The organism is Pseudooceanicola endophyticus (genome assembly GCF_018760365.1).
Classification (GTDB): Bacteria; Pseudomonadota; Alphaproteobacteria; order Rhodobacterales; family Rhodobacteraceae; genus Pseudooceanicola; species Pseudooceanicola endophyticus.
Window position 1 is genome coordinate 166,653 of sequence record NZ_JAHIAB010000004.1, and the last position, 53,872, is coordinate 220,524.

The window sequence follows — 53,872 nt, forward strand, 5'->3', positions numbered from 1 at the left end:
GCAAGATCTCTCCGGAAGCGCGGCAGCTGAAGGCCCGGCTGGGCGATCTCTACGCGGCGCGGGGGATGCGCTTCCGGGTCTCGGACGAGGGGCGCCCGCTCTATCAATTCCTGACCGGCCGGGGCCGGGTCGGTCGACGCTTCGCGCCCCGCGTCTGGGAAACCGAAAGCTCCCTCGGGCGGGAGCGCGAGCTGATGATCGTGATCTGCAAGAAATGGCACGTGGCCAAGCGCCTGGTCGAACGCATCCGGGGCCGCACCGGCCTGCCGGTGGTCGAATACCTGTTCGACGAGGCCGACTGTCCGCTGCCCGATCTGGGCGGCCTTCAGGGGCGCCTGGAAAAGCGCAGCCGCCACCGCAGGGCGCTGCTGCGGATGCTCTTCGATCATCACCGCAGCCACCGGCTGGTGCTGTGCATGGATCCCTCCGGAATCGATCTGCTGCACGATTTCTGCTCGGACCGGGCGCGCACGCCGTTGCTGGAGATCGAGTGCAGCTTTTCCGAGGCCTACCTGGCCGGCCATGCCCGTCGCGTCGGCCTCGCGACCGAGGCCACGCCCCCCGAGACGCTGGCGCAGCTGCTGCCGGCGATCCGCAATGACATCCTCCATGAAGGCGACCGCATCCGCGACGCGGGCTTTGCCGGCCTGGGGCGGCTGCGCGAGGCCGCGGGAGAGGCGGAAAACGCGGCTGCCCTTGCCGAATTCCTCTCGGTATCCCATGACGAGGCACAAGAGATCCTGTCTCTGCCCCACCTGTTCCTGGATTGAGGTGCCCGATGGCCTACGATTACGACGATCAGAACATTTTCGCGAAGATCCTGCGCGGAGAGATCCCCAACAAGACGGTCCTGGAAACCGAGCACACGCTGGCCTTCGCGGATATCCAGCCGCAGGCCCCGGCGCATGTGCTGGTGATCCCGAAAGGCGCCTACGTGACCTACGACCACTTCTGCGCCGAGGCCTCGGATGCCGAGATCCTCGATTTCACCCGGGCCGTCGCCAAGGTCTGCGAGATGACGGGCGTGTCCTCCGCGACGTCGGAAGGGGCGCGGTTCATCTCCAACGCGGGGCTCCATGGCGGCCAGGAAGTGCCGCATTTCCACCTGCATATCCTGGCCGGTCGCCCGCTTGGCCCTATGCTGCAACGGGTGGGCTGAAGCTGCCCCTGCGTCGCGCCCCGGCTTGCGGGGGGCGACGGTTTCAAGCTATGCCGAAGTGACGGCCCCCCGGGGCCATGATCAGACGAGGGACTGCGGATGCCGATCAAAGCGCCTGAAACCAAGATCGTGGAAAGCTCCAAGATTGCCTGTGACGGTGGCGAGGGGGCCTTGGGCCACCCGCGCGTCTGGCTGCATATCCCCGAGGACACCGGTTTCGTCGAATGCGGCTATTGCGATGCCAAGTACATCCTGAAGGGCAGCAAGGCGGATACCGCCGAGGCCTGATCCCTTCGGTTGCCGGGCAGGGGGCTCTGCCCCCGCCGCTCCTGCGGAGCGTCTCCCCCGGGATATTTTCGGCCAGATGACAGGGAAACCTGCTCTTCATCATCTGGCCGAAAATATCCCGGGGTGAATGCCACCCGGAACGGGTGGCAGAGGGGCAGCGCCCCTGGTCCGGTCACAGTCTGCTCATCGCTTGCCGCCCTTGGTGAAGGTTGCTGGCCGCGCGCGCCGGTTCGTGGCAGAACGCGGAACGCGTGCGCACAGGAGACGAAACATGAGCGAGACCAAGAGCGGCTTCGGTAAGGGCTGTCATCTTCACCTGATCGACGGATCAGGCTTCATCTTTCGCGCCTACCATGCGCTGCCGCCGCTGACGCGCAAGTCCGATGGGGCGCCCATCGGGGCGGTCTCGGGCTTTTGCAACATGTTGCACCGCTACGTGGAGGGCAACACCGGCCCTGATGCCCCGACCCATGTCTGCGTCGTCTTCGACAAGTCCGGGCATACGTTCCGCAATGATCTCTACGACCTCTACAAGGCCAACCGCGAGGCCATGCCCGAGGACCTGCGCCCGCAGATCCCGCTGACCCGCCGTGCCACCGAGGCCTTCAACATCGCCTGCAAGGAGCTGCAGGGCTACGAGGCTGACGACATCATCGCGACCCTCGCCTGCCAGGCGCGCGAGGCCGGCGGCCGTGTCACCATCATCTCCTCCGACAAGGACCTGATGCAGCTGGTTGGTGGCGGGGTCGAGATGCTGGATGCGATGAAGAACGTCCGGATCGACCACGAGGGCGTCGAGGCCAAGTTCGGAGTCGGTCCCGAGCGTGTCGTCGACGTGCAGGCGCTGGCCGGCGACTCGGTCGACAACGTGCCCGGCGCCCCCGGCATCGGCATCAAGACCGCGGCTCTGCTGATCAACGAGTGGGGCGACCTGGAGACGCTTCTCGACAATGCCGAGAAGATCAAGCAGCCCAAGCGCCGCCAGACCCTGATCGACAACCGTGCCCAAATCGAGCTGTCGAAGAAACTCGTGCAGCTCGACTGCAATACGCCGCTCGATTTCACCCTCGACGATTTGGAGGTGAGGGACCCCGAGCCCGAGGTCCTGCTGGGCTTCCTGGCCGAGATGGAGTTCCGCACCCTTACCAAACGCCTGGCCGAGCAGATGGGCGCCGCCGCCCCTGAGATCGATGACACTCCCAGCCAGCCCGCCGCGCAGGAGGCCCCGGAGCAGCCCGCCATCGACACCGCCAGCTACCAGATGGTCAGCGATGCCGAAACGCTGCAGGCCTGGATCGAGCGCATCCGCGAGCGCGGCTATGTCGCCGTCGATACCGAGACCACGGGCCTTGACGAAATGGTCGTCGATCTGGTGGGCATCTGCCTGGCCACCGATCCGGGGCAGGCCTGCTACATCCCGCTGGCCCACAAGGCCGAGGGGGGCGAGGGGCTCTTTGCCTCCGATGACCTGGCTCCCGGCCAGATGCCGCTGGACGCGGCGCTGAAGATGCTGAAGCCGGTGCTGGAAGATGGCAGCATCCTCAAGATCGGCCAGAACATGAAATACGACGCCAAGATCCTGAAACGCTACGGGATCGACGTCGCGCCCTTCGATGATACCATGCTGATCAGCTACGCGCTGAACGCCGGGCTTCACACCCATGGCATGGATGCCCTATCGGAACGCTACCTCGGCCATGTGCCGATCCCCACGAAAGAGCTTCTGGGCAGCGGGAAAAGCCAGATCACCTTCGATCTGGTCCCCCTCGACAAGGCCACCGCCTACGGGGCCGAGGATGCCGATGTCACCCTGCGTCTCTGGCAGGTGCTGAAACCCCGCCTGCATCGCGAAAAGGTCGCCACCGTCTACGAGACCCTCGAACGTCCGCTCGCCCCCGTGCTGGCCGAGATGGAGATGCACGGCATCAAGGTCGACCGCGACACGCTCTCGCGCATGTCGAACGCCTTCGCGCAGAAGATGGCGGGGCTCGAGGCCGAGATCCACGAACTGGCCGGGGAAACCTTCAACGTCGGCTCCCCCAAGCAGCTGGGCGAAATCCTGTTCGACAAGATGTCGCTGCCGGGCGGCAAGAAGGGCAAGACCGGCGCCTATGCCACCGGCGCCGACATCCTCGAGGATCTGGCGACCGAACATGAACTGCCGGGCCGGGTGCTGGACTGGCGCGCCCTGTCGAAGCTGAAATCGACCTATACCGACGCGCTTCAGGAACACATCAACCCCGACACGGGCCGCGTCCATACCTCCTACCTGCAGACCGGTGCCAACACGGGCCGCCTGTCCTCGACCGATCCGAACGTCCAGAACATCCCCGTGCGCTCCGAAGAGGGCCGCCGCATCCGCGAGGCCTTCATCGCGGATCAGGGCAAGACCCTCGTCTCGCTCGACTACAGCCAGATCGAACTGCGCATCCTGGCGCATGTGGCCAGGATCGATTCGCTGAAGCAGGCCTTCCACGAGGGCCAGGACATTCACGCCGCCACCGCCTCCGAGGTCTTCGGCGTCCCCCTCGATCAGATGACCCCCGAGATCCGCCGCCAGGCCAAGGCGATCAACTTCGGCGTCATCTACGGCATCTCGGGCTTCGGGCTCGCGCGCAATCTGCGCATTCCCCGGGCCGAGGCGCAGGGCTTCATCGACCGCTACTTCGAACGCTTCCCCGGCATCCGCGAATACATGGACCAGACGGTGGCCTTCGGGCAGGAACATCTCTTCGTCCAGACCCTCTTCGGCCGCAAGATCCACACGCCCGAGATCGCCGCCAAGGGCCCCCGCGCGGGCTTTGCCAAGCGTGCGGCCATCAATGCGCCGATTCAGGGCACCGCCGCCGACATCATCCGCCGCGCCATGATCCGCATGCCCGAGGCGATCGCCGGGATCCCGGCGAAGATGCTCCTCCAGGTCCATGACGAACTGGTCTTCGAGGTCGACAAGGGCGCCGAAGAGGCCCTCATCAAGGCCGCCCGCGATGTCATGGAAAACGCCGCGGAACCCGCGATCCATCTCGACGTGCCGCTGGTGGTCGACGCGGGCCAGGGCGCCAACTGGGCCGAGGCGCACTGACGCCCCTTCATTTTCTTGTTCCAAATACCTCGGGGGAGCGCCGCAAGGCGCGGGGGCAGAGCCCCCCTCCTCAGTGTTCCCCCAGGCACTGCCCATGGTCGCCAAGCGCCGCGATCAGCCCGCAGGGCTCGCCGGGGCCGTGGTCGCAGACCTCGGACAGCCGCGCCAGCTCCGTCTCCAGCCGCTGCAACCGGGCGATCCGCGCCCGGGTCTCCTCCAGGTGCCGCCGGGCGATCAGGTGGGCATCGGTACAGTCCCGGCCCCGGTCGCTCAGCTCCAGCAGGTGGCGGATCGCCTCCAGCGACAGGCCCAGCTCGCGCCCGTGGGCGATGAACTGCAGCCGTTCCAGCCCGGCGCGCCCGTAGCGGCGCTGGTTGCCCTCGGTGCGCTCTTCCGGTGCCAGCAGGCCCGCACCCTCGTAATAACGGATCGTCGGCACCTTGACGCCGGTGGCGCGCGACAGCTCTCCGATGGAAAACATGACTTTCCCTCTTGAAGCTCTAGTCGCTAGAGGTCCTATCCTGTTGTGCGACACTCCTGCAAGACACCGATCCGGAACGAACAGATGCCGCATGACCACGACCACCACCACGGCCATTCCCATGGCCACGGGCACCACCATCATCACCACCATGACGTCGACCTGGGCGGCGACCGGCGGCTGGCCTGGGCGGTGGCAATCAACATCCTGCTGACAGTGGTGCAGATCGTCGCCGGGCTTTTCGCGGGCTCGCTGGCGCTGATCGCCGATGCGGTGCACAATCTCTCTGACGCGCTTTCCATGGTCATCGCCTGGGCGGCGCGCCGGATCGCCCGGCGCCCCGCCGATGCCTCCATGACCTTCGGCTATGGCCGGGCCGAGGTCGTCGCCGCCCTGATCAACTATACCACGCTGATCACCATCGCGGTGCTGCTGGGCTTCCAGGGCATCGAAAAGCTTTTCGCCCCGGAAGAGGTGCAGGGCTGGACCGTGGTGGTGGTCGCCGCCGTGGCGCTGGTGATCGACACCGGCACCGCGCTGCTGATCCTGCGCCACGCCAAGGAGGGGGTGAACATGCGCGCGGCCTTCCTGCACAACGTCGCCGATGCGCTCGGCTCCGTCGCGGTGATCGTCGGTGGCGTGCTGATCCTGCTCTACGACTGGCGTCTGGTGGATCCGATCGTCACCCTGGGCATCTCGGCCTACATCCTGTGGCACGCGGGATCCGAGATCGGGCCGGTGATCCGCCTGCTGATGCTGGGCAGCCCCGAGAGCCCCACCGTGGAGGAGGTCGCGGGCCTGATCCGTGCGACCGACGGCGTGCGCGATGTCCACCACCTGCACCTGTGGCGGATGCAGGAGCACGAGGTGGCGCTGGAGGCCCATGTGGTGCTGGAAGAGGGCGGCGATCCGGCAGGCCCGGCGCGGACAACGCTGAAGGCCCGCCTGCAGGAGCAGTTCGGCCTGAGCCATATCACCATCGAGATCGAGACCCCCGGCCAGGCCTGTCCCGATGCCCGGCTGATCGGCCACTAGATCCGGCGCGGCTCCAGCGCGCCCTCGGGGATCCGCCCCAGCCGCCGTTCCCGGGCATAATAGGCGGCCAGCCCCTTGTCGGGATCGGGCGGAAAGACGGGGCCTTCGGTCATCTCGGCAATCCGGTCCAGCCGGAAGGTGCGGAAATCCTGGCGCAGCTCGCACCAGGCCACCAGGGTCCAGACCTTGCCCCAGAAGAACAGCCCCAGCGGGCGCACCACGCGGTCGCTGGGGCTGCCGTTTTCATCGGCATAGGCCAGGGTCAGGCGGTGGCGGGCGTGGCTGGCGGCCTCGATCCGGTCCAGCCTGTGGCGCAGCGCCTCGGGCAGGGTGGCAAAGCCCGGCGCATGGACCGAGACGGACTGCGCCCGGCTGCGCACCGCCTCGGGCAGCACCGCGTCGATGCGCGAAAGCGCCTCTTCCGCCGCCGCCGCCATGCCGATGCCGCCCCAGGCCCGGATCATCCGCGCGCCCGCGACCAGGGCCACGATCTCCTCGGCGGTGAACATCAGCGGCGGCAGGTCGTAGCCCGCGCGCATCACGTAGCCCACGCCCGCCTCGCCCTCGATCGGCACGCCCGAGCCGATCAGGTCGGCCACGTCGCGGTAGATGGTGCGCAGCGAGACCTCCATCCGCTGCGCCAGCTCGGCGCCGGTGACAAGCTGACCGCCCCGCAGATGCTGGACGATGCGAAACAGGCGGTCTGCGCGGCGCATGAGCTCTCCTTACGCGGCCTTGGGCTCGAACAGGCCGATGCGGTTGCCGTCGGGATCGCGGATCATCCGGTAGCGCCCCGGCGGGATCTCGATCACCGGGCCGTCGATCCGTGCCCCGGCGGCTTCGGCGCGGGCCAGCGCGGCCTCCAGCGCATCGGGCACCATCAGGTGGATGACATTGCCCGTCCCGTTGCCCACCGGCCCCTCCACCAGGTCGCCGCCGACACCGCCCTGCCCGAAGGGGGCCACGCGATCGGGCCCCATCATCATCGGCGAGGTGTTCCAGTGGAAGACGGCATTGTAGAAGTCGATGGCGGTTTCCAGGTGGCGGACCGGGATCTCGGTCCAGATGACGCTCTTGCTGATCATGGCAGGTCTCCTGCGTTCGGGTTGCGATGCGGATCTTGTCGCACAGCCCTGCTGACAGCCTGCCGTCAGCAGCCTTTGCCCGATTGTCACGCCGGCCGCTTCAGCCCTTCGGCGGCGCGGGCGGCCTCCAGCCAGCCCAGCCCCTCGGAGGTGCGCCTCCGGGGGCGGTAATCGGCGCCGACCCAGCCCGTGTAGCCCGAGGCCCCGAGCGCCGCGTAGAAGGCGGCAAAGTCGATCTCTGCGCCCTCGTCGGGTTCACCCTGGTCGGGAACGCCTGCCACCTGCACATGGCCGACATGGGCGCCGAAACGCGTCCAGCTGGCCAGCACGTCGCCGGTGATCCGGTGCACATGGTAGGTGTCGAATTGCAGAGAGAGGTTGGGCGCATCCACCGCCTCCAGCACCTCCATCGCCAGGCGGAAGCTGCACATGAAATAGCCCGGCAGATCCTCGGCATTCATCGGCTCGATGGTCAGGCTTTGCTCGGGCGCATGGGCGCAGGCCCATTTCAGGTTCGCCACCATGGTGTCCAGCGCCTGGTCGCCCCAGGCGGCCCCCGACATGACATGGATATGCTCGGCCTTCAGGGTCTGGGCATAGCGCAGCGCGCGGCGGAAATCGTGCTGGAAGCGCTGCTGCCCGCCCGGCACCGCCGCAAAACCCGAGGTGCCGCCGGTGTAGTTCGGCGGCGGGGCGTTGATCAGCACCAGCGGCAGACCGGTGCGCCCAAGGGCATTGCGGATCTCCATCGCCGGGCTGTCGTAGGGAAACTGCACCTCGACCGCATCGAAACCGGCCTCGGCGGCGGCGGTGACGCGATCCGGCAGGGCCAGCTCGGTGAAGAGGTTGGTCAGATTGGCGGCAAATCTCGGCATCACGACGTCTCGGGAGGAACGCTCCGACGATAGGCGCCCTCAGGAACCGGTCAACTCATTCGCGGGAATGATCGGGAAAAACTGCCCGCCCGAGCGGATGCCGAACCAGTCGGCGCCCTCATGTGCCTCGGTGGTCCCCAGTTCGACCAGCCGGTAAAAGCTCTTGCGGTCGATCAGCGCTTCCAGCCGGTCGCGCACCAGCACGTAGGGCGCGGGCTCTCCGGTGTCGGGATCGCGGGTGACGCGGAGCGGGTGATCGGACCCGGCGCCGGCGCTGTCGCCGACATTGGTCACGAAGGTCAGCACCTGGTCGGGCCCCTGGTGCGAGACCTCGAAATCCACCGCGACGAAGGGCGCATCCTCGACCGTGAGGCCGACCTTCTCGACGGGGGTGACCAGAAAGTAGGCATCGCCATCCCTGCGCAGGATGGTCGAGAACAGCCGCACCATCTCCGGACGGCCAATGGGTGTCCCCTGGTAGAACCATGTCCCGTCCCGCGCGATCCGCATGTCCAGGTCGCCGCAGAAGGGCGGATTCCAGCTGTGAACCGGCGGAAGACCGCGGCCTTTTGCTGCCCTAGCGGAACGCAGGATGCTGTCGGCACTTACTTTCGGGCTATCATTGGACGACATTGGTTTGGACGTTAACCTTCTCAGGCGTACAGTTTGATACAAAGCCTATAGTTCTGGCGGGAGGAATGCCATGGCCGAAGTGGATGACCTTGTTGGTGAAATCGAGGCGGTCGAGGAAAAGCTGGCGGCCGCCAAGGCCTCGATCACCCGGCGATTCGTCGGACAGGAGCAGGTCGTGGACCTGACGCTCTCGGCGCTCTTGTGCGGCGGACACGCCCTGCTGATCGGCCTGCCGGGCCTTGGCAAGACCCGCCTGGTCGAGACGCTTTCGACCGTCATGGGGCTGAATGGCAACCGCGTGCAGTTCACCCCCGACCTGATGCCGGCGGACATCCTGGGCTCCGAAGTGCTGGAGACCGCCGCCGATGGCACCCGCAGCTTCCGCTTCCTGCCCGGGCCGATCTTCTGCCAGCTTCTGATGGCGGACGAGATCAACCGCGCCAGCCCCCGCACCCAGTCGGCGCTGCTGCAGGCGATGCAGGAAAAGGTCGTGACGGTGGCGGGCGAGAACCGCCCCCTCGGCCAGCCGTTCCACGTTCTGGCAACTCAGAACCCGCTGGAGCAGGAGGGCACCTATCCGCTGCCCGAGGCGCAGCTGGACCGTTTCCTCGTGAAGATTGACGTGCAGTATCCCGACCGCGACACCGAACGCGCGATCCTGCTGGCGACCACCGGCGTGGCCGAGGAGGACGCCCATGCGGTCTTTACCGCAGAAGAGCTGATCGCGGCCCAGAAGCTACTGCGCCGGATGCCGGTGGGCGAATCGATTGTCGAGACGATCCTCGATCTGGTCCGCGCCTGCCGCCCCGAGGACCCGACCGCCCCCGAGCGTGTGCGCGAAACCGTCAGCTGGGGCCCCGGGCCGCGCGCCGCCCAGGCGCTGATGCTGACGGTGCGGGCGCGCGCCATGCTGCACGGACGCCTCGCGCCCTCGCCCGAGGACGTGGTGGCGATGGCCCAGCCGGTGCTGTCGCACCGCATGGGGCTGAACTTTGCCGCCCGCGCGCGCGGCGACAGCCTGAACGCCCTGATCGCCGAGATCGCCTCCGGCGCCTCGGGCATCGAGGCGGCGGCTTGAGGACCCCGGCCGCGCTGCGGCAGCGCGCCGAGGAGGAGGCGGCCAAGCTGCCGGCCCTTCTGGCCCGGGCCGAACAGCTGGCCGGATCCGTCCTGCTGGGCGAACACGGGCGCCGCCGCTCCGGCTATGGCGATGACTTCTGGCAGTACCGCCCGGTGCAGCCGGGCGATCCGCGCCGCTGGATCGACTGGCGCCGCTCGGCGCGCAGCGACGACAAGTTCGTGCGCGAACGTGAATGGCAGATCGCCCAAAGCGTCATGCTCTGGGTGGACCAGTCCGCGGCGATGCAGTTTTCCTCTTCCAAGGCCCTCTCCCACAAGGGCGACCGGGCCCGCAACATCGCTCTGGCCACGGCCATCCTGCTGATCAGGGGCGGTGAAAGGGTGGGGCTGACCGGCACGCTTCTGCCGCCGCGCCGGGGCCGCAACCAGGTGCTGCGGCTGGCGGAATTCTTTTCGGATCCCGCGCCCGAGGATTACGGGGTGCCCGAGCACCGCGCGATGATCCCGAATGCCCGGGCGCTGTTCCTGTCGGATTTCCTGGGCCCGATGGAAGAGCTGCGGGTGGCGATGACCAAGGCCGCCGATCGCGGCATCCGCGGCGTGCTGCTTCAGGTGCTGGACCCGGCGGAAGAGGCCTTTCCCTACCACGGTCGCACCATCTTCGAGAGTATCGGCGGCACGCTGGCCCATGAGACGCTGAAGGCCTCGGACCTGCGCGAGCGCTACCTGATGCGACTGGCCGAGCGCAAGGATGCGCTGCAGCAGCTGGCCCGGGCGACGGGCTGGCAATACGGGCTGCACCACACGGATGCCTCGGCGCAGTCGGCGCTGCTGTGGGTCTGGCAGGCGATGGACAGGGGGACGGTCTGATGATGCTGGGCGCGCTTGGATTTTCGGCTCCGTGGCTGTTGCTGGCGCTGGCGGCGCTGCCGGCGCTCTGGCTGATCCTGCGCGCCGTGCCGCCGGCCCCGGTGCGCCGGCGCTTTCCCGGGGTGGCTCTGCTGCTGGGCCTCAGGGATGACGAGGCGGTGTCGGACCGCACGCCCTGGTGGCTGCTGGCGCTGCGGATGCTGGCGGTGGGGGCGGCGATCCTGGGCCTGGCGGGGCCGGTGCTGAACCCCAAGGACCGCCCGGTGAGCCAGAGCGGCCCGCTGCTGATCCTGCTGGATGGCAGCTGGGCCTCGGCCCGGGACTGGCCGCAGAAATCCGAGGCCGTCGACCGCATCCTGGCCGAGGCCGACCGCGCCGGGCGCAGCGCGGCGGTGGTGCGGCTGAGCGACCCGCAGCCGCCGATCTTCCAGACGCCGGCCACCTGGCGCACCCGCCTGCCGGGGCTGGCGCCGCAACCCTGGGCGCCGGGCCCGGCGGACAGCCCCGCCATGGCGCGGTTCCTCGGCGATCTGAAGGACCTGCCCGGGGGCACCGAAACGCTCTGGGTGTCGGACGGGATCGACCGGCCCGGGCGGGCCGAGGTCCTGGCGGCGCTGCAGGCGAAGGGCCCGGTGCGGGTGCTTCAGGCGGGGCGCGACGTGCTGGCGCTGCGGCCCGTGGGCTTTGAGGACGGCGCGGTCCGGATCACGGCTCTGCGCGCAAGCCATGGGGGGGATCACCCCCTGACCATCAACATACAGGCCCATGGCCGCGATCCGGCGGGCACGCTGCGGGTGCTGGAACAGGCCCCGCTGACCTTCCAGCCCGGAGAGGACATGGCCCGGCTCGACATGACCCTGCCGTCCGAGATCCGCGGCCGGCTGACGCATTTCACGATCGCAGGCGAGCGTTCCGCCGGGGCGGTGGCGCTGACCGATGACGGGCTGCGCCGGCGCGAGGTGGCGCTGATCGCGGGCCGCGAGGACCGCGAGGGGCAGGAGCTGCTTTCGCCCACCCATTACCTTGAAAAGGCGTTGGAAACCAATGCCGACCTGCTGCATGGCGCGCTGACCGACGTGCTGCCGGCGAACCCAGATGTGGTGATCCTGGCGGATGTCGCGACGCTTTCTGAGGGCGAGGAAAAGGCCCTGCTGGCCTGGATCGACAAGGGCGGGATGCTGCTGCGCTTTGCCGGGCCGCGCCTGGCCGCCAGCCAGGTCTCGCGCGAGACGGAGGATCCGCTGATCCCGGTGCGCCTGCGCGAGGGCGGTCGCAATGTCGGCGGCGCGATGAGCTGGGGCGAACCCAAGACCCTGGCGCCCTTCCCGGAGGACAGCCCCTTCCACGGGCTGAGCGTGCCGCCCGATGTCACCGTCAGCTCTCAGGTCATGGCCCAGCCCGACCCCGACCTTGCCAGCCGCGTCATTGCCCGGCTGAGCGACGGCACGCCGCTGGTGACGCGCAAGCATGTCGGGCAGGGGCAGGTGGTGCTGTTCCATGTCACCGCCAATGCCGACTGGTCGAACCTGCCGCTTTCGGGGCTGTTCGTGCAGATGCTGGAGCGGCTCTCGGTCAGCTCGGCCACCGAACGGCCCAAGCCCGAAGAGCTGGAGGGCACCACCTGGCAGCCGATGCGGGTGCTGGATGCCAATGGCACGATCTCCAACGCCGGGACACTGCCGGGGGTGGAGGGGGCAAGCCTTGTCTCGGCCCCGCTGGGACCCGAACTGCGCCCGGGGCTCTATCATTCCGAGGATCGTTCGCTGGCGCGCAACGTGATGGACGCCGACAGTGTGATCACACCCGTCGCCTGGCCCGCCACGGTCACCGTCGAAGGGCTGAACGCCCCGCAGGAACGCGACCTGAGCGGCCTGCTGCTGAGCCTCGCGCTGCTGATGCTGCTGGGGGATATCCTGGCCTCCCTGCTGCTTTCGGGGCGGCTGCGTGGCGCCCGCGCGGCGGCGATGGGGCTGGTGCTGGTGCTGGCCACGGCGCTGGCGCCGCAGGCCCGCGCGCAGGAAGTCTCCGGTGACGACAGCTTTGCCATCGAGGCCACGCATGACACCGTGCTGGCCCATGTGATCACAGGCGACAAGCGGCTGGACGACCTGGCGCAGGCCGGGCTTCAGGGCCTTTCGGACGTGCTGTTCTTCCGCACCTCGGTCGAGCCGGGCACGCCGATGGCGGTGGATCTGGAAAAGGACGACCTGTCGCTGTTCCCGTTCCTCTACTGGCCGATCTCGGCGACCCAGCCGATCCCCTCGGACGTGGCCTATGAAAAGCTGAACCGCTATCTGCGCACCGGCGGGCTGATCCTGTTCGACACCCGCGATGCCGATATCGCGGGCTACGGCGCCTCCAGCCCCACCGGGCGGCGCCTGCAGGAGATCGCCCGGCCGCTCGATATTCCGCCGCTGGAGCCGATCCCGCAGGACCATGTGCTGACCCGCACCTTCTACCTGCTCCAGGACTTCCCCGGGCGCTACAACGGCGACATCTGGGTCGAGGCCGCGCCGCCGGATGCCCAGGCGGTCGAGGGGATGCCGTTCCGCAACCTCAACGACGGGGTGACGCCGGTGGTGATCGGCGGCAACGACTGGGCCTCGGCCTGGGCGGTGGATGGCAACGGCAATCCGATGGTGCCGCTGGGCTCGGGCTATGCCGGAGAGCGCCAGCGCGAGATCGCCTATCGTTTCGGGGTCAACCTGATCATGCATGTGCTGACCGGCAACTACAAATCCGACCAGGTCCACGTGCCGGCGCTGCTTGACCGGCTGGGACAGTGAGGGTGCGATGGATCTGATGGCAGGCAACATCCTTTTCGATCCGCTGGTGCCATGGGTGGTGCTGGCGGTGCTGGCCGTGCTGGTGGTGCTGGGCGTGGTGCTGGCGCTCTGGCGGGGGCTGGCGGGCTGGGCCTGGCGCGGGCTGGCGGGTCTGGTGATCCTCGCGGCGCTCTCGGGCCCCGCGCTGCGCCACGAGGACCGCACGCCGCTGACCGACATCGTGCTGCTGATCGAGGACCGCTCGGCCTCGCAGCGGCTGGGGGAGCGCGCCGCCCAGACCGAGGCCGCCGCCAATACCCTGGCCGAGCGCATCGCTGCCCGCCCCAACACCGAGGTCCGCCGCATCACCGTGGGCGACGGGCCGGGCGACAGCGGCACCCTGCTGATGAGCGCCCTGAACGAGGCCCTGGCCGAGGAGCCCCGGGCCCGCATCGCCGGGGCGATCCTGCTGTCGGACGGGCGGCTGCATGACCTCGACATGGCGCCCGACATGCCTGCGCCGCTGCACCTGCTGCTGAGCGGCACGCCGCAGGACTGGGACCGCCGGCTGGTGATCAAGAACGCCCCCGCTTTCGGCATCATCGACGAGAAGGTGACGCTGACCCTCAGGATCGAGGACAGCGGCGCGGTGCCGGCGGCGACGGCGGGCATGGCGCCGGTGTCGATCTCGGTCGACGGGGGCGATCCGGTGACGGTGCAGGCCGCCACGGGGCGCGATTTCGAGGTGCCGGTGACGCTGACCCACGGCGGGCGCAACGTGATCCAGTTCTCCACCCCGGGCGTTGCCGGAGAGCTGACGGAAAGGAACAACTCGGCCATCGTGCAGATGAACGGCGTGCGCGACCGCCTGCGGGTGCTTCTGGTCTCTGGAGAGCCGCATCCGGGCGGGCGCACCTGGCGCAACCTGCTGAAATCCGACAGTTCCGTCGATCTGGTGCATTTCACCATCCTGCGGCCCCCGGCCAAGCAGGACGGCGTGCCGGTGTCGGAACTGTCGCTGATCGCCTTCCCCACGCGGGAACTGTTCATGGACAAGATCGACGATTTCGACCTGATCATCTTCGATCGCTACAAGCGGCGTGGCATCCTGCCCGCGCTCTACCTCGACAATGTGCGCCAGTATGTCGAGAACGGCGGCGCGCTGCTGGTGGCGGCGGGGCCCGATTTCGCCTCGGCCGATTCGCTTTACCGTTCGCCGCTCAGCCAGATCCTGCCCGCCCGGCCCACGGCGCGGGTCTTCGAGCAGGGCTTCCGTCCGAAGGTCACCGATCTGGGCGAACGCCACCCGGTGACTGCCGGGCTGGAAAAGGCCTGGGACGGGCCATGGGGCCGCTGGATGCGCCAGGTCGAGGTGACGCCGGAACGCGGAGAGGTGGTGATGTCGGGCGTCGATGACAGCCCGCTGCTGGTGCTGGACCGAGAGGGCAAGGGGCGCGTGGCGCTGCTGGCTTCGGATCACGCCTGGCTCTGGCATCGCGGATTCGAGGGGGGCGGCCCGCAGCTTGAGCTGCTGCGCCGCCTTGCCCACTGGATGATGAAGGAGCCGGAGCTGGAGGAAGAGGCCCTGACCGCCGAGGCGGTGGGCCAGACCATGACGATCACCCGGCAGACCCTGGCAGAGACTGCCGATCCGGTGACGGTGACCAATCCCGATGGTTCTACCGCCCGGGTGGAGCTTCAGCAGGTCGCGCCCGGGCGCTTCCAGGCCAGCTACACCGGGCCGGAGATCGGGCTTTACCGGCTGACCTCGGGCGATCAGGCCACGGTGATCGGCCTCGGCCCCGCCGCGCCGAAGGAATTCGAGGAAACGATTGCCGATGGCACCGCGCTTGAGCCCGAGGTGGACGCCACCCGGGGCGGCATCATGCGGCTGTCGGACGGCGTGCCCCAGATCCGGGAGGCCCGCCCGGGCCGTCCTGCCGCCGGGCGCGGCTGGATCGGCCTGACCCCGCGCGATGCCTACGAGACGCGCAATGTCACGCAGCGCGCGCTGCTGCCGGCCTGGCTGGTGCTGCTGCTGGTGGCGGGTTGCATCCTGATGGGCTGGCTGCGCGAGGGGCGGCGCTGAGGGCTCAGACCTCGTCGCCCTCGCGTTGCAGCAGCAGTTCCCGCGACTGCGAGGCGAACTCGCGCCGCCACAGCATCAGGCAGGTGATCAGCGTCGTGGTCAGCAGGCCCCAGGGGCCCAGGAACCAGCCGGTCGCGGCCAGGGCGAAGTAGATCGCCCGCAGGCCGCGGTTGAAGCTGCGCGCGGCGAAGATGTTGATCTGCGCCGCCTTCAGCGCCCGGGGCAGGGTGCGCGGATCGGCGATGGTGTTCGGGATCGCCCCCATCAGCACGCCGCAGTAGCCGAACAGCCGGTTCGCCCAGACGAACTTCAGGAAGGCGTTGACCAGGAAGAAGGCGATCAGCATCAGCTTCACCTCCCAGGCGACCTCCGGAGAGCGCGAGACGCCCAGATCGCTGGCGACGCTGCGCAGCTGGCCGGAATTGCCCAGCAGCGCCAGCACCCCGCCGATGGCGATCATCGTCGAGGAGGCGAAGAAGGAGGAGTTGGCGCGCAGCGTGCTGAGGATCTGGGAATCGAAGATCCTCGGGTTGCGCTCGGCCATCATGCGCAGCCATTCGCGCCGGTACTCCGCCATCAGGTGGGAGACGGAGGGCCGCTTCGGGCTGGGATGCTCGATCCGCCAGCCGGTGAATCCCCAGAGCGCCAGCATCAGCAGGACCATGCCCATGTCGAGGCGCGAGAAATGCGAAATGAAATCGAGTGCCGTCATGGATCCTACTCTATGACGCGGAGCCCGGCGCTTGCCTACGGGAAAGTTTGGTTCTAAAAATTGACCAATCGAGGGGCCGCACCCGCGCAAGAGGAGGCGCGGGGGTGGCCGTCACCTCGGAAGGGAGGGGGAACTTATGGAGATGCCGGTTCCGGACCCGGCGGTGCTGGCGTGCCGTCCGCAGCTGGTGGCACGCCTGCGGGCCGTGCTGCCCGAGGCTGCGGTGATCGACGCGCCCTCCGAGACGCTGGCCTATGAATGCGACGCCTTCACGGCCTATCGCTGCGCGCCGCTCTGCGTGGTGCTACCGGGATCGAGCGAAGAGGTCTCGGCCTGCCTGAAAATCTGTCACGAGCTGGGCGTGCCGGTGGTGCCGCGCGGCGCCGGGACATCCCTTGCGGGGGGGGCGCTGCCGACGGCGGATTGCGTCGTGCTGGGGGTGGCGCGGATGACCCGGGTGCTTGAGGTCGATCTGGCCAACCGCTGCATCCGGGTCGAGACCGGGATCACCAACCTGGCGGTTTCGGCGGCGGTGGCGGACGCGGGGTTCTTCTATGCCCCCGATCCCTCCAGCCAGCTGGCCTGCGCCATTGCCGGCAATGTGGCGATGAATTCGGGCGGCGCGCATTGCCTGAAATACGGGGTGACGACGAACAACCTGCTGGGGGTGACCCTGGTGCTGATGGATGGCGAGGTGGTGCAGATCGGCGGCCCGGTGCCTGAGGCGCCGGGGCTGGACCTGCTGGGGGTGATCTGCGGATCGGAGGGGCAGCTGGGCGTGGTGACGGAGGCCTGGCTGCGCATCCTGCCGCGGCCCGAGGGCGCCCGCCCGGTGCTGATCGGCTATGCCGGTTCAGAGGTCGCGGGGGCCTGCGTGCGCGACATCATCGAGGCCGGCGTGCTGCCGGTGGCGATCGAGTTCATGGACGGTCCCTGCATCCGCGCCACCGATGCGTTTTCCGGGGCGGGCTATCCCGACTGCGAGGCGCTGCTGATCATCGAGGTGGAGGGCAGCCCCGCCGAGATCGACGAGCAGCTTGAGATCATCACCGCCATTGCCCGCCGCCACGACCCGGTGGAGCTGCGCGAGAGCCGCTCGGAGGCGGAAAGCGCGCGGATCTGGCTGGGCCGCAAGTCCGCCTTCGGGGCGATGGGGCAGATCAACGACTACATCTGCCTCGACGGGACGATCCCGGTCTCGGCCCTGCCGGAGGTGCTGGGCGGGATCGCGCGGCTGGCCGCAGAGGCGGGTCTGGAGGTGGCGAATGTCTTCCATGCCGGGGATGGCAACATGCATCCGCTGATCCTTTTCGATGCCAATGCCCCCGGAGAGCTGGCCCGGGCCGAGGCGCTGGGGGCGGAGATCCTGCTGCTGTGCGTGGCGGCGGGGGGCTGTCTGACCGGAGAGCACGGCGTCGGCGTCGAGAAGCGCGACCTGATGGACCGGCAGTTCGCGGGCGTGGATCTGGAGGCGCAGATGCAGGTGAAGGATGTCTTCGACCCGGGATGGCTGCTGAACCCGGCCAAGGTCTTTCCGCTGGGGCTGAGCGCGGGGCGGCGGGCCGGGGCAGGGGGCTCTGCCCCCATCGCGCCGGGGCGCGATTCCCCCGCCATATTTGGGGAAAGATGAAGATGCGACCCGAGAGCGAGGCGGAGCTGGCAGAGATGGTGGCGGGGGCGGGCGGTCCGTTGTGGCTGCGCGGCGGCGGCACCCAGGGGCCCTGCGGTGCGGGCGCGGTGCTGGAGACCTCCGGGCTGGCGGGGGTGCGGCTGTATGAGCCGGGGGCGCTGACGCTGGTGGTCGGGGCGGGCACGCCGCTGGCCGAGGTGGAGGCCTTGCTGGCGGCGCAGGGCCAGCGCCTGCCTTTCGAGCCGCGCGATGCCCGGGTGCTGTCCGGGGCCGCAGGGGCGGCGACCATCGGCGGCATCGTGGCGGCCAACCTGTCGGGGCCGCGGCGGGTACAGGCCGGGGCCTGCCGGGATTTCGTGCTGGGGCTGCGCCTGGTCGATGGCGCGGGCCGTATCCTGTCTGCCGGCGGGCGGGTGATGAAGAACGTCACCGGCTATGATCTGGCGAAGCTGGTGACCGGATCGCGCGGCACGCTGGGCGTGATCACCGAGGTCAGCCTGAAGGTGCTGGCCGCGCCCCGGGCCGAGGCCACGCTGATCGTCCGGGGGCAGGGGGCAGAGGCGGCCGTCGCGGATCTGTGTCGCGCCATGGGCCTGCCCTGGGAGGTCAGCGGTGCCGCCTGGCGCGAGGGGCCGGATGGCCCGGAACGGCTGCTGCGGATCGAGGGGCTGGCGGGCAGCGTCGCCTACCGGGCGGGCCGGCTGGCCGAGGCGCTGCCGGGGGATCCCCGGCTGGTCGAGGGCGCGCAGAGCGCCGCGCTCTGGCGCGGCATCCGCGACGTTGACGATCTGGCGGGCGGGCAGGATCCGGTCTGGCGGCTCTGCCTGAAGCCCACCGACGGGCCGGTGGTGCTGGCGGCGCTGCGGGCGGCGGGGCTGGAAGGGCGCGCGCTGCTGGACTGGAGCGGCGGGCTGGTCTGGCTTGCCGTGCCGGGCGATTCCCGGGCCGATCTGGTGCGAGCGGCCACCGCGCGGCTGGGCGGTCATGCCGAGCTGGTGCGCGCCCCCGAGGGCTGCACCGTGCCGCGCCTGCCGCCGCCCTCGGGGGCCGCCGGGCGGCTCTCTGCCGCGCTGCGGGCGCAGTTCGACCCGCGCGCCATCCTGAACCCCGGGCTGATGCCCGCCTGAGCGGAGACCGCCATGCAGACCCGTTTTACCCCCGAGCAGCTGGCCGATCCGGCCACCGCGCGCTCCAACCGCATCCTGCGCGCCTGCGTCCATTGCGGCTTCTGCACCGCGACCTGTCCGACCTACCAGGTGCTGGGAGACGAGCTGGACAGTCCGCGGGGGCGGATCTACCTGATCAAGGACATGCTGGAGAATGCCCGCACACCCGATGCCCGGACCGTGCGCCATGTCGATCGCTGCCTGTCCTGCCTTTCCTGCATGACCACCTGCCCCTCGGGGGTGGATTACATGCATCTGGTGGACCATGCCCGCGCCTATATCGAGCAGACCTACCGGCGCCCCTTCGCAGAGCGTGTGCTGCGCGCCCTGCTGGCGGCGGTGCTGCCCCATCCCGGGCGCTTCCGGCTGGCGCTGCGGGCCGCCCGGCTGGCCCGCCCCTTCGCCCGCACGATCCCAGAGCCGCGCCTGCGCGCCATGCTGGAGATGGCGCCGCGCCGCCTGCCGCGCCCCGCGTCGGGCCCGGTCCCGCGCGCCCCCGGAACGCCCCGGATGCGGGTCGCGCTGATGACCGGCTGCGCGCAGCAGGTCCTCTCGCCCGAGATCAACGCGGCCACGATCCGCCTGCTGACCCGGCTGGGCGCCGAGGTGGTCGTGCCCCCCGGGGCCGGTTGCTGCGGCGCGCTGACCCATCACATGGGGCGCAGCGCCGACAGCCATGCCAGCGCCGGGCGCAACATCCGTGCCTGGATGGCGGAACGGCGCGGCAAGGGGCTGGATGCGGTGGTGATCAACACGTCGGGCTGCGGCACCACGGTAAAGGATTACGGCCAGATGTTCCGCGACGATCCGCTGGCGCCGGAGGCGGCCGAGATCGCTTCCCTTGCCTGCGACGTGACCGAGCTGGTGGAACGCCTCGGCCTGCCCGAGGTCGCCGATCCGCCGGGCCGGGGCCTCCGGGTCGCCTATCATCCGGCCTGCTCGCTCCAGCATGGCCAGAGGATCCGCGACCTGCCGAAGGCCCTGCTGGCGCGGGCCGGCTACGCGGTCGTCCTGCCCGCAGAGGCCCATCTGTGCTGCGGCTCGGCGGGCACCTACAACCTGCTGCAACCAGAGATCTCGGGGCAGCTGCGCCGCCGCAAGGTCGCCGCGCTGGAGGTGCTGGACCCCCAGGTCATCGCCGCCGGAAACCTTGGCTGCATGATGCAGATCGGGGCGGGCACCGGCCTGCCGCTGGTCCATACCGTGCAGCTTCTGGACTGGGCGACGGGCGGTCCGCGCCCGCCCGCCCTCGGCCCGGCAGAGCAGGAAAAACCTGTCCCTGCGGCCCCTTGAAAGGCCCCGGGGCGATGCCCAGATGATCTGATACCGGGACGCCACTCATTCGGGTCCCGGATTTCCCGAGGCCCGTCCCCGCCGGAGGGCCGCACATCTTGCGTTATCGCTTCAAGAAGGATGACTGACATGCGTAATTTCGACTTTGCCCCGCTCTATCGCTCCAGCGTCGGTTTCGACCAGATCGCCAACATGCTGGACCGCGTCCTGACGAGCGAGGTAAGCCAGCCCAGCTACCCGCCCTACAACATCGAGAAGACCGCCGAGGATTCCTACCGGATCTCCATCGCCGTGGCCGGCTTCTGCGAGAATGAGCTTTCGGTCGAGGTGAAGGACAAGGCCCTCGTGGTCTCCGCCCGCAAGGCCGAGGACGAGACCCCCCGCACCTACCTGCATCGCGGCATCGCCACCCGCGCCTTCGAGCGCCGCTTCGCGCTCGCCGATCATGTCCGCGTGACCGGGGCCACCCATGCCGACGGCATGCTGCATATCGACCTGGTCCGAGAGGTCCCCGAGGCGCTGAAGCCCCGCCGGATCGAGATCGGCCGCCAGGCCTCCCAGCCCCGCACCATCGAGGCCACCGAGGTCTGAACCAGCCTTCCCGAAGGCAGGAATGCGGCGCGGCCCCTCCCGGGGTCGCGCCTTTTGTCTGTCAGCGCAGCACCACGGGCCCTTCCGGCCCGTCATAGGTTGCGGCCAGGGAGGGCAGGGCATCGGTGACGAAGTCCAGCCGGGCGTCCTGGATCAGCGGCGCCAGCAGGGCCTGCAACCGCGCGGCCTCGGGGTGGCGGATTTCCAGCCGGCTGAGGCGCATTGCGCTCTCGGGCATCCGCCGGGTCGGGATCTCGCCCTCGGTGTCCCAGTCGATGAAGGTCGGAAAGCAGCCGTCGAAGGGCAGGCTACCGTCCTCGGGCACGCAGATCAGCCAGCGCATCGCGCCGCGCCGGCCCTCGATCACGGGGCCGTTCTCCGGGGGCAGCAGGGCGCGCTTTTCGCGCAGGCCCCGGATTCGGGCCACCCAATGCACCAGCCGGGGGGCGGTCGGCGCCCGGTCCAGCGCGAACCAGCGCGGGCGGGGGGCGGTCTCTCCGGGCTGCGGCGCGATCGCCTCCAGGTAGCACTCCGCGCCGGTGCCCAGCACGGCATTATGCGTCGCCATCATCGGATGCACGCCGCCGGGATGCATCGTCATCCCGGGCAGCGCCTCCACATGGGCCACGGCATCGTCCAGCCGCTTTGCGGCGACCACCAGGTGATCCAGCTCTGCAATCGCGCTCATCGCTGCCTCATTTTCTTGTTCCAAATACCTCGGGGGAGTCTTCCGGCACGGAAGACGGGGGCAGAGCCCCCGCCCGATCCGCCACCCCGCGCTGTCCCGGGTCTACTGGAGATCCGCGAAGGCGCGCTGCATCCGCTCCACCGCCTCGACGACCCGCTCCCGCTGGGTGCCGATGTTGAAGCGCTGGAACGTTTCGCCGCCGGCCCCGAAGGCCGAGCCGAAGTTCACCGCGATCTTGGCCTCGTCGAGGATGCGTCGCTGCACCTCCTGCGTGCTCATGCCGGTGCCCGAGAAGTCCACCCAGGCCAGGTAGGTGCCCTCCAGACGCATCGAGCGCAGCCCCGGGATCGCGTTGATGCCGCTGTCGAACAGGTGCCGGTTGCCGTCCAGGTAGTCGCAGAGCGCATCGACCCAGGCCGCGCCCTCGGGGGCATAGGCCGCCGGCACCAGGCGCTGTGCGAAGGCATTGGGAGAGATCCCGAGCCCCGCCATCAGCTGCCCGAAGCGCTTGCGCAGCGCCGGGTCGGGGATGATCACGTTGCCGGTGTGGATGCCGGCCAGGTTGAAGGTCTTGGTGGCGGCGGTCATCATCACCAGCCGCTCGGAGATGCCCTCGTCGGCGAGGGCCATCGGCACATGGGTGTGACCGGGCATGGTGATGTCGCAATGGATCTCGTCCGAGACCAGGATCAGGTCGTGGCGCCTGGCGAAATCGGCGACCTGCTGCAGCTCGGCCTTGCTCCAGACCCGGCCGCCGGGATTGTGCGGCGAGCACAGGATGACCATCTTCTCGGAACCGTCGAGGAGGGTGTCATAGGCGTCGAAATCCATCTCGTAACGGCCATCGACCTGGATCAGCGGGCATTCCACCACCCGGCGGCCGGCGGCTTTGATGGTGCGGGCGAAGGCGTGGTAGACCGGGGTGAACAGCACCACGCCGTCGCCCGGCGCGGTGAAGGCCTCGACGCAGAGGCCGGTGCCGTTGACCAGCCCGTGGGTCGAGAAGATCCATTCCGGATCGATGGTCCAGCCGTGACGTGTTTCCGACCACCAGCAGACCGAGGCAAGGTAGTCGCGCTCATCGCCGAAATAGCCGAAGACCCCCTCGGCGGCATAGGCCTCCAGGGCCTGCTGGACGCTGTGCGGCGGACGGAAGTCCATGTCGGCCACCCACATGGGCAGGCCGTCCTCCGGCGACAGGCCGTAGAGCTTTTCCATCATGTCCCATTTCGAGGAATGGGTGCCGCGTCGGTCGATGATCTCGTCGAAATTCATGTCTGGCTCCTGGGGTCTTCGGCTGACGCTAGTGGAAGTCTCGGCGGGGGCAAGCCCGGGAGGGGGCGGACCCTGCGTCAGGGCGGGGTTGCGGCGAAAGGGCAGGGGGGGCTCTGCCCCCGTCCGCGCCGGGCGCGGACTCCCCCGGGATATTTTTGGCCAGATGAAAGAGCCGGTCCCGCGCGGGATCATTGCGCCGGCGCGGGGCATGTCCTAAATGATCGGCATGAAACGCCCGATCCTGATCCATCCCGATCCGCGCCTGAAGAAGCTGGCCGACCCTGTTGCCGATGTCTCTGACACGCTGCGGGTGCTGGCGGATGACATGCTTGAGACCATGTACGACGCGCCCGGCATCGGGCTTGCCGCGCCGCAGATCGGCATCCTGCAGCGGCTGATCGTGCTGGATTGCGTCAAGGAGGGCGATGGCCCGGCGCGGCCTCTGGTGATGTTCAACCCCGAAGTGATCGCGCGTTCGGATGAGACCTCGGCCTACGAGGAGGGGTGCCTGTCGATCCCCGAGCAATATGCCGAGGTGACCCGGCCTGCCGAGGTGAGCGTGCGCTGGATGGACCGGGACGGGAACCTGCGGGAAGAGACCTTCGACAAGCTCTGGGCGACCTGCGTGCAGCACGAGATCGACCACCTCGATGGCAAGCTGTTCATCGACTACCTGTCGCCGATGAAGCGCCAGATGATGACCCGCAAGAGCCAGAAGCTGAAGCGCGAACGGGCGCGGGCCTGAGCCGGGGTGCCGGTCCGCGACATCCTGCTGTGGCCGGACCCGAGCCTGCGTGCCGATTGCGCGCCGCTTGAGCCCGGTGCGGCGGTGGACGCGCTGGTCGAAGACCTTCTGGACACGATGTACGCGGCACGGGGGCGCGGTCTGGCGGCGCCGCAGATCGGGGTGCTGAAGCGGGCCTTCGTGATGGATGCCGGCTGGAAGGGCGGGGCGCCTGCGCCGCGGGTCTTCCTCAATCCGCAGATCCTCTGGCGCTCCGAGGTGATCGGGCTGGGCGATGAGGCCTGCCTTTCGATCCCCGGGGTGAGCGCCGCGGTGCCGCGACCCTCGGAGGTCGTGGTGCGGTGGCACGACGTCAGATGGCAGCGGCATGAAGAGCGCCTGTGCGGGTTCGAGGCGATCTGTGCCCAGCACGAGGCCGACCATCTGGAAGGCCGGGTCTACCTGGAGTATCTGCCGCCGGCGACGAAGGCCGGGCTGCTGGCCGCTTACGAGGGAATGAGATGACGAAGAAACCCTGCCTGCCCTGGCCCGACCGCCGCCTGCGCACCGCCAGCGCCCCGGTCGAGGCCATCACCGAGGAGATCCGCGCGATCTGGAGCGACATGATCGACACGATGGAGGCAATGCCCGGCGTCGGCCTGGCGGCGAACCAGATCGGCGTGATGCTGCGCCTGGCGGTGGTCGATGCCTCCGAAAGCCGTGGCCAGGCGGTGAAGATGGCGAATCCCGAGGTGCTTCATGCCAGCGTGCAGCTGCGCGAGCACGAGGAGGCCAGCCCCAACCTGCCCGGCGTCTCGGCGAAGATCGCGCGGCCGCGAGCGGTGACCGTGCGCTTCCTGAACGAGGCGGGCGAGATGGAGGAGCGCGATTTCGTCGGCCTCTGGGCCACCAGCGTGCAGCACCAGATCGACCACCTGGCGGGGCGGATGTATTTCGACCATCTCGGCAAGGTGAAGCGCGACATGCTGATCCGCAAGTCGAAGAAACGCGGCTGAGAGGGACGGACATGCGCATCATCTTCATGGGAACGCCGGAGTTTTCGGTTCCGGTCCTCGACGCGCTGGTGGCGGCCGGGCACGAGATCGCCTGCGTCTACTGCCAGCCGCCCCGCCCCGCCGGGCGTGGCAAGAAGGACCGTCCGACCCCGGTGCATGCCCGCGCCCTTGAGCTGGGCCTGGAGGTGCGCCACCCGGTGCGCCTGAAGGCGCCCGAGGAGCAGGCGGCTTTCGCGGCGCTGAACGCCGATGTGGCGGTGGTCGTGGCCTATGGGCTGATCCTGCCCCAGGCGGTGCTGGATGCGCCGGCAAAGGGGTGCCTCAACATCCACGCGAGCCTGCTGCCGCGCTGGCGCGGCGCGGCGCCGATCCACCGCGCGATCATGGCCGGCGATGCCGAGACCGGGGTCTGCATCATGCAGATGGAGGCGGGGCTTGATACCGGGCCGGTGCTGCTGCGCGAGGCCCTGGCGATCGGTGCCGAGGAGACCACGGCTGAATTGCATGACCGGCTTTCTGTCCTGGGCAGCCGGCTGATCACCGAGGCGCTGACGCGGCTGGACGATCTGGTCGCCGAGGAACAGCCCGAGGCGGGCGTGACCTACGCGGCCAAGATCGACAAGGCCGAGGCGCAGGTTGATTTTGCCCGCCCCGCGGAGGAGGTTGATCGGCTGATCCGCGGCTTGTCGCCCTTCCCCGGGGCCTGGGTGGAGCACGAGGGACAACGACTGAAGCTTCTCGCATCGCGGCTGGCGGAAGGATCCGGGGCGCCCGGCACGCTTCTGGACGACGCGCTGACCATCGCCTGCGGTGTGGGCGCGGTGCAGGTGCTGCGCCTGCAACGGGCGGGCAAGGGGCCGCAAGAGGCCGGGGTCTTCCTGCGCGGGATGCCCATTGCGGCGGGGGCCGTGCTGGGGGAAAGCTGAGGCAGGGGGCTCCGCCCCCGTCTCCTGCGGAGACTCCCCCGAGGTATTTGGAACAAGAAAATGGGCGGGGCGGACCCTGCCTTTCATCTTTCCTCAAATATGCCTGTCGGAAGGTTGGGGTTACTTGAACGGTGCCATGCCGGCGCGCGCCAGTTCGTCGGCGCGTTCGTTTTCCGGGTGGCCGGCGTGGCCCTTGACCCATTCCCAGGTGACGTCGTGCTGTTTCGCGGCCTCGTCAAGACGCTGCCACAGTTCGGCGTTCTTCACCGGCCTCTTGGCGGCGGTCTTCCAGCCGTTGCGCTTCCAGCCGTGAATCCAGCCGGTAACGCCGTTCTTCACATACTGGCTGTCGGTAATGATGGTGATCCGCGTGGGGCGGCCCAGGGTCTCCAGCGCGTGGATCGCGGCCAGAAGTTCCATGCGGTTGTTGGTGGTGTTGGCCTCGCCGCCCTTCAGCTCGCGTTCCTTCAGCAGCGTGTCGCCGTCCTTCGCCTGCAAAAGTGCGCCCCAGCCGCCCGGGCCGGGATTGCCGGAGCAGGCGCCGTCGGTGAAGGCGTAAAGGGTCGTGGGCATGGCGCTCTCCTGAAGTTGCGCCGGGTGTGGCCCGGGGGGCGCGCAAAGGTCAAGGGCAAAGCAAAGCCGGTTGGGCGGGGCCGCCGGCTCCGCAGGAGGCGGCAGGCGCAGGGGCGGCTCGATGCCGCGCCTGCGCCTCTCTCAGGCGGGAACGCGCAGGACCCGCGGGACCTTGAATTCGACGTTTTCCTGCGCGGTTTCCACCAGGTCGACCGTCACCTCGTAACGGGCGCGCAGGGCGTCGATGACCTCGTCCACCAGCACTTCGGGCGCAGAGGCCCCGGCGGTGATGCCGATCGAGCGGATGCCTTCCAGCGCGCGCCAGTCGATCTCTCCGGCGCGCTGGACCAGCTGGGCATAGCCGCAGCCCTCGCGGGCGGCGACCTCGACCAGGCGGCGCGAGTTCGAGGAGTTGGGCGCGCCGACCACCAGCATGGCGTCGATCTTGCCGGCCATCGCCTTCACCGCCTCCTGGCGGTTGGTGGTGGCATAGCAGATGTCTTCCTTGTGCGGCCCGACGATGGCGGGGAAGCGGGCCTGAAGCGCCGCGACGATCCCCTTGGTGTCATCGACCGACAGGGTGGTCTGGGTGACGAAGGCCAGTTTCTCAGGATTGCGCACCGCGAGGGTCGCCACGTCGGCCTCGGTTTCCACGAGCAGGACCTCGCCCTCGGGCAGCTGGCCCATGGTGCCGATCGTCTCGGGGTGGCCGGCATGGCCGATCATGATGATCTGAAGGCCGGCCTCGTGGTGGCGTTCGGCCTCGATATGCACCTTGGAGACCAGCGGGCAGGTGGCGTCGACAAAGACCATCTCGCGGGCCTGGGCGGCGGCGGGCACCGATTTCGGCACGCCGTGGGCCGAGAAGATCACCGGCCGGTCAAGCGGGCATTCGTCCAGCTCTTCGACGAAGACCGCGCCCTTGTCGCGAAGGCCGTCGACGACGAATTTGTTGTGCACGATCTCGTGACGCACGTAGACCGGGGCGCCCCATTTCTCCAGCGCCATCTCGACGATCTTGATGGCACGGTCGACGCCGGCGCAGAACCCGCGCGGCGCGGCAAGGTAGAGGGTGAGGGGCGGCTTGGTCATCGGCATCTCCTGTTGCCCCCAGAGGTAGGCGATGCAGCGCCAGCCCGCAAGTTCAGCCCGCAAGTTCGCAGCTGGCCCAGGCCAGCACCAGGTAGCGCAGCGTCTTGGCGATGCCGACCAGCAGCAGGAACAGCCAGGCCGGGGTCCGCATCATCCCCGCGACCACCGTGATCGCATCGCCCAGCGGCGCCCAGGACAGCAGCAGCGACCAGACGCCCCAGCGGGCATACCAGGCCTCGGCCCGGGCCAGCTGGGCGGCGGAGGCGGGGAACCAGCGTCGGTCGCGAAACCGCATCAGCCCGCGCCCGATCAGGTAGTTCAGTGCGGAGCCCGCGGTGTTGAAGGCGCTGGCAACCAGCAGCAGGATCGGCAGGGGCAGGCTGCCGGCCAGCTGGATCGGCACGAAGACCAGTTCGGACTGGAAGGGCAGCAGGGTCGCGGCCCCGAAGGCCGCGAGCGCCATGGCCATGGCCTCGGCCAGCGGGTGGCCGAGGGGCAGCAGGTCAAGAAGCCCCGACATCGGATCGCGCCTGCGAAGGCCGGGCCCGTTGGGCCCCGGCCCGCATCAGGTGGCGGAAGAGGCGCGGCTGCTGCGGCTGTCGTCGCCCTGGTCGCGCGGCGGACGGCCGATGACTTCCTTCAGCTCGTCGAGTTCGATGAAGTTGTCGGCCTGGCGGCGCAGCTCGTCGGCGATCATCGGCGGCTGCGAGCGGATGGTCGAGACGACCGAGACGCGAACCCCCTGGCGCTGCAGGCTTTCGACCAGCGGGCGGAAATCGCCGTCGCCGGAGAACAGGACGATATGGTCGACGCGGGGCGCGAGTTCCATCGCATCCACCGTCAGCTCGATATCCATGTTTCCCTTTACCTTGCGGCGGCCCTGGCTGTCGGTGAACTCCTTGGCCGGCTTGGTAACCATGGAAAAACCGTTATAGTGCAGCCAATCAACCAACGGGCGGATCGGGGAATATTCGTCGTTCTCCAGAAGGGCGGTATAGTAGAAGGCGCGCAGCAGCTTGCCGCGGCGCATGAATTCCTGCCGCAGAAGCTTGTAGTCGATGTCGAACCCAAGCGCCTTGGCCGCGGCGTAGAGGTTTGAGCCATCGATGAACAGCGCGAGCCGTTCGTCCTTGTAGAACATCAAACAATTCCTTTCATGTGCCGGAGGTCGGGTGGGAGAGTGATAATTCCCGAGGTCCGGCTAGCTTAAAATAAATGCCCGCTTAGGATGCATCAAGTGAACTACAAAGTCCAAATGTATAGGTTGGGATGCCCATGAGTCGCAGTTTCCTAGTCGCTGTGGGTGCGAACCTACCCGAAGTGGGAGGAACCTGCGTCGCGGTCGTACAATCAGCGATAGCACGCCTGTCCCACGAGAGCGGGCAGATTCTTTCTGTCAGCATGCTGTATTCTACCCCCGCTTTTCCAGCTGGTTCTGGACCAGACTTTGTCAACGCCGCTCTTGTCTTGTCCAGCGAAAGAACGCCGGAGGAGATGCTGGCGGAATTGCACCGTGTTGAGCAACTCTTTGGCAGGGAACGGAAAAAACGGTGGGGGCCGCGGGCGCTCGATCTGGATCTGATTGCCTGTGACGATCTCGTGCTGCCGAATGAGGCAGAGCAGCGCCGCTGGATGGCCCTGCCGGCAGAGGATCAGACACGGCTTGCGCCAGAAACCCTGATCCTGCCGCATCCCCGGATTCAGGACCGTGCATTCGTGCTGGTGCCGCTGTGCGATGTCGCACCAGACTGGCGGCATCCGCTTCTGAACCTGACCGCGCGGCAGATGCGCGATGACCTCGCGGCATCCGATCTGGAAGCGGTCAAGGCACTGGCAGAACCGACCTGTCCCTGACCTTCGGCAGGGCCCCGGCCCCGGGCGGGGCGGGGGGACTTGCCGGCGGGCACCCAGAATCCGCTTGTCAGAAAGGGCCAAAGCCCTTATCTACTCTGTTTCCAAACCTACCCGCATCCATGTCGATGAAGGAGTGAACGATGGCCCGCGTGACCGTAGAAGATTGCGTCGACAAGGTCCCGAACCGGTTCGAACTGGTAATGCTGGCCGCCCACCGGGCGCGCGAGATCAGCTCGGGTTCGCAGCTGACCGTGGATCGTGACAACGACAAGAACCCCGTTGTGGCCCTGCGCGAGATCGCCGAGGAGACCCAGTCTGCCGACGAACTGCGTGAACGCCTGATCGAGTCGAACCAGACCCAGATCGAGGTGGACGAGCCCGAAGAGGACAGCATGGCCCTTCTCATGGGTGCCGAGGCCGCCGACAAGCCGGTCGAGGACGACATGAGCGAAGAGAAGCTGCTGCGCGCCCTCGTCGAGGCACAGCGCCAGGGCTGATGGCCCTTCGGGCCCGGCATCGTCCGGGCCCTTTCCGCATCCGCGGAGCAACAAGAGCGGGGCCGCCAAGGCCCTGCAGCGCCTGACGGAGCGGAGAGCCCTGTTGCCCCGGCAGGCCGGCTCAGGCTCAGGGCAGAGGCGCGACAGGTGGATCTGGACCTGGCTGTGGACGAGCTGGTCACGCTCGTTCGTTCCTACAACCCCCATACCAACGAGGCGCTTCTGCGGAAGGCCTTCGACTTCGGTCGCCAGATGCACGAGGGGCAGTTCCGCCGTTCCGGCGAACCCTACTTCACCCATCCCGTCGAGGTCGCAACGATCCTGGCCGAGCAGAAGCTGGATGATGCCACCATCATCACCGCGCTGCTGCACGACACGATCGAGGACACCAAGGCCAGCTATGCCCAGGTGGCCGAGCTGTTCAGCTCTGAGATCGCCGACCTGGTCGATGGTGTCACCAAGCTGACCAACCTCCAGCTGTCCTCGACCGAGACCAAGCAGGCCGAGAACTTCCGCAAGCTGTTCATGGCGATGTCCAAGGACATGCGGGTGATTCTGGTGAAGCTGGCCGACCGGCTGCACAACATGCGCACCATCAAGGCGATGAAGCCCGAGAAGCAGATCCAGAAGGCGCGCGAGACCATGGATATCTATGCACCGCTGGCCGGGCGCATGGGGATGCAATGGATGCGCGAGGAGCTGGAGGACCTGGCCTTCCGCGTCCTCAACCCCGATGGCCGCCAGTCGATCATGCGCCGCTTCGTGACGCTTGAGAACGAGACCGGCGACGTGGTGGAACGCATCACCGGCGACATGCGCACGCTGTTCAAGGAGGCGGGCATCACCGCCAAGGTCTACGGTCGCGCCAAGAAGCCCTATTCGATCTGGCGCAAGATGCAGGCCAAGGGCCAGAGCTTCTCGCGGCTGTCGGATATCTACGGCTTCCGCGTCCTGACCGAGACCGAGGATGACTGCTACCGCGCCCTGGGCCTGATCCACCGGCGCTGGAAGTCGATCCCGGGCCGCTTCAAGGATTACATCAGCCAGCCGAAATCGAACGGCTATCGCTCCATCCACACCACGGTGTCGGGGCGTGACGGCAAGCGCGTCGAGGTGCAGATCCGCACCTTCGCCATGCACGAGGTCGCCGAGGGCGGCGTTGCCGCGCACTGGGCCTACAAGGACGGCGAGAAGGCCGAGAACCCCTTCGCCGTCGATCCGACCCGCTGGATCGCCGCGCTGACCGAACAGATGGGCGCCGACGAGGATCACGAGGACTTCCTCGAGGCCGTCAAGCTGGAGATGTATTCCGACAAGGTCTTCTGCTTCACGCCCAAGGGCGAGGTGGTCAAGCTGCCGCGCGGCGCCACCCCCATCGACTTTGCCTATGCGATCCACACCCGGATCGGCTCGGCCTGCGTGGGGGCCAAGGTGGACGGGATGCGCGTGCCGCTCTGGACCCGCATCAAGAACGGCCAGTCGGTCGAGATCATCACCGCCGAAGGCCAGGAACCGCAGGCGACCTGGCTCGACATCGCCTTCACGGGTCGCGCCAAGGCCGCCATCCGGCGTGCCCTGCGCGAGGTCGACCGCGAACGCTACGTGAAGCTGGGCCGCGAACTGGCGCGCTCGGGCTTTGAACATGTCGGCAAGAAGGCCACCGACAAGGTGCTGGAAACTGCCGCCAAGAAGCTGCGAATCGAAGGCGGGCGGGACGAGCTGCTGGCCCAGCTGGGCCGGGCAGAGCTGCGCGTGGCCCGCGTCGTCGCCGTGCTTTACCCCGAGTTGATGGAAATCGAGGGCGAGCAGGTCAAGCGCGACCGCGCCCTGATCGGGCTGGAGAAGGGGCAAAGCTTCAAGCGCGCGCCCTGCTGTCGCCCGCTGCCCGGCGAACGCATCGTCGGCATCACCTGGCGCGGCCGTCCGCTGCAGGTCCATGCCATCGACTGCGGCGCGCTGGCGCAGTTCGAGGACCAGCCCGACCGCTGGGTCGACCTGCACTGGCAGGCCGGGCGCCATGCCGCGATCTACGCCGTTCAACTGGATTTGACCCTGGCCAACGATCCTGGCGTCCTCGGGCGCGTTTGTTCGTTGATCGGAGAGCAGAAGGCCAATATCTCGGACCTGAACTTCCTGGACCGGAAACCGGATTTCTTCCGGCTGATCGTCGAGGTCGAACTGCGCGACGCCGAGCATCTGCACACTCTGATCTCGGCGCTGGAGGCCGAGGGCGATGTGGCCTCCGTCGCGCGGGTGCGCAACCCGGAGGACGCGGCACCGCCTCCGATGACATCGCCCGCGCCGCATGGAGAGGCCGTTGGTCTTTAAACGCCGGGACAGGCGCAGCTACAAAACGATCCTGAAGGAGATGGTCTGGCCGCGCGGCGGCTGGGCCCGTGCCTTCTACTACGTGCGCCACCGGCTGCACCGTCTGCCCGACACCCCCGAGAAGATTGCGCGGGGGGTCTTCGCCGGCATCGTCGTGGTGTTCAGCCCGTTCTTCGGTATGCATTTCCCGCTGGCGGCGCTGCTGGCGCTGGCGGTGCGGGGCAATGTCCTGGCCGCGATGCTGGCAACCTTCGTCGGCAACCCGGTGACCTTCGTGCCCATCGGCATGATCTCTCTGGGGTTCGGGCGCTTCCTGCTGGGGATGTTCGGCTACGACATCCACCACCAGATCGACGGCGGCCACCAGGGCGTTGCGGGCAAGTTCCTGGCGGCGGCCAATGACCTGAGGTCGAACTTCCTGGCGCTGTTCAGCGACCGCGTGACCGACTGGCACGGGCTGGCGATCTTCGTGCACGACATCTTCCTGCCCTACACGGTGGGCGGCCTGCTGCCGGGGGTGGCTGCCGGGCTGGTGGGCTACTGGCTGACCGTGCCGGTGATCCGCGCCTATCAGGCGCGCCGGCGCAGCAAGCTGAAGGCCAAGCTGGCGGCGCTGCGGGCCAAGGCGGCGCCGCGTGTCGGGGCGGCGGGCAAGGGTGTGGCCTCCAAGGTTTCCCAGGCCCAGACCCCGCCCGCGAAGCCCGATCCGGACGCCGGCTAGCTGCAACCGCGTCCCTGCGCCCGAAAATGCTGGCCCTTGGCGGGTTGATCCGGCACAGATGGCCCCGCAATCCGAAGGAGTTCCGTCATGAGCGACCTGCCCCGCCTGCGACTGGGTGTGAACATCGACCACGTGGCCACCGTCCGCAATGCGCGCGGCGGCGCCTATCCCGACCCCCTGCGCGCCGCGAAGCTGGCGGAACAGGCCGGGGCCGACGGCATCACCGCGCATCTGCGCGAAGACCGCCGCCACATCTCCGATGCCGATATCGAGGCGCTTTCGGCCAATCTCTCGGTGCCGCTGAACTTCGAGATGGCCGCCACCGACGAGATGCAGAAGATCGCCCTGCGTCACCGCCCCCACGCGGTCTGCATCGTCCCCGAGAAGCGCGAGGAACGCACCACGGAGGGCGGTCTGGAGGTGGCCCAGGACGAGAACCGCCTGGCGCATTTCATCGCGCCGCTGCGCGAGGCCGGCTGCCGGGTGTCGATCTTCATCGCCGCCGACGAGGTGCAGATCCGCGCCGCCCACCGCATCGGCGCCGCCGTGGTTGAGCTGCACACCGGCGCCTATTGCGATGCCCATGCCGAGGGCCGCTTTGGCGACCGCGACGCCGAGCTGGTCCGCCTGACCGCCATGGCGAAGCTCGCGCATGAGCTGGGGCTTGAGGTCCATGCCGGCCACGGCCTGACCTACGAGACCGTCGGCCCGATCGCCGCGCTGCCCGAGGTCAAGGAGCTGAACATCGGCCATTTCCTGATCGGCGAGGCGATCTTCCTGGGGCTTCAGCCGGCGATCACCGAGATGCGCCGCCGGATGGATCAGGCCCGCGGCTGATCGCCCAGGCCCATGCCGGAGCTGGCCAGGCTGTCCTTCAGCCAGCTCCGGAACTGCCGCTGCGGCGTTGACAGGGATCGTCCCCGCGCCGAGATCAGCCAGTAGCTGAAGCCGGTCGGGTGCCAGCGCGGGATCGGTGCCACGACGCGCCCCTGCGCGATGGCATCGTGGCAGAGCGTCTCGAAGGCCAGCAGCACGCCTTCCCCCGACATTGCCGCGTCGAGGCCCAGCGAGGCCTCGTTGAAGACCGGCCCGTCCTGCAGCATGTCGGCGTGCATCCCCTCGGGGGCCAGCCAGGCCTCCCATGTGAACATCGCGCGGTCGTCGCGGATGATCGGCACCCGCGCGAGGTCGGCGGGGGTACGGATGCGTTTCGCGACCTCGGGGCTGCAGACCGGGGTGACGAACTGGTGCAGCAGGCGTTCCGCGTGGACATTGGGATAGTGCCCCGGCCCGACGCGGATGGCGAAATCGACATCGCCCTTGTTGGGATCGACCAGCGCCAGCTCCGAATCGATGCGCACGCGGATCTCGGGATGGGCGCGGGTGAAATCGGGCAGGCGCCAGATCAGCCAGCGCGCGGCGAAGATCGGCGGCGCCGAGATGGTCAGGATCTGCGCCCGGTCGCGGCGGGTCAGCTCGACCGCGGCGGCGATGCTGGCAAAGCCCTCTTCCAGCAGGCGGAACACCTCTTCCATGCCGGACAGCGGGATCATGCCGCCGGGGCGACGCTCGAACAGCTGGTGGCCGAGGATTTCCTCGCAGCGGGTGATCTGCTGGCTGACCGCGCCGGGCGAGACGCCGAGCGCGCCGGCGGCGGCGCGCAGGGAGCGCAGGCGGGCCACGGCATCGACGGCCCGCAGGCCGTTCAGGGGGAGGCTATGCAGCTTTTGCATTTCAGAAAACCTAAACGATATTTCAGATCATGTGCAGTTTTTTCGGCCCCGGAGCAGCCCTATGTTCCAGATATCTGAAACAGAGAAAGGATTGCAGATGATGGAATGGATGAAACGGCTCCTGGAGATCCGGGGGATGGACCCGGCGCGCCGCAACGATCCCTTCGCGGATCCGGCGGTGGCGGGGATGTCCCTGCAGGAGCTTGCCGACCTGCCCCTGGTGCCGCCTCCGGCGCCTGCGCAGGTGATACGGCTCGCGGAGAGACGCGAGCGCGCGCAGCAGAGCTGTCGTGCCTGAGACCCGGCCGGTTGGCCGGGTCTTCGCTTTTCAAGGGGGGGCGGACAGGCTAAGGCCGTGGTCTGAAAGGAGCCGCCACATGATCCTGGGCATCGGCACGGACCTCGCCAACATCGAGCGCATCGCGACCACGCTGGAGCGCTTCGGAGACCGCTTCCGCAACCGCGTCTTCACCGAGACGGAGCTGGCCAAGGCCGCGCGCCGCAAGGATGAGGCGGGCACCCTGGCAAAACGCTGGGCGGCGAAGGAGGCCTGTTCGAAGGCGCTCGGGACGGGGCTGGCGATGGGGATCTCCTGGAAGGACATGGCGGTCGCGAACATGCGGAGCGGGCAGCCGGTGATGGAACTGACCGGCTGGGCGGCGGAACGGCTGGCGGCGATGACGCCCGCGGGCCACACGGCGGTGGTGCATGTGACGCTGACGGATGATCATCCCTGGGCGCAGGCCTTCGTGGTGATCGAGGCGCGCCCGCTGGCATCGGGGATGCCGGGCTGAGCGCGGGCAGGGGGCTCTGCCCCCATCGCGGCGGGGCCGCGATTCCCCCGGCATATTTGTGGAAAGATGAAAGGGGCGGTGGCCGCCGGCTCCGCAGGAGACGGCAGGCGTCGGCCCGGCTCGATGCCGGGACGACGCCTGGCCCGGGGGTCACGTGGCTGTGACGCGGCGCGGGTGCCGTAGCGGGGCAAAGGCGGGGCCGGGCGGTTGACTTGGCGAAATTCCCCCCGCAAGTATCGCGGGCCGAAGGGCCCGGACGGGCCCCGGCAGAGGCATCTGTAACGCGGGAGCGGCAACGCATGGCGAAGAAATCGAAAGAGGGCGGGAACGCGATCTGGGAAACCATCAAGACGGTGTTCTGGGCCCTGATCATCGCCGGGCTCTTCCGGACGCTCTTCTTCCAGCCGTTCTGGATCCCCTCGGGCTCGATGAAGGACACGCTGCTGATCGGCGACTTCCTGTTCGTCAACAAGATGGCCTACGGCTATTCCTACGCCTCCTGCCCGAACATCCATGTCGGCCCGATCAACCTTGATGCGCGCCAGATCTGCGGCTTCTTCGACGGCGAGAACAAGCGCTGGCTGGGCCATGAGCCGCAGCGCGGCGACGTGGTGGTGTTCCGTCACCCGGTCTCGGGCGAGGATTACATCAAGCGCCTGATCGGCCTGCCCGGCGACGAGATCCAGGTGCGCGATTCGCTGCTCTACATCAACGGCAAGCCGGTCGAGGTGAAGGATGGCGGCACCTTCGTCGAGAAATACGAACCCCAGGGGCCCCAGGGCCGTCCGCCGCGCTGTGCCAATGCGCCGGTGGGCGAGGGCGGCGAATGCAAGAAGTTCCGCCTGATCGAGACCCTGCCCAACGGGGTCACCCACGACATCCTCAACATCGGCTACATGCCCTCGGCCGACGATACCGGCGTGTTCCGGGTGCCGGAGGGGCATTACTTCATGATGGGCGACAACCGCGACAACTCCACCGACTCGCGCTTCGCGCAATCCGTGGGCGGTGTCGGCTTCGTGCCCGCCGAGGACCTGATCGGCCGCGCCGACCGCATCATCTTCTCTTCCGCCGGGCGTTCGCTGCTGTACTTCTGGACCTGGCGCGCCGACCGCTTCTTCAAGAAGATCGTCTGACCCTGCCGGCCCCCGGGATGGCCCCGGGACGGCGCAGTGCTTGCGCCGCCCGGCAATTGGGTGTTTTACGGGGCAATCCGTAAACCGGCAGCGCAGACGGGGCCGTCTCCATGAAGATTTCGCAGGACCTGAAGGATTTCCAGCTGAGGCTCGGGCATGAATTTGCCCGGCCCGAACTGCTGAGCCGGTCGGTGACCCATTCCTCCATGTCCTCCGCGACCCGGCCCGACAACCAGCGGCTGGAATTCCTCGGCGACCGGGTTCTGGGCCTGGTCATGGCCGAGGCGCTGCTGTCCGAGGACAAGGGCGCCAAGGAAGGCCAGCTTGCCCCGCGTTTCAACGCCCTCGTGCGCAAGGAGACCTGCGCCGATGTCGCCCGCGAGATCGACCTGGGCGCGGTGCTGAAGCTGGGCCGCTCCGAGCAGATGTCGGGCGGGCGGCGCAAGATGGCGCTGCTGGGGGATGCGATGGAGGCGGTGATCGCCGCCGTCTACCTCGATGCCGGGTTCGAGGCCGCCAAGGCGCTGGTGCTGCGCCTCTGGGAGGCCCGCATCGCCGAGGTCGAGGCCGATGCCCGCGATGCCAAGACCGCGCTTCAGGAATGGGCCCAGGCGCGCCGTCTGGCGCCGCCCGCCTATGTGGAAACGGAGCGTTCGGGGCCCGACCACGCGCCGCTCTTCACCATCGCGGCCCGTCTGGAAACCGGCGAGGAGGCCCGCGCCAAGGCCTCGTCCAAGCGCGCGGCCGAGCAATCGGCGGCCCGCGCCCTGCTGGACCGGCTGTCGCAGGATTCCGCGAAGTGAGCGACAACCTGCGCGGCAGCCTGTGGATGCTGGCGGCCATGATGGGCTTTGCCGTCGAGGATGCGCTGTTCAAGGTGATCACCCGCGATGTCTCGCCGGGCGAGGCGATGGCGGTGTCGGGGCTCTGCGGGATCGTGCTGTTCTCCCTGCTGTCGGCGCGCGCCGGAGAGCCGGTGCTACATGAACAGACCTTCGGGCGGCGGCTGATGCTGCGCTCGGTCCTGGAAATCGCGGGCCGGCTGTTCTTCGGGCTGGCGCTGGCCTACACGCCGCTGTCCTCGACCTCGGCGATCCTGCAGGCGGCGCCGCTGGTGGTGACCGCCGGCGCGGTGGTCTTCTTCGGCGAGAAGGTCGGGCCGCGGCGCTGGAGCGCGATCTGCATCGGGCTGCTGGGGGTGATGATGATCCTGCGCCCGACGCCCGAGGCGTTCCGCGCCGATGCGCTGCTGGCCGTGGCCGCGACGCTGGGCTTTGCCGGGCGCGATCTGGGAACCCGGGCGGCGCCGAAGGGGGTCTCGGGCTGGCAGCTGGGCACGCTGGGCTTCATCATGCTGATGCTGGCGGGCGTGATCCTGATGATCGTGCAGGGGCTGGCGCCGGTCTGGCCGCGCCCCGGAACCATGGGGCTGATGGCGCTGGAGGCGGTGGCCGCGACCAGTGCCTATGCGGCGCTGACGCGGGCCATGCAGACCGGAGAGATCGCCGTCGTCTCGCCGTTCCGCTATACGCGGCTGATCGCGGCGCTGGCCTTCGCGGTGCTGGTCTTCGGGGAACGGCCGGACCTGTGGACGCTGGGCGGCGGGCTGCTGATCGTCGTCAGCGGCATCTACACGCTGCTGCGCTCGGGCAAGAAGGCCCCGGCGCGTGCAGAGACTGGAGACAGGGCTGGCGTGTCGCGCTAATCTGCCCTAGAGAGCGGCCTTCGAGCGAGGATTTCGTCATGAGCACACGCGCGGGCTTCGTCGCCCTGATCGGAGAGCCGAACGCCGGCAAGTCGACCCTGACCAACCGCATGGTCGGGGCCAAGGTGTCGATCGTCACCCACAAGGTGCAGACCACGCGGGCGCGGATCCGCGGCGTGGCGCTGGAGGGCGACAGCCAGATCGTCTTTGTCGACACGCCCGGGCTGTTCCAGCCCAAGCGGCGTCTTGACCGGGCCATGGTGGCCGCCGCCTGGGGCGGGGCCGCGGATGCGGATGTGATCGTCCTGCTGGTCGAGGCCCATCGCGGCATCACCGAGGGCGTGGAGCGCATCCTGGAAGGTCTGGCCGAGCTGCCGAAGGGCCGCCGCATCGCGCTGGCGATCAACAAGATCGACCGGGTCGAATCGCAGAAGCTGCTGGCGCTGACCGAGGCGCTGAACGAGCGTTACAGCTTCGAGAAGACCTTCATGATCTCGGCCGAGAAGGGCCATGGGGTGAAGGACCTCAAGGCCTGGCTGGCCGGGCAGGTGCCGGAAAGCCCCTGGCTGTACCCCGAGGACCAGATCGCCGATCTGCCGATGCGCATGATCGCCGCCGAGATGACCCGCGAGAAGCTGACCCTGCGCCTGCACCAGGAGCTGCCCTACCAGCTGACGGTGGAGACCGAGCACTGGAACGAGCGCGAGGATGGCTCGGCCCGGATCGACCAGATCATCTATGTCGCGCGCGACGGCCACAAGGGCATCGTGCTGGGCAAGAAGGGCGAGACCATCAAGGGCGTCAGCAAGGCCGCCCGCGAGGAGCTGGAAGAGTTCCTGGGCCGCAAGGTGCACCTGTTCCTGCAGGTCAAGGTGCGCGAGAACTGGCTGGAAGAGGCCGAGCGCTATTCCGAGATGGGGCTGGATTTCCGTGACGGCAACGGCTGAGGCCGCTGGTCCGGTGGTCGGACGCTCGCTGCCTGCGGCAGCGACGCCCCGCCCGCCGTCCCTGAAGGCGGTGGCGCGATGAGCCTGCGTGCGCGGATCTGGGTGGATGCCTACCTGACCCGGCTGCGGCTGATGGACATCCCGGCCTTCGTCACCGCCCACGGCGATGACGGGGCGGGGGCCGTGCTGGTCAAGATGAACACGCTCGATGGCCGGGCGCAGCTGTTCCAGAAGGGCTTTGACCTGATGAGCGGCGCGCGCCGCTGGGACGTGCTGGCCGAGGGGCCGGAGGCCGAGGTCGATGCCGCCGCAAGCCGGCAGCGCAGCTTCGACCCGGATCTCTGGGTGATCGAGGTGGAGGACCGCCACGGCCGTCACCTGCTGGACGAGCCGGGCTTCGCCGACTGAGGCGCAGGCGGCGCCTCAGCGTTCGCGGGAGAAGAGCCGCCCCAGCCAGACCACCACGAAGCCGCTCAGCAGGAAGGTCAGGGCCATCAGCCCGAGCCAGACGCAGACGCCGTCCCAGCCATCCGCCGTCGGATCGAGGAAGAAATAGGGATAGTGCCCGTCCAGCGTACCGCGCCAGAAGGCGTAACCGGCGTAGAGGGCCGGCCAGATCAGCCAGGCGAAGGCGGCCCGGTAGCGCATCCGGGACTTCGGCGTCAGGACGCACCAGAAGGCCAGAACCAGCAGCGGCGTCACGGTATGCAGCCCCTGGTCGGCCAGCATCGGGATCCCGGTGGCGGGTTCGGCCAGCAGAACGTGGTAGACCACGCCGGTCAGCACGATCCAGACCGTCAGCCCGCCCATCCAGACCCGGCCAAGCGCGCGCCGGAGCATGTTCATGGCCAGGAAACTGCCCAGCACCAGCACGTTGGTCAGGATGGTGAAATAGCGCGCCATGCGCCAGAACACGTCGAGCAGCCGGTCCTCGGGATGGGCCTGCAGCGTGACGAGGAACTGCGCCACCAGAGCCGCGGCCGTCAGCACCACGATCAGCACCGAGACGGCGCGGGCGAGGGGAGAGAGAGCGTCAGAGCGAAAATCCATGGGCGCAAGCTGATCCATCTTGCCAGCGCCCGCAAGCCCACGAATGATGTGTCCTCATGGAATGGCAAGAAGAAGGCATCCTGCTGACCCTGCGTCGGCACGGCGAAAGCGGCGCCATCGTCGAGGCGTTCACCCCCTCGCACGGGCGCCATGCGGGGCTGGTGCGGGGCGGGGCCTCGCGGCGGATGGCGCCGATCCTGCAACCGGGGGCGCAGCTGCAGTTTTCCTGGCGGGCCCGGCTGGAAGACCAGCTTGGTCACTTTTCCGTGGATGTCGTCAGATCGCGCTCTGATGTGACGCTGGGGGGCGACCGGCTGGCGCTGGCGGGGCTGAACGCGGTCACAGCGCTGCTGTCCTTCTGCCTGCCCGAACGCGAGGCCCATCCGCGCCTTTACCGCGACAGCGAACGGCTGCTCGACCTGCTGGGGCAGGGAGAGCTTTGGCCGCTGGCCTATCTGCGGTGGGAAATCGCCCTGCTGGAGGACATGGGTTACGGGCTGGACCTGAGCGCCTGCGCGGTGACCGGCGCGACCGAGGGGCTGGCCTATGTCTCGCCCCGGACGGGCCGGGCGGTGACGCGGGCGGGGGCGGGCGATTATGCCGACCGGCTGCTGCCGCTGCCCCCGGTGCTGAAGGGCGAGGGGCAGGCCGGGGACGCCGAGATCGCCGAGGCGCTGACCGTCACCGGGCATTTCCTGCACAACCACCTGGCGCCGGAGCTGGGCAGCAAACCCCTGCCCGATGCCCGCGCCCGCCTGATGCAGGTGATTGCCCGGCGCCTTGCGCGCCCGACCGCGCCCTGATCAGCGCAGCGCCAGCACCAGATCGACCAGCGTGTCCAGCGCGCTTTCGTTCTTCGCCCGGGCATCCTCGCCGCTGCTGTCGCAGAGCGAGGTCATGCCGACCCGCGCCGCCAGCAGCATCCGCGCGATGTCGGGATTGGTGACGCCGACGCCGCGCAGCAGGGCTTCGAGGTGCTGGAGCCGCGCCGCATCGACCTCGGCCAGCATCCGCGCCGCCTCGGGTTCGGTGCGGGCCCAGGCGCGGATCGCGGCCTCGCTCTCGATCCCGGCAGAGAAGCCTTCCTTGACGATGGCATGAAGCTGGGCGACCGCCGCGCGGCGATCCGCAGGGGCCTCTTCGGGCAGCGCGGCCAGACCCTGCCAGAACTCCAGCAACGACTGGCGGAAATGCGGCACATCGGGGAAATGCCAGTAGAACGACCCCTTCGTCGTCTCCAGCGCACGGGCCAGAGGTTCGGCCTTCAGCGCCTCGGGGCCGGCGACCGCGAGCGCATCCAGACCGGCCTGCAACCAGTCCTCGGGAGAAAGGCGAGGTTTTCGACTCATGGGTCAACGCTAGCCCAGCTTCCGCAGTGCAGCAATCGCAATGCCGTGAAGCCGGGCTGCGGGGGGATCACTCCGGATCGGTGATCGTCAGCTCGACCGGGTCCAGCCCCTCGATCTGGCCGCTCAGGTGGTTGCCGGGGACCACGGGGCCGACGCCCTCGGGGGTGCCGGTATAGATCAGGTCGCCCGGCGCCAGCCGGTAGAAGCCCGAAAGGTGGCAGAGCACCTGCACCACGTCGTTCAGCATCAGGTCCAGGGTGGATCCCTGGCGGCGCGTGCCGTCCAGATCCAGGGTGATGGTCTGGGTCGCGGGCGTGAACTCGCTTGCCTTGGTCAGCCGGGCGATGATGGCGCCGCCGTCGAAATCCTTGCCCAGGTCCCAGGGGCGCTGCTTCTTGCGCTCAGAAATCTGCAGGTCGCGGCGGGTCATGTCGAGGCCGCAGCCATAGGCATAGATCGCGGCGGCGGCCTCTTCGGGGGTGGCACGGAACAGCGGCGCGCCAAGCGCCACCACCAGCTCCACCTCGTGGTGGCAGTCCTCGGTGCCCGGCGGATAGGGCAGGGTGGCGCCGCTCAGGTGCAGGTGGGCGGGCGACTTGGTGAAGTAGAAGGGCGCCTCGGGCACCTCGTTGCCCATCTCGGCGGCATGGGCGGCATAGTTGCGCCCGACGCAGAAGATGCGGGCCACGGCATAGCCGTCGTTCTCGCCCTTGACGGGCACATCGGGGATCGCGGGCAGGGAGAAGAGCGCCATCGGCAAGGTCCTTTCGGGCAGGTCGCCCAAGGGGTACGCCCGGGCGCGGCGCTTGTCACCCATCCTGTCACCCCGCCCATCCCCTGCCGGATCGCCTGCTGCCGCCGCGCCGTGCTGGACAAGGGCGGGGCAAAGGGTTTTCCTGTGCGCCACACCCTTTGCCCGGAGGCCGCCATGACCCAGACCCCCCTGACCGAGATGATTGCCCAGGGCCATGGCGACAGGCCCGCGGATCTGGTGCTGAAGGGCGGGCGGGTCCTTGACGTGGTGACCGGCGCCCTGCTTGAGGGCGACGTGGCGATCTGCGGCGACCGCATCGTCGGCATCATGGAGCGCTACTCCGGCAAGCGCGAGATCGACGTGACGGGCAAGATCCTGGTGCCCGGCTTCATCGACACGCATCTGCATATCGAAAGCTCCATGGTCACCCCGCACGAGTTCGACCGCTGCGTCGGCCCGCGCGGCGTCACCACGGCGATCTGCGATCCGCACGAGATCGCCAACGTGATCGGCGTGCCGGGGATCGAGTACTTCCTGTCCTGCGCCACCGAGACGCTGATCGACATCAAGGTGAACCTGTCCTCCTGCGTGCCGTCCTCCCACATGGAGACCGCCGGCGCCCGGATCGAGGCCGAGGACCTGGTGCAGCTGCGCGACCATCCGGCGGTGATCGGCCTGGCAGAATTCATGAACTACCCCGGCGTGATCTTCCAGGACCCGGGCTGCATGGCCAAGCTCGAGATGTTCCGGGGCGGCCATATCGACGGCCACTGCCCGCAGCTGCTGGGCAAGGGGCTGAACGCCTATATCTCCGCCGGCATCCGCACCGAGCACGAGGCGACGACGGCCGAAGAGGCGCGCGAGAAGCTGCAGAAGGGCATGCGGGTGCTGATCCGCGAAGGCTCCGTGTCCAAGGACATGGTGGCGCTGCAACCGCTGCTGAGCGATATCACCTCGGCCTACATGTGCCTGTGCACCGATGACCGCAATCCGCTGGATATCGGCGAGCACGGTCATCTGGATTTCATGATCCGGGAGCTGATCCGCATGGGCTGCTCGCCGCTTGCGGTCTACCGCGCGGCCTCGCTCTCGGCGGCGGAGGCCTTCGGTCTGAAGGATCGCGGCCAGATCACCCCGGGCCGGCGCGCCGACATCGTCGTGCTGCCGGACCTGGAGGGCTGCCATGCAGAGATGGTGCTCTCGGGGGGCGTGGTGCTGGAAGAGGCGGCCTTCGCGCAACGCCAGATCACGCCGCCGGTGGGCCGCGCCTCGGTCCGGGCCCCGGTGGTGACGGCAGATCATTTCCGCAGCTCCGCCAACCGCGAGGAGACCGACGTCATCGGCATCGTCGAGGGCAAGATCATCACCGAGCACCTGCACGAGGTGATCGCGATCGAGAACGGCGACAAGCGCCCCGACCCGGCCCGCGACCTGGTGAAGATCGCGGTGATCGAGCGCCACGGCATCAACGGCAACATTGCCTCGGGCTTCGTGAAGGGCTTCGGACTGAAGCGCGGCGCCATCGCCTCGACGGTTTGCCACGATCACCACAACATCGCCTGCGTCGGCGTCGATTATGCCGACATGGCCCTGGCCGCCAACCGCCTGGGCGAGATCGAGGGCGGTTTCGTGGTGGTGGAAAACGGCAAGGTCCTGGCGGAACTGCCGCTTCCCGTCGCGGGCCTGATGAGCCTCTGGCCTTTCGAACAGGTTCGCGACGCCCTGGTCGAGCTGCGCGCGGCGGCCAAGACCCTGGGCGTCACGCTGGAGGAACCCTTCCTGCAACTGGCCTTCCTGGCCCTGCCGGTGATCCCGGCCCTGAAGATCACCGACCGTGGCATGGTCGATGTCGTGAAGTTCGAGATCATTTCCTGACCACGGTCGGCCAAGGGCTCTGCCCCTCTGGCGCCCGTCCCGGGCGCCATTCACCCCGGGATATTTCCGGCCAGATGATGAAGAGCCGGGCTCCCTGTCATCTGGCCAGAAATATCCCGGGGGAGGCCGCCGCAGGCGGGCGGGGGCAGAGCCCCCTGCTTCAGTCGAGGCCGGGATGTCGACCGGTCTTGTAAGGCTGCCAGTCGGTGATTTCCGGGTAGTGGCGCTTGCGCCAGGCGCGGACCGCAGGGTTCATGCGGCGGCGCCAGAGCGGCGGGATCGCCGCCAGGAAGGCCATGGCCGGATAGCCGAGGGGGAGTTCCGGCGCGATGTCCCGACCGGGCAATTGCAGCAGCGGATAGGGGCGGTCCGGGCGGCCATGGTGGTCCGAATGGCGTTGCAGGTTGATCAGCAGCCGGTTGCTGGCGCGCTGCGGGGCGTTCCAGCTGTGATGCGCCCGGGGCGGCTCGAAGCGTCCTCCTCCAAGGTATTTGCAGGTCAGGCCGTAGTGCTCGATGTAGTTGGTCAGCTCCAGCATCCAGATCGCGACCAGCGCCTGCCACAGGAAAAGGAGAAGTCCGATGGGGCCGGCAAGGAGGAGGGCCAGGGCCAGCATCGTCCCCTGCAGCGCTGCATAGCGCCAGAACGGGTTGGCGCGCGCGAAGGCCGAGCGGCCCTGCCGGGTCAGGCGGCGGGCCTCTGCGCGCCAGGCAGAGCGCGGGCATTCGCGTAGCACGCGCCAGAAGAAATGCGGGAAGCCCTCGTTGTAGCGGGCGGTGACGGCATCGCGGGGGGTGGCGACGGCGACGTGGTGCACCAGCAGGTGCTCGCTTCGGAAATGGCTGTAGAGCACCATTGCGAGCAGCAGGTCGGCGCGCCAGCGGTCGGCCCGGGACGCGCGGTGCATCAGCTCATGCGCGTAGACGATGCCGATGGCGCCGGTCAGCGCGCCCATGCCGTAGAAGAGGAAGTAGAACTCCCAAAAGCCGAGATGGGGCGCGCGGGCGGCGTACCAGAGCGTCCAGAACAGCGTCAGGGCCTGGATCGGCGGCCAGATTCGCAGCAGCAGGATGTGGCCGTCCAACCTGTCCGGCGCCCCGGGGGCGGGATTGCTGCGGTCCGGCGGCAGGGCCCGATCCAGCAGGCCGACCAGCACGAAGGCGCAGGCCGGGACCAGCAGCACGCTCCAGCCGCCGCGAAGGGCGCCCAGCACTTCGAGAGGGGGCAGCAGCAGCACGGCCCAGAAGGGCCAGGCCGGGGCAGGGCGTGCCGGGTCTGGAATGGCCATGGGGCCCTCGCGAGATCAACTTTGGGTTGATTATGCGAAGTGGCTCCGGGCCAGGTCAAATGCCTTGCGCATCACGGTGGGCAGATCCGAGGGGCGGAACACCTCCGGGGGCAGGAAATCGCCGGTGCGGGGCACGGCGTTCAGGCCGACATCGGTCACGCGGACCTGCAGGATCAGGTGGAAATGCGTGAAGGTGTGGCGCGCCTCGGCGGAGAGCGTCTGCCAGTCGGCCTCCAGCGGGGGGACATGAGGCGCGATCTCCTCGGCCCAGTCCGAGCCCGGCCAGCCCAGCATCCCGCCCAGCAGGCCCCGGTCGGGGCGGCGCTCCAGCAGGTAGGCGCCATCCGAGCGGCGCGCCACATAGGCGATGCCAAGGCGCGTGGGTTTGGGCTTTTTCGGGGTCTTCTTCGGCAGCTCCGGGGCGGTGCCTGCCAGGCGGGCGGCGCAGGGACCGCGCCAGGGGCAGATCCCGCAGGCCGGAGAGCGCGGGGTGCAGATCGTCGCGCCCAGATCCATCACCGCCTGGGCATAGTCGCCCGGACGAGTGGCCGGTGTCAGCGCCGCCGCCAGCGCCGTCAGCGCGGGCTTGGCGGCGGGCAGGGGGGTATGGACATCGTGCAGGCGGGCCATCACGCGCTCCACGTTGCCATCCACGACAGTTTCGGGCCGGTCGAAGGCGATCGAGGCGACGGCGGCGGCGGTGTAGGGGCCGACGCCGGGCAGGGAGAGCAGCCCGGCCAGCGTGTCGGGGAACTGCCCGCCATGGTCCGAGACCACGGCGCGGGCGCATTTCAGCAGGTTGCGGGCGCGGGCGTAATAGCCAAGGCCGGCCCATTCGCCCATCACCTCGGCATCCTCGGCGGCGGCCAGGTCTGCCACCGTGGGCCAGCGGGCGGTGAAGCGCAGGAAGTAGTCGCGCACGGCGGCCACCGTGGTCTGCTGCAGCATCACCTCGGACATCCAGATGTGGTAGGGATCGGGACGGACACCTGCCGCCCGTGCCGCCGGCGGCACCCGCCAGGGCATGGTGCGGGCATGGATATCGTACCACTCCAGCAGGTCCTGTGCCGTCGCCGTCGTCATCCGGGTCTGATCCTGACTTTGCATCTTGCCTTGTCTGCGCGGTTTCACGCATTCTTTATGGTTGTCGGAGGCTTTGCTCTGGCGAAGCCCGCTTGCCCGACTAGAATAGTCCGGAACACGAGGATGCAAGTCATGCCGCCGCGCCGCCAGACCACGACCTATGGGTTTACCCGCACTTACGGCCTGCTGGAAAGCAGGATCCGCAAGGCTGGCGAATCGCGTGGCTTTGCCGTCTCCAAGCTGCTGACCCACTGGGAGGAGATCGCCGGTGCCGATACCGCTGCCATCGCCCGCCCGGTCGAGGTCAAGTATGGCCGCAATTCCATGGGCGCGACGCTGGTGCTGCTGACCACCGGGGCCCATGCGCCGCTGCTGGAAATGCAGAAGGAGCAGCTGCGCGCCAAGGTCAACGGCGTCTACGGCTACAATGCCATCGCCCGTGTCCGCATCACCCAGACCGCGCCCACCGGCTTCGCGGAGGGCCAGGTGGCCTTTCGCGGTGCGCCGAAACCCACGGCCCCCGCCCCCGACCCCAAGGTCGTGGAGCGCGCGGAGGCCCAGGCAGAGGGCGTCCAGGATCCCGGACTGCGTGCCGCGCTTGCCGCGCTCGGGCGCAACGTGCTTGGTTCCTCCAGTCACTGAGAAAGGATTACCCTCAATGGATCGCAGATTCCTCATCGGCGGCGGGCTCTCCGCGCTCGGCGTGATGGCCACCTCCGGCCTCTGGCTCGGCTCGGCCGCGACCGCCCTGGCGCAGGAGTCCGCTTCGGGCGACGCCAAGCAGGCGCCGAAGATCGACACCTCGACCGTCAAGGAAATGGTGCTGGGCCAGGCCGATGCGCCGGTCACGCTGATGGAGTACGGCTCTTTCACCTGCCCGCACTGTAGCGACTGGCACAACGAAGTCTACGGCGACATCAAGAAGAACTACATCGACACCGGCAAGGTGAAGTTCGTGTTCCGCGATGTCTATTTCGACCGCTACGGCCTGTGGGCGGCGCTGATCGCGCGCTGCGATCCGATGCGCTTCTTCGGCATTGCCGACATGCTCTACGAAAAGCAGAAGGATTGGCTGAACGGCGCCAAGTCCGAGGCCGAGATCGCCGACAACCTGCGCAAGCTGGGCAAGGTCGCGGGCCTCTCGGACGACCAGCTGGATGCCTGCCTGTCGGACGAGACCAAGGCGCGCACCCTGGTCGCCTGGTACCAGGAAAACGCCAAGAAGGACGACATCACCGGCACGCCGAGCTTCCTGATCAACGGCACCAAGTACTCCAACATGAGCTACGCCGACATGTCGAAGCTGCTGGACGAGGCGCTGAAGGCCTGAGCCTGCCCGCACCGGATCCGACGGACGGCCTTCCTTCGGGAGGGCCGTTCGCGTTTGGGGCCCGGGGCCGCCGCAGGGCCGTCAGAGGGCGACCACCTGCTTGCCCATGTTGCCGCCCCGCAGCATCGAGAAGAAGGCCTGCGGCGCGCTTTCCAGCCCCTGGGCCATGTCCTCCAGGTAGCGGATGCGACCGTCGCGCACCTTCGGGGTCACCTCTTCCAGGAACTGGTCGAACAGCGGCAGGTGATCGGTCTGCAACAGGCCCTGGATGGTCAGCCGCTTGACCAGGGCCATGCGCCAGACCTTCTGAAGTGGCATCTGGCCGGTGGCATCGGTTTCCCCGGAATACCAGGCCACCATGCCGCAGACGATGATCCGGCCATGGGTGTTCATCACCGGCAGCACACCGCCCAGGGTGACGCCGCCGACGTTTTCGAAATAGATGTCCACGCCCTTCGGGCAGACCTCGTGCATGGCCTCCATCATCTTCAGGATCGTGTCATGCTCCAGCCGGTCGAGGCAGGCGTCGAAGCGGAACGTCTCAAGCGCCAGGCGGCGCTTTTCGGGGCCGCTGGTGATGCCCACGGTGTGCAGCCCGGCCTCGCGCGCGAGCTGGCCGACCATGGAACCCACCGGGCCGGTGCAGGCGCCCACCACCAGGGTCTCGCCCGGGGCCATCCGGCCATGGGCGCGCAGGCCCGACCAGGCGGTGAAGCCCGGCATCCCCAGCACGCCGAGCGCGGTCGAGGGCGGCAGATGGGGCGCCAGCTTGCGCAGCCTGCGCCCGGGCAGGCAGCCGTGGGTGGCCCAGCCGAACATGCCGAAGACCAGATCGCCGGCGCGGAACCCGGGATCCTGGCTGGCGATCACCTGGCCCACGCCGCCCCCGCCCATGGTATGGTCCAGCTCCTGCGGGTCGGTGTAGCTTTGCACGTAATCCATCCGGCCCCGCATGTAGGGATCGAGCGAGAAGTGACTGAGCTGCACCAGCACCTCTCCGGGGCCGGGGGCGGGCAGGGGGACCTCTTCCAGCCGGAAATCGGCCTCGACCGGAAAGCCCGAGGGGCGGCGGGCGAGGACAAAGCGCCTCATCATCTCGGCCATCTTGAAATCCTTTCCATCGCACACAGGTATCGGGGCCCGGGGACAGCCTAGGGACAAGGGGTTACCGGGCGATGGACAGCACCCGCCCGGCTGGCGTAAAGAGGCCCGATCATGGCACAGAAGAAACCCGATCCGAACTACAAGGTGGTCTCCGAGAACCGCCGCGCGCGCTTCGATTACGCAATCGAGGACGATCTAGAGTGCGGCATTCTCCTCATGGGGTCCGAGGTGAAATCGCTGCGCACCGGGCAGTCCAACATCGCCGAAAGCTACGCGACGGTCGAGGACGGAGAGCTGTGGCTGGTCAACAGCTACATCGCCCCCTATGAGCGCGCGATGTTCGGCCACGAGGAACGCCGCCGCCGCAAGCTTCTGGTTTCCAAGAAGCAATTGTCGGACCTGTGGAACCAGACGCAGCGCAAGGGCATGACCCTGGTGCCGCTGGTGCTGTATTTCAACCATCGCGGCATGGCCAAGATCAAGATCGGCATCGCGAAGGGCAAGAAGAACCACGACAAGCGCGCCAGCGAGGCAACGCGGGACTGGAACCGCCAGAAGCAGCGCCTGCTGAAGGAAAACCACTAGGACGCGAGGCTTGCCTTGCCGGGCCTGCGGCGATAGGGAATCGGCGTTTTCGCGAGGTAAGGAAGGGCCCCGTCATGAGCGATGATCCGAAGGTTCTGGTCTCGACCGGCTGGCTGGCCGACCATCTGAAGGACCCGGATCTGCGGCTTCTGGATGCCAGCTGGTTCATGCCCGGCGCCGGACGCGATCCCAAGGCCGAATTCGCCGCCCGGCACATCCCCGGCGCGCGCTTCTTCGATATCGACGAGATTTCGGACCACCGCTCGGAGCTGCCGCACATGGCGCCGCCGGTGGAAAAATTCATGTCGCGGCTGCGCGCGCTTGGCGTCGGGGATGGTCACCAGGTGGTGATCTACGACAGCCAGGGGATCTTTTCCGCCGCCCGTGTCTGGTGGACCTTCCGCCTGATGGGCCAGTTCGATGTCGCCGTGCTGGACGGCGGCCTGCCGAAATGGCTGGCCGAGGGCCGTGCCGTCACCGATGACGAGCCGGTGATCCGCGACCGCCACATGACCGTGCGCCGCCAGAACCAGATGGTGAAGGACGTCACGCAGGTCTCTGCCGCCTCGAAGCTTGGCGATTACGAGATCGTCGATGCCCGCGCCGCCCCGCGGTTCCGCGGCGAGGTGCCCGAACCCCGTGCGGGCCTGCGCTCGGGCCATATCCCGACCTCGAAGAACGTGCCCTTCACCACGCTGCTGACGCCGGCCGGCATGTTGAAGACCCCCGAACAGATCCGTGCCACCTTCGAAACGGCCGGGGTGGACCTGTCGAAACCCGTCATCGCCAGCTGCGGCTCGGGCGTGACGGCCGCCGTGCTGTGCCTCGCGCTGGAGCGCATGGGCAAGACCGATCACGCAATCTATGACGGCTCCTGGGCGGAATGGGGGGCTTTCCCCACCCTTCCCGTGGCCACCGGAGAATGAGAGAGACATGTTCGAGAACCTGAAGGAACAGCCGGCCGACAAGATCCTGGCCCTGATCGAGGCCTTCAAGGCCGATCCGCGCGACGGCAAGATCGACCTGGGCGTCGGCGTCTACAAGAACGCCGAGGGCGTGACCCCGGTGATGCGCGCCGTCAAGGCCGCCGAAAAGAAGATCTGGGAAGAGCAGATCACCAAGTCCTACACCGGCCTGGCCGGGGATCCCGCCTATGCCGATGCCATGGTCGGCCTGGTGCTGGGAGACGCGGTGGAGCGCGGTCAGGTGGCCGCCGTTGCCACCCCCGGCGGCACCGGTGCCGTCCGTCAGGCCTTCGAACTGGTGAAGATGGCCAACCCCGCCGCGCGCGTCTTCTATTCCGACCCGACCTGGCCGAACCACGTCTCGATCCTGAACTACCTCGGGATGGAAACGCAGTCCTACCGCTATTTCGACAGCGAGACGGGCGGCGTCGACTTCGAGGGCATGATTGCCGATCTGAAGGCCAACCTGAAGGCCGGCGACGTGGTGCTGCTGCACGGCTGCTGCCACAACCCGACCGGCGCCAACCTGAACCTGGTGCAGTGGAAAGAGGTCGTCGCGGTCCTGAACGAGACCGGCGCGATCCCGATGATCGACATCGCCTACCAGGGCTTTGGTGACGGTCTGGACGCGGATGCCGAAGCCACCCGCTATGTCGCGGCCAACGTGCCCGAACTGCTGATCGCGGCTTCGTGCTCGAAGAACTTCGGCATCTACCGCGAACGCACCGGCCTGCTGATGGCCGTGTCCGCCGATGCCGCGAAGACCAAGGTCAATCAGGGCTCCCTGGCGTTCCTGAACCGCCAGAACTACTCCTTCCCGCCGGACCATGGCGCGCGCATCGTCACCACCATCCTGACCGACCCGGCGCTGCGCGCCGACTGGGCGGCAGAGCTGGAAGAGGTGCGCCTGGGCATGCTGGAGCTGCGCAAGCAGCTGGCCGCAGAGCTGCAGCGCCTGACCGGATCGGACCGCTTCGCCTTCCTGGGCGAGCACCGCGGCATGTTCTCGCGTCTCGGGACCACCCCGGAGCTGGTCGAGAAGATGCGTGCCGACAGCGGCATCTACATGGTTGGCGACAGCCGCATGAACATCGCCGGGCTGAACACGAAGACCGTGCCGATCCTGGCGCAGGCGATCGTCGACGCCGGCGTCTGAAACGCACAGAAGACCTGCACGCGGGCCGGTTGACGGCCCGCGGAGCCGGGGTCAGCATGGTCGCAACCAGTGAAGGGGTAGATCATGCGCAAGATCCAGGCTCAGGGGGTGCACCACATCACCCTTACCGGGGCGGACCGCCAGACCAGCATCGATTTCTGGGAGGGCGTGCTGGGCATGCCCTTCATCTTCGATCAGCCGAACCTGGATGACCCCAACCAGGGGCACCTGTACTTCGATCCCGGCGACGGGCGGCTGATCACCATCTTCACCAACGAGACCCGCAAGCCCGTCCACGAGCGCACGCCGACGGACCCGGGCTGCGTGCACCACATCGCCTTCAACGTCTCCCGCGCCAGCTTTACCCAGGCGACGGCCCGGCTGGAGGCGCGCGGCATCAAGCATTCCGGCGTCAAGGACCGGGGCTTCATGGATTCGATCTACTTCAAGGACCCGCTGGGCCTGCTGATCGAGCTGGCGACCTACAAGTTCGAGCCGCCCGTCGGCTGCTCCCATGCCCAGGTGCTGCTGCGCGCCCACAAGCTGCGGGTTGCGCGCGGCGATTACAACATCGGCGAGGAACACCTGGCCGACGCGATCGAGGAACTGGTGCTGGAAACCACCGGGTCGCTTTCCGAAGATCGCGGCCCGGCGGATCCCTACGCGAAGTAGCGTTTACTTCGGCAGCGACTGGTCCAGCCAGGCATCGAAGGCCTTCTGGTCCATGTAGCCCGCCGTGCGCAGCCCCGGCTTGCCGCCGTGGAACAGCACGAAGGTCGGCATGGCGTTGACCTTGTACTGCTCGGTCTGGGCGATCAGCGACAGGGCGTCGACGTTGACCACGGTGACGTCCTTGCGCTCGGCTGCGACCTTGTCGAGCACTTCTGCCTCCGCCTCGCAGGGCTTGCAGGAGGGTGCCATGAAGGCGGCCAGCACATAACCCTGCTGGCTGGGCTGGATCACCTGCGCGTCGAAATCTCCGGCCTCGTTGACCTGCGTGACCGCAGCAAGGGCCGGGGTGGCGAGAAGCCCCATCAGGGCAGGAAGAAGAAGGCGTTTCATCGGAACCCCCGGTCATGGAAAAGGCCCGGGATCTCTCCCGGGCCTCTTTCATGTACCGAAGCGGTGGCGCGGCAAAAGCCACATGGCCGTGAGACCGCAGGGATCCGCTCAGGCGGCGGCGGTTTCCAGCAGGCCGGCATGGGCCAGCGCGGCGCGGATCGCCGCCTTGGTGGTGTCTTCCAGCGGCATCAGCGGCAGGCGCACCTCGTCCGAGCACAGGCCCAGCACCGACATGGCGTACTTGGCGCCGCAGACGCCGGGCTCCATGAAGATCGCCTCGTGCAGGGGCATCAGCCGGTCCTGGAACTTCAGCGCGGTGGCATAGTCGCCGGCCAGGCAGGCGGCCTGCATGTCGGCACACAGCTTCGGCGCGACGTTCGCGGTGACCGAGATGCAGCCGACGCCGCCCATGGCGTCGAAGCCGACGGCGGTCGCGTCTTCACCCGAAAGCTGGCAGAAGTCGGGGCCGCAGGCCATGCGGGTCTGGGCGACGCGGGCCAGATCGCCGGTCGCGTCCTTGACGCCGATGATGCGCGGCAGCTTTGCCAGCTCCGCCATGGTGGCGGGCTTCATGTCCACGACCGAGCGGCCGGGAATGTTGTAGATGACGATCGGCAGATCGCAGCAGTCATGCATCGCGGTGTAATGCGCGATCATGCCCCTGGCGGTCGGCTTGTTGTAGTAGGGGGTCACCACCAGGGCGGCATCGGCACCGACTTCGGCGGCGTGCTTGATCAGGCGGATGCCTTCCAGCGTGTTGTTGGCACCGGCGCCCGCGATCACCGGGATGCGACCGGCGGCGGCCTTCACGACCTCTTCCACGACCTGCTCGTGTTCGCGCAGGCTGAGGGTGGGCGATTCGCCCGTCGTGCCCACCGGAACCAGCGCCGAGGAGCCCTGCGCCACATGCCAGTCGACCAGCTTCTTGAGCGTATCGAGATCCACTGCGCCGTCCTTGAACGGCGTGACCAGGGCAGGGATGGACCCTTTGAACATGACACGCTCCTTCTACGTATGGGGGGACGATCCCGTCGTCCGGGCCCGGGGTGGCTTGGCCCCGCGTTGACCTTGTGATTTCCAGTGCGGGGTACCAGTGAATATCATCGCAGCGTCTATCCGCTCACATGGGGTAAAACAAGTGATCCGACCGCCGTTCCCGGCCCTTTTCGCGCTCTCGCTGGCCTTTGGCGCGTTCGGCCCCGGCCTGTCGGTGGCCCTGCGCGCCCAGTCCTTGCCCGAAGCCGCCGCGGCCCCGGCCCCGAAGGCGCCCCGTCCCCTGGCCTGGGCCGAAACCGCCGCCGACCGGGGCGACTGGGACCGCGCCGTGCAGATCGCGCAGCGTGACGGCCCGGTGGCGGTGGCGCTGATCACCTGGCGCAAGCTGCGCACCGGAGAGGGAACCCCGGAGGAGGTTCTGGCCTTCCTTGC

At 68.3% G+C, this 53,872-nt stretch carries 59 protein-coding genes (2 of these 59 only partly in view); 38 read left to right on the top strand and 21 right to left on the bottom strand.

Annotation, left to right across the window (positions count from 1 at the left end; genetic code table 11):
• From KM176_RS09115 to polA, 4 genes are all read left to right on the top strand, one after another.
• Positions 1-770, top strand: the end of a protein-coding gene (locus KM176_RS09115) for a DUF5928 domain-containing protein (protein WP_160891101.1). It extends 808 nt beyond the left edge of the window; only the last 770 of its 1,578 coding nucleotides appear in the window; its start codon lies beyond the left edge, outside the window; its stop codon occupies positions 768-770.
• Positions 771-778: 8 nt separating this feature from the next.
• A complete protein-coding gene (locus KM176_RS09120) occupies positions 779-1,159 on the top strand; it encodes an HIT domain-containing protein (protein WP_160891100.1) in 381 nt (126 codons plus the stop codon).
• 99 nt (positions 1,160-1,258) lie between these two features.
• Positions 1,259-1,447, top strand: a complete 189-nt coding sequence (locus KM176_RS09125) for a zinc-finger domain-containing protein (protein ID WP_160891099.1) — start codon at positions 1,259-1,261, stop codon at positions 1,445-1,447.
• A 271-nt stretch (positions 1,448-1,718) separates the two neighbouring features.
• Complete coding sequence (gene polA / locus KM176_RS09130) at positions 1,719-4,529, top strand: DNA polymerase I (protein WP_160891098.1); 2,811 nt, start codon at positions 1,719-1,721, stop codon at positions 4,527-4,529.
• Between the two features lie 70 nt (positions 4,530-4,599).
• Here the strand turns inward: polA and KM176_RS09135 are convergent, their stop codons facing one another.
• On the bottom strand, positions 4,600-5,010 hold the full coding sequence (locus KM176_RS09135) for a MerR family transcriptional regulator (protein ID WP_160891097.1): 411 nt from the start codon (positions 5,008-5,010) through the stop codon (positions 4,600-4,602).
• Between the two features lie 84 nt (positions 5,011-5,094).
• Here KM176_RS09135 and KM176_RS09140 point away from each other — a divergent pair, with 84 nt between their 5' ends.
• Complete coding sequence (locus KM176_RS09140; RefSeq protein WP_160891096.1) at positions 5,095-6,045, top strand: cation diffusion facilitator family transporter; 951 nt, start codon at positions 5,095-5,097, stop codon at positions 6,043-6,045.
• Here KM176_RS09140 and KM176_RS09145 read toward each other — a convergent pair.
• The 4 genes from KM176_RS09145 to KM176_RS09160 all read right to left on the bottom strand — a co-directional run bounded on the left by KM176_RS09145 (position 6,042) and on the right by KM176_RS09160 (position 8,638).
• Positions 6,042-6,761, bottom strand: coding sequence for a helix-turn-helix transcriptional regulator (locus KM176_RS09145; protein WP_160891095.1), 720 nt, complete (start codon positions 6,759-6,761; stop codon positions 6,042-6,044). The two genes, KM176_RS09140 and KM176_RS09145, sit on opposite strands and share 4 nt — an antisense overlap.
• 9 nt (positions 6,762-6,770) lie before the next feature.
• On the bottom strand, positions 6,771-7,130 hold the full coding sequence (locus KM176_RS09150; protein ID WP_160891094.1) for a VOC family protein: 360 nt from the start codon (positions 7,128-7,130) through the stop codon (positions 6,771-6,773).
• 86 nt (positions 7,131-7,216) lie between these two features.
• On the bottom strand, positions 7,217-8,005 hold the full coding sequence (locus KM176_RS09155; protein ID WP_160891093.1) for a hydroxypyruvate isomerase family protein: 789 nt from the start codon (positions 8,003-8,005) through the stop codon (positions 7,217-7,219).
• Positions 8,006-8,044: 39 nt separating this feature from the next.
• Entirely contained in the window at positions 8,045-8,638 is a 594-nt protein-coding gene (locus tag KM176_RS09160) for a DUF1285 domain-containing protein (RefSeq protein ID WP_160891092.1), read from the bottom strand.
• Positions 8,639-8,708: 70 nt separating this feature from the next.
• Here KM176_RS09160 and KM176_RS09165 point away from each other — a divergent pair, with 70 nt between their 5' ends.
• From KM176_RS09165 to KM176_RS09180, 4 genes are read left to right on the top strand one after another with little or no spacing between them, the layout of a single operon-like run.
• On the top strand, positions 8,709-9,716 hold the full coding sequence (locus KM176_RS09165) for an AAA family ATPase (protein WP_160891091.1): 1,008 nt from the start codon (positions 8,709-8,711) through the stop codon (positions 9,714-9,716).
• Positions 9,713-10,588, top strand: coding sequence for a DUF58 domain-containing protein (locus KM176_RS09170; RefSeq protein WP_160891090.1), 876 nt, complete (start codon positions 9,713-9,715; stop codon positions 10,586-10,588). Before KM176_RS09165 ends, KM176_RS09170 begins: the two co-directional genes overlap by 4 nt.
• Positions 10,588-13,374 (top strand): DUF4159 domain-containing protein, encoded by a 2,787-nt coding sequence (locus tag KM176_RS09175; protein WP_202397670.1) that lies wholly within the window; start codon positions 10,588-10,590, stop codon positions 13,372-13,374. Before KM176_RS09170 ends, KM176_RS09175 begins: the two co-directional genes overlap by 1 nt.
• A gap of 16 nt (positions 13,375-13,390) precedes the next feature.
• The gene (locus tag KM176_RS09180; protein ID WP_160891290.1) at positions 13,391-15,442 is read left to right on the top strand and encodes a glutamine amidotransferase; all 2,052 of its coding nucleotides are present in this window, start codon (positions 13,391-13,393) and stop codon (positions 15,440-15,442) included.
• A 4-nt stretch (positions 15,443-15,446) separates the two neighbouring features.
• Here KM176_RS09180 and KM176_RS09185 read toward each other — a convergent pair whose 3' ends face one another.
• Entirely contained in the window at positions 15,447-16,154 is a 708-nt protein-coding gene (locus tag KM176_RS09185) for a DUF599 domain-containing protein (protein WP_160891089.1), read from the bottom strand.
• A 136-nt stretch (positions 16,155-16,290) separates the two neighbouring features.
• On the opposite strand from KM176_RS09185, the gene KM176_RS09190 reads away from it, so the two are divergent.
• The 4 genes from KM176_RS09190 (at position 16,291) to KM176_RS09205 (ending at position 20,834) form a co-directional block, all read left to right on the top strand.
• Positions 16,291-17,784, top strand: coding sequence for an FAD-linked oxidase C-terminal domain-containing protein (locus KM176_RS09190; RefSeq protein ID WP_160891088.1), 1,494 nt, complete (start codon positions 16,291-16,293; stop codon positions 17,782-17,784).
• A 2-nt stretch (positions 17,785-17,786) separates the two neighbouring features.
• Complete coding sequence (locus KM176_RS09195; protein ID WP_160891087.1) at positions 17,787-18,911, top strand: FAD-binding protein; 1,125 nt, start codon at positions 17,787-17,789, stop codon at positions 18,909-18,911.
• Between the two features lie 12 nt (positions 18,912-18,923).
• Positions 18,924-20,243 carry a glycolate oxidase subunit GlcF gene (gene glcF / locus KM176_RS09200; RefSeq protein WP_160891086.1) on the top strand — a complete coding sequence of 440 codons (1,320 nt, stop codon included), beginning with the start codon at positions 18,924-18,926 and terminating at the stop codon, positions 20,241-20,243.
• A gap of 129 nt (positions 20,244-20,372) precedes the next feature.
• Entirely contained in the window at positions 20,373-20,834 is a 462-nt protein-coding gene (locus tag KM176_RS09205; RefSeq protein ID WP_160891085.1) for an Hsp20 family protein, read from the top strand.
• A 61-nt stretch (positions 20,835-20,895) separates the two neighbouring features.
• Here the strand turns inward: KM176_RS09205 and KM176_RS09210 are convergent, their stop codons facing one another.
• Together KM176_RS09210 and KM176_RS09215 are read right to left on the bottom strand one after the other, a co-directional pair.
• On the bottom strand, positions 20,896-21,522 hold the full coding sequence (locus tag KM176_RS09210) for a VOC family protein (protein ID WP_202397669.1): 627 nt from the start codon (positions 21,520-21,522) through the stop codon (positions 20,896-20,898).
• A gap of 102 nt (positions 21,523-21,624) precedes the next feature.
• Positions 21,625-22,797 (bottom strand): MalY/PatB family protein, encoded by a 1,173-nt coding sequence (locus KM176_RS09215; protein WP_160891084.1) that lies wholly within the window; start codon positions 22,795-22,797, stop codon positions 21,625-21,627.
• 226 nt (positions 22,798-23,023) lie between these two features.
• On the opposite strand from KM176_RS09215, the gene def (KM176_RS09220) reads away from it, so the two are divergent.
• Genes def (KM176_RS09220) through fmt form a run of 4 tightly spaced genes read left to right on the top strand, consistent with a single transcriptional unit; the run spans position 23,024 to position 25,463 of the window.
• Entirely contained in the window at positions 23,024-23,542 is a 519-nt protein-coding gene (gene def / locus KM176_RS09220; RefSeq protein WP_160891083.1) for a peptide deformylase, read from the top strand.
• A 6-nt stretch (positions 23,543-23,548) separates the two neighbouring features.
• Positions 23,549-24,046, top strand: coding sequence for a peptide deformylase (gene def, locus KM176_RS09225; protein WP_160891082.1), 498 nt, complete (start codon positions 23,549-23,551; stop codon positions 24,044-24,046).
• Positions 24,043-24,537 (top strand): peptide deformylase, encoded by a 495-nt coding sequence (def, locus tag KM176_RS09230; protein ID WP_160891081.1) that lies wholly within the window; start codon positions 24,043-24,045, stop codon positions 24,535-24,537. The genes def (KM176_RS09225) and def (KM176_RS09230) overlap by 4 nt, the downstream gene beginning before the upstream one ends.
• 11 nt (positions 24,538-24,548) lie before the next feature.
• Positions 24,549-25,463 carry a methionyl-tRNA formyltransferase gene (fmt, locus tag KM176_RS09235; RefSeq protein ID WP_160891080.1) on the top strand — a complete coding sequence of 305 codons (915 nt, stop codon included), beginning with the start codon at positions 24,549-24,551 and terminating at the stop codon, positions 25,461-25,463.
• A 120-nt stretch (positions 25,464-25,583) separates the two neighbouring features.
• Here the strand turns inward: fmt and rnhA are convergent, their stop codons facing one another.
• The 4 genes from rnhA to KM176_RS09255 all read right to left on the bottom strand — a co-directional run bounded on the left by rnhA (position 25,584) and on the right by KM176_RS09255 (position 28,269).
• Positions 25,584-26,036, bottom strand: a complete 453-nt coding sequence (gene rnhA / locus KM176_RS09240; RefSeq protein WP_160891079.1) for a ribonuclease HI — start codon at positions 26,034-26,036, stop codon at positions 25,584-25,586.
• A gap of 141 nt (positions 26,037-26,177) precedes the next feature.
• On the bottom strand, positions 26,178-27,128 hold the full coding sequence (gene ispH / locus KM176_RS09245; protein ID WP_160891078.1) for a 4-hydroxy-3-methylbut-2-enyl diphosphate reductase: 951 nt from the start codon (positions 27,126-27,128) through the stop codon (positions 26,178-26,180).
• Positions 27,129-27,180: 52 nt separating this feature from the next.
• Positions 27,181-27,648 carry a YqaA family protein gene (locus tag KM176_RS09250; RefSeq protein ID WP_236045237.1) on the bottom strand — a complete coding sequence of 156 codons (468 nt, stop codon included), beginning with the start codon at positions 27,646-27,648 and terminating at the stop codon, positions 27,181-27,183.
• 45 nt (positions 27,649-27,693) lie between these two features.
• Positions 27,694-28,269: a LabA-like NYN domain-containing protein gene (locus KM176_RS09255; RefSeq protein WP_160891077.1), complete on the bottom strand. Its 576-nt coding sequence runs from the start codon at positions 28,267-28,269 to the stop codon at positions 27,694-27,696.
• A gap of 134 nt (positions 28,270-28,403) precedes the next feature.
• On the opposite strand from KM176_RS09255, the gene folK reads away from it, so the two are divergent.
• From folK to KM176_RS09280, 5 genes are all read left to right on the top strand, one after another.
• Positions 28,404-28,982, top strand: a complete 579-nt coding sequence (folK, locus tag KM176_RS09260) for a 2-amino-4-hydroxy-6-hydroxymethyldihydropteridine diphosphokinase (protein WP_328806011.1) — start codon at positions 28,404-28,406, stop codon at positions 28,980-28,982.
• 140 nt (positions 28,983-29,122) lie between these two features.
• A complete protein-coding gene (gene rpoZ, locus KM176_RS09265; protein ID WP_160891075.1) occupies positions 29,123-29,479 on the top strand; it encodes a DNA-directed RNA polymerase subunit omega in 357 nt (118 codons plus the stop codon).
• A 153-nt stretch (positions 29,480-29,632) separates the two neighbouring features.
• Entirely contained in the window at positions 29,633-31,807 is a 2,175-nt protein-coding gene (locus KM176_RS09270; RefSeq protein ID WP_160891284.1) for a RelA/SpoT family protein, read from the top strand.
• Positions 31,797-32,528 (top strand): DUF2062 domain-containing protein, encoded by a 732-nt coding sequence (locus KM176_RS09275; protein ID WP_160891074.1) that lies wholly within the window; start codon positions 31,797-31,799, stop codon positions 32,526-32,528. Before KM176_RS09270 ends, KM176_RS09275 begins: the two co-directional genes overlap by 11 nt.
• An 87-nt stretch (positions 32,529-32,615) precedes the next feature.
• A complete protein-coding gene (locus tag KM176_RS09280) occupies positions 32,616-33,365 on the top strand; it encodes a pyridoxine 5'-phosphate synthase (protein ID WP_160891073.1) in 750 nt (249 codons plus the stop codon).
• On the opposite strand, the gene KM176_RS09285 is transcribed toward KM176_RS09280, so the two are convergent.
• On the bottom strand, positions 33,350-34,261 hold the full coding sequence (locus KM176_RS09285; RefSeq protein WP_160891072.1) for a LysR substrate-binding domain-containing protein: 912 nt from the start codon (positions 34,259-34,261) through the stop codon (positions 33,350-33,352). The genes KM176_RS09280 and KM176_RS09285 overlap by 16 nt on opposite strands.
• 97 nt (positions 34,262-34,358) lie before the next feature.
• Here KM176_RS09285 and KM176_RS09290 point away from each other — a divergent pair, with 97 nt between their 5' ends.
• The 7 genes from KM176_RS09290 to KM176_RS09320 all read left to right on the top strand — a co-directional run bounded on the left by KM176_RS09290 (position 34,359) and on the right by KM176_RS09320 (position 39,251).
• On the top strand, positions 34,359-34,559 hold the full coding sequence (locus KM176_RS09290) for a hypothetical protein (protein WP_160891071.1): 201 nt from the start codon (positions 34,359-34,361) through the stop codon (positions 34,557-34,559).
• 79 nt (positions 34,560-34,638) lie between these two features.
• Positions 34,639-35,055 (top strand): holo-ACP synthase, encoded by a 417-nt coding sequence (acpS, locus tag KM176_RS09295; RefSeq protein ID WP_160891070.1) that lies wholly within the window; start codon positions 34,639-34,641, stop codon positions 35,053-35,055.
• Positions 35,056-35,354: 299 nt separating this feature from the next.
• The gene (gene lepB / locus KM176_RS09300; protein WP_160895968.1) at positions 35,355-36,191 is read left to right on the top strand and encodes a signal peptidase I; all 837 of its coding nucleotides are present in this window, start codon (positions 35,355-35,357) and stop codon (positions 36,189-36,191) included.
• 110 nt (positions 36,192-36,301) lie between these two features.
• Complete coding sequence (rnc, locus tag KM176_RS09305) at positions 36,302-36,994, top strand: ribonuclease III (protein WP_160895967.1); 693 nt, start codon at positions 36,302-36,304, stop codon at positions 36,992-36,994.
• The gene (locus tag KM176_RS09310; protein WP_311136181.1) at positions 36,991-37,896 is read left to right on the top strand and encodes a DMT family transporter; all 906 of its coding nucleotides are present in this window, start codon (positions 36,991-36,993) and stop codon (positions 37,894-37,896) included. Before rnc ends, KM176_RS09310 begins: the two co-directional genes overlap by 4 nt.
• A gap of 38 nt (positions 37,897-37,934) precedes the next feature.
• Complete coding sequence (gene era, locus KM176_RS09315) at positions 37,935-38,843, top strand: GTPase Era (RefSeq protein ID WP_160895966.1); 909 nt, start codon at positions 37,935-37,937, stop codon at positions 38,841-38,843.
• Positions 38,844-38,921: 78 nt separating this feature from the next.
• A complete protein-coding gene (locus KM176_RS09320; protein ID WP_160895965.1) occupies positions 38,922-39,251 on the top strand; it encodes a DUF1491 family protein in 330 nt (109 codons plus the stop codon).
• A gap of 15 nt (positions 39,252-39,266) precedes the next feature.
• Here the strand turns inward: KM176_RS09320 and KM176_RS09325 are convergent, their stop codons facing one another.
• On the bottom strand, positions 39,267-39,893 hold the full coding sequence (locus KM176_RS09325; protein ID WP_160895964.1) for a Pr6Pr family membrane protein: 627 nt from the start codon (positions 39,891-39,893) through the stop codon (positions 39,267-39,269).
• A 56-nt stretch (positions 39,894-39,949) separates the two neighbouring features.
• Between KM176_RS09325 and recO the strand changes: the two genes are divergently transcribed.
• On the top strand, positions 39,950-40,696 hold the full coding sequence (gene recO / locus KM176_RS09330; protein ID WP_160895963.1) for a DNA repair protein RecO: 747 nt from the start codon (positions 39,950-39,952) through the stop codon (positions 40,694-40,696).
• Here recO and KM176_RS09335 read toward each other — a convergent pair whose 3' ends face one another.
• Together KM176_RS09335 and KM176_RS09340 are read right to left on the bottom strand one after the other, a co-directional pair.
• On the bottom strand, positions 40,697-41,242 hold the full coding sequence (locus tag KM176_RS09335) for a TetR/AcrR family transcriptional regulator (RefSeq protein WP_160895962.1): 546 nt from the start codon (positions 41,240-41,242) through the stop codon (positions 40,697-40,699). It lies immediately after the preceding gene.
• Positions 41,243-41,309: 67 nt separating this feature from the next.
• Positions 41,310-42,002 (bottom strand): fumarylacetoacetate hydrolase family protein, encoded by a 693-nt coding sequence (locus tag KM176_RS09340; protein WP_160895975.1) that lies wholly within the window; start codon positions 42,000-42,002, stop codon positions 41,310-41,312.
• Positions 42,003-42,170: 168 nt separating this feature from the next.
• Between KM176_RS09340 and ade the strand changes: the two genes are divergently transcribed.
• Positions 42,171-43,871: an adenine deaminase gene (ade, locus tag KM176_RS09345; RefSeq protein WP_160895961.1), complete on the top strand. Its 1,701-nt coding sequence runs from the start codon at positions 42,171-42,173 to the stop codon at positions 43,869-43,871.
• Positions 43,872-44,031: 160 nt separating this feature from the next.
• On the opposite strand, the gene KM176_RS09350 is transcribed toward ade, so the two are convergent.
• Entirely contained in the window at positions 44,032-45,159 is a 1,128-nt protein-coding gene (locus KM176_RS09350; protein WP_160895960.1) for an alkane 1-monooxygenase, read from the bottom strand.
• A 30-nt stretch (positions 45,160-45,189) separates the two neighbouring features.
• The gene (gene mutY / locus KM176_RS09355; RefSeq protein ID WP_236045238.1) at positions 45,190-46,266 is read right to left on the bottom strand and encodes an A/G-specific adenine glycosylase; all 1,077 of its coding nucleotides are present in this window, start codon (positions 46,264-46,266) and stop codon (positions 45,190-45,192) included.
• Between the two features lie 108 nt (positions 46,267-46,374).
• Here mutY and KM176_RS09360 point away from each other — a divergent pair, with 108 nt between their 5' ends.
• Both KM176_RS09360 and KM176_RS09365 read left to right on the top strand, forming a co-directional pair.
• Positions 46,375-46,884: a DUF721 domain-containing protein gene (locus tag KM176_RS09360; protein ID WP_160895959.1), complete on the top strand. Its 510-nt coding sequence runs from the start codon at positions 46,375-46,377 to the stop codon at positions 46,882-46,884.
• A 16-nt stretch (positions 46,885-46,900) separates the two neighbouring features.
• Positions 46,901-47,572, top strand: a complete 672-nt coding sequence (locus KM176_RS09365) for a DsbA family protein (protein WP_160895958.1) — start codon at positions 46,901-46,903, stop codon at positions 47,570-47,572.
• Between the two features lie 81 nt (positions 47,573-47,653).
• Here KM176_RS09365 and KM176_RS09370 read toward each other — a convergent pair whose 3' ends face one another.
• Entirely contained in the window at positions 47,654-48,676 is a 1,023-nt protein-coding gene (locus tag KM176_RS09370; RefSeq protein WP_160895957.1) for an NADP-dependent oxidoreductase, read from the bottom strand.
• A 111-nt stretch (positions 48,677-48,787) separates the two neighbouring features.
• Here KM176_RS09370 and smpB point away from each other — a divergent pair, with 111 nt between their 5' ends.
• The 4 genes from smpB to KM176_RS09390 all read left to right on the top strand — a co-directional run bounded on the left by smpB (position 48,788) and on the right by KM176_RS09390 (position 52,054).
• A complete protein-coding gene (gene smpB, locus KM176_RS09375) occupies positions 48,788-49,261 on the top strand; it encodes an SsrA-binding protein SmpB (protein WP_160895956.1) in 474 nt (157 codons plus the stop codon).
• A 74-nt stretch (positions 49,262-49,335) separates the two neighbouring features.
• Complete coding sequence (gene sseA, locus KM176_RS09380) at positions 49,336-50,187, top strand: 3-mercaptopyruvate sulfurtransferase (RefSeq protein ID WP_160895955.1); 852 nt, start codon at positions 49,336-49,338, stop codon at positions 50,185-50,187.
• Between the two features lie 7 nt (positions 50,188-50,194).
• On the top strand, positions 50,195-51,382 hold the full coding sequence (locus KM176_RS09385; RefSeq protein WP_160895954.1) for an amino acid aminotransferase: 1,188 nt from the start codon (positions 50,195-50,197) through the stop codon (positions 51,380-51,382).
• Positions 51,383-51,466: 84 nt separating this feature from the next.
• A complete protein-coding gene (locus tag KM176_RS09390; RefSeq protein ID WP_160895953.1) occupies positions 51,467-52,054 on the top strand; it encodes a VOC family protein in 588 nt (195 codons plus the stop codon).
• 3 nt (positions 52,055-52,057) lie between these two features.
• On the opposite strand, the gene KM176_RS09395 is transcribed toward KM176_RS09390, so the two are convergent.
• The gene (locus KM176_RS09395) at positions 52,058-52,444 is read right to left on the bottom strand and encodes a thioredoxin family protein (RefSeq protein ID WP_160895952.1); all 387 of its coding nucleotides are present in this window, start codon (positions 52,442-52,444) and stop codon (positions 52,058-52,060) included.
• A 108-nt stretch (positions 52,445-52,552) separates the two neighbouring features.
• Positions 52,553-53,440, bottom strand: coding sequence for a 4-hydroxy-tetrahydrodipicolinate synthase (gene dapA / locus KM176_RS09400; protein ID WP_160895951.1), 888 nt, complete (start codon positions 53,438-53,440; stop codon positions 52,553-52,555).
• A gap of 142 nt (positions 53,441-53,582) precedes the next feature.
• Between dapA and KM176_RS25285 the strand changes: the two genes are divergently transcribed.
• Positions 53,583-53,872 carry the start of a lytic transglycosylase domain-containing protein gene (locus KM176_RS25285; RefSeq protein WP_160895950.1) on the top strand. Its footprint extends 1,732 nt past the window's final position, so only the first 290 of its 2,022 coding nucleotides appear in the window; its start codon is at positions 53,583-53,585; its stop codon lies beyond the right edge, outside the window.

What these genes read in the sequence shown, in the direction of transcription:
- KM176_RS09120 (WP_160891100.1), top strand. Translation starts at nt 779, where the DNA reads ATGGCCTACGATTACGACGATCAGAACATTTTCGCGAAGATCCTGCGC.
- KM176_RS09125 (WP_160891099.1), top strand. Translation starts at nt 1,259, where the DNA reads ATGCCGATCAAAGCGCCTGAAACCAAGATCGTGGAAAGCTCCAAGATT.
- polA (WP_160891098.1), top strand. Translation starts at nt 1,719, where the DNA reads ATGAGCGAGACCAAGAGCGGCTTCGGTAAGGGCTGTCATCTTCACCTG.
- KM176_RS09135 (WP_160891097.1), bottom strand. Translation starts at nt 5,010, where the DNA reads ATGTTTTCCATCGGAGAGCTGTCGCGCGCCACCGGCGTCAAGGTGCCG.
- KM176_RS09140 (WP_160891096.1), top strand. Translation starts at nt 5,095, where the DNA reads ATGCCGCATGACCACGACCACCACCACGGCCATTCCCATGGCCACGGG.
- KM176_RS09145 (WP_160891095.1), bottom strand. Translation starts at nt 6,761, where the DNA reads ATGCGCCGCGCAGACCGCCTGTTTCGCATCGTCCAGCATCTGCGGGGC.
- KM176_RS09150 (WP_160891094.1), bottom strand. Translation starts at nt 7,130, where the DNA reads ATGATCAGCAAGAGCGTCATCTGGACCGAGATCCCGGTCCGCCACCTG.
- KM176_RS09155 (WP_160891093.1), bottom strand. Translation starts at nt 8,005, where the DNA reads ATGCCGAGATTTGCCGCCAATCTGACCAACCTCTTCACCGAGCTGGCC.
- KM176_RS09160 (WP_160891092.1), bottom strand. Translation starts at nt 8,638, where the DNA reads ATGTCGTCCAATGATAGCCCGAAAGTAAGTGCCGACAGCATCCTGCGT.
- KM176_RS09165 (WP_160891091.1), top strand. Translation starts at nt 8,709, where the DNA reads ATGGCCGAAGTGGATGACCTTGTTGGTGAAATCGAGGCGGTCGAGGAA.
- KM176_RS09175 (WP_202397670.1), top strand. Translation starts at nt 10,588, where the DNA reads ATGATGCTGGGCGCGCTTGGATTTTCGGCTCCGTGGCTGTTGCTGGCG.
- KM176_RS09180 (WP_160891290.1), top strand. Translation starts at nt 13,391, where the DNA reads ATGGCAGGCAACATCCTTTTCGATCCGCTGGTGCCATGGGTGGTGCTG.
- KM176_RS09185 (WP_160891089.1), bottom strand. Translation starts at nt 16,154, where the DNA reads ATGACGGCACTCGATTTCATTTCGCATTTCTCGCGCCTCGACATGGGC.
- KM176_RS09190 (WP_160891088.1), top strand. Translation starts at nt 16,291, where the DNA reads ATGGAGATGCCGGTTCCGGACCCGGCGGTGCTGGCGTGCCGTCCGCAG.
- KM176_RS09195 (WP_160891087.1), top strand. Translation starts at nt 17,787, where the DNA reads ATGCGACCCGAGAGCGAGGCGGAGCTGGCAGAGATGGTGGCGGGGGCG.
- glcF (WP_160891086.1), top strand. Translation starts at nt 18,924, where the DNA reads ATGCAGACCCGTTTTACCCCCGAGCAGCTGGCCGATCCGGCCACCGCG.
- KM176_RS09205 (WP_160891085.1), top strand. Translation starts at nt 20,373, where the DNA reads ATGCGTAATTTCGACTTTGCCCCGCTCTATCGCTCCAGCGTCGGTTTC.
- KM176_RS09210 (WP_202397669.1), bottom strand. Translation starts at nt 21,522, where the DNA reads ATGAGCGCGATTGCAGAGCTGGATCACCTGGTGGTCGCCGCAAAGCGG.
- KM176_RS09215 (WP_160891084.1), bottom strand. Translation starts at nt 22,797, where the DNA reads ATGAATTTCGACGAGATCATCGACCGACGCGGCACCCATTCCTCGAAA.
- def (WP_160891083.1), top strand. Translation starts at nt 23,024, where the DNA reads ATGAAACGCCCGATCCTGATCCATCCCGATCCGCGCCTGAAGAAGCTG.
- def (WP_160891081.1), top strand. Translation starts at nt 24,043, where the DNA reads ATGACGAAGAAACCCTGCCTGCCCTGGCCCGACCGCCGCCTGCGCACC.
- fmt (WP_160891080.1), top strand. Translation starts at nt 24,549, where the DNA reads ATGCGCATCATCTTCATGGGAACGCCGGAGTTTTCGGTTCCGGTCCTC.
- rnhA (WP_160891079.1), bottom strand. Translation starts at nt 26,036, where the DNA reads ATGCCCACGACCCTTTACGCCTTCACCGACGGCGCCTGCTCCGGCAAT.
- ispH (WP_160891078.1), bottom strand. Translation starts at nt 27,128, where the DNA reads ATGACCAAGCCGCCCCTCACCCTCTACCTTGCCGCGCCGCGCGGGTTC.
- KM176_RS09250 (WP_236045237.1), bottom strand. Translation starts at nt 27,648, where the DNA reads ATGTCGGGGCTTCTTGACCTGCTGCCCCTCGGCCACCCGCTGGCCGAG.
- KM176_RS09255 (WP_160891077.1), bottom strand. Translation starts at nt 28,269, where the DNA reads ATGTTCTACAAGGACGAACGGCTCGCGCTGTTCATCGATGGCTCAAAC.
- folK (WP_328806011.1), top strand. Translation starts at nt 28,404, where the DNA reads ATGAGTCGCAGTTTCCTAGTCGCTGTGGGTGCGAACCTACCCGAAGTG.
- rpoZ (WP_160891075.1), top strand. Translation starts at nt 29,123, where the DNA reads ATGGCCCGCGTGACCGTAGAAGATTGCGTCGACAAGGTCCCGAACCGG.
- KM176_RS09280 (WP_160891073.1), top strand. Translation starts at nt 32,616, where the DNA reads ATGAGCGACCTGCCCCGCCTGCGACTGGGTGTGAACATCGACCACGTG.
- KM176_RS09285 (WP_160891072.1), bottom strand. Translation starts at nt 34,261, where the DNA reads ATGCAAAAGCTGCATAGCCTCCCCCTGAACGGCCTGCGGGCCGTCGAT.
- KM176_RS09290 (WP_160891071.1), top strand. Translation starts at nt 34,359, where the DNA reads ATGATGGAATGGATGAAACGGCTCCTGGAGATCCGGGGGATGGACCCG.
- acpS (WP_160891070.1), top strand. Translation starts at nt 34,639, where the DNA reads ATGATCCTGGGCATCGGCACGGACCTCGCCAACATCGAGCGCATCGCG.
- lepB (WP_160895968.1), top strand. Translation starts at nt 35,355, where the DNA reads ATGGCGAAGAAATCGAAAGAGGGCGGGAACGCGATCTGGGAAACCATC.
- rnc (WP_160895967.1), top strand. Translation starts at nt 36,302, where the DNA reads ATGAAGATTTCGCAGGACCTGAAGGATTTCCAGCTGAGGCTCGGGCAT.
- era (WP_160895966.1), top strand. Translation starts at nt 37,935, where the DNA reads ATGAGCACACGCGCGGGCTTCGTCGCCCTGATCGGAGAGCCGAACGCC.
- KM176_RS09320 (WP_160895965.1), top strand. Translation starts at nt 38,922, where the DNA reads ATGAGCCTGCGTGCGCGGATCTGGGTGGATGCCTACCTGACCCGGCTG.
- KM176_RS09325 (WP_160895964.1), bottom strand. Translation starts at nt 39,893, where the DNA reads ATGGATTTTCGCTCTGACGCTCTCTCTCCCCTCGCCCGCGCCGTCTCG.
- recO (WP_160895963.1), top strand. Translation starts at nt 39,950, where the DNA reads ATGGAATGGCAAGAAGAAGGCATCCTGCTGACCCTGCGTCGGCACGGC.
- KM176_RS09335 (WP_160895962.1), bottom strand. Translation starts at nt 41,242, where the DNA reads ATGAGTCGAAAACCTCGCCTTTCTCCCGAGGACTGGTTGCAGGCCGGT.
- ade (WP_160895961.1), top strand. Translation starts at nt 42,171, where the DNA reads ATGACCCAGACCCCCCTGACCGAGATGATTGCCCAGGGCCATGGCGAC.
- KM176_RS09350 (WP_160895960.1), bottom strand. Translation starts at nt 45,159, where the DNA reads ATGGCCATTCCAGACCCGGCACGCCCTGCCCCGGCCTGGCCCTTCTGG.
- mutY (WP_236045238.1), bottom strand. Translation starts at nt 46,266, where the DNA reads ATGCAAAGTCAGGATCAGACCCGGATGACGACGGCGACGGCACAGGAC.
- KM176_RS09360 (WP_160895959.1), top strand. Translation starts at nt 46,375, where the DNA reads ATGCCGCCGCGCCGCCAGACCACGACCTATGGGTTTACCCGCACTTAC.
- KM176_RS09365 (WP_160895958.1), top strand. Translation starts at nt 46,901, where the DNA reads ATGGATCGCAGATTCCTCATCGGCGGCGGGCTCTCCGCGCTCGGCGTG.
- KM176_RS09370 (WP_160895957.1), bottom strand. Translation starts at nt 48,676, where the DNA reads ATGGCCGAGATGATGAGGCGCTTTGTCCTCGCCCGCCGCCCCTCGGGC.
- smpB (WP_160895956.1), top strand. Translation starts at nt 48,788, where the DNA reads ATGGCACAGAAGAAACCCGATCCGAACTACAAGGTGGTCTCCGAGAAC.
- sseA (WP_160895955.1), top strand. Translation starts at nt 49,336, where the DNA reads ATGAGCGATGATCCGAAGGTTCTGGTCTCGACCGGCTGGCTGGCCGAC.
- KM176_RS09385 (WP_160895954.1), top strand. Translation starts at nt 50,195, where the DNA reads ATGTTCGAGAACCTGAAGGAACAGCCGGCCGACAAGATCCTGGCCCTG.
- KM176_RS09390 (WP_160895953.1), top strand. Translation starts at nt 51,467, where the DNA reads ATGCGCAAGATCCAGGCTCAGGGGGTGCACCACATCACCCTTACCGGG.
- KM176_RS09395 (WP_160895952.1), bottom strand. Translation starts at nt 52,444, where the DNA reads ATGAAACGCCTTCTTCTTCCTGCCCTGATGGGGCTTCTCGCCACCCCG.
- dapA (WP_160895951.1), bottom strand. Translation starts at nt 53,440, where the DNA reads ATGTTCAAAGGGTCCATCCCTGCCCTGGTCACGCCGTTCAAGGACGGC.